At 66.7% G+C, this 55126-nt stretch carries 55 protein-coding genes and 1 tRNA gene (1 of these 56 cut by a window edge); 25 read left to right on the forward strand and 31 right to left on the reverse strand.

The features are described from left to right. Positions 1-315 precede the first annotated feature (315 nt). The 4 genes from ATE67_RS17520 (at position 316) to ATE67_RS21140 (ending at position 3012) form a co-directional block, all read left to right on the forward strand. Positions 316-561 carry a FitA-like ribbon-helix-helix domain-containing protein gene (locus tag ATE67_RS17520; protein ID WP_170935525.1) on the forward strand — a complete coding sequence of 82 codons (246 nt, stop codon included), beginning with the start codon at positions 316-318 and terminating at the stop codon, positions 559-561. Continuing rightward, on the forward strand, positions 558-980 hold the full coding sequence (locus ATE67_RS17525; RefSeq protein ID WP_058817955.1) for a type II toxin-antitoxin system VapC family toxin: 423 nt from the start codon (positions 558-560) through the stop codon (positions 978-980). The genes ATE67_RS17520 and ATE67_RS17525 overlap by 4 nt, the downstream gene beginning before the upstream one ends. An 82-nt stretch (positions 981-1062) precedes the next feature. Then, entirely contained in the window at positions 1063-1308 is a 246-nt protein-coding gene (locus ATE67_RS17530) for a hypothetical protein (protein ID WP_058817956.1), read from the forward strand. Positions 1309-1326: 18 nt separating this feature from the next. Beyond that, on the forward strand, positions 1327-3012 hold the full coding sequence (locus ATE67_RS21140; protein ID WP_082660473.1) for a recombinase family protein: 1686 nt from the start codon (positions 1327-1329) through the stop codon (positions 3010-3012). On the opposite strand, the gene ATE67_RS17545 is transcribed toward ATE67_RS21140, so the two are convergent. Then, positions 2983-3059, reverse strand: a tRNA-Arg gene (locus tag ATE67_RS17545). The genes ATE67_RS21140 and ATE67_RS17545 overlap by 30 nt on opposite strands. A gap of 670 nt (positions 3060-3729) precedes the next feature. Here ATE67_RS17545 and ATE67_RS17550 point away from each other — a divergent pair. Further along, positions 3730-4788, forward strand: a complete 1059-nt coding sequence (locus ATE67_RS17550; RefSeq protein ID WP_058817959.1) for a YeiH family protein — start codon at positions 3730-3732, stop codon at positions 4786-4788. A 31-nt stretch (positions 4789-4819) separates the two neighbouring features. Here ATE67_RS17550 and ATE67_RS17555 read toward each other — a convergent pair whose 3' ends face one another. Beyond that, positions 4820-5605 (reverse strand): zinc-ribbon domain-containing protein, encoded by a 786-nt coding sequence (locus tag ATE67_RS17555; protein WP_058817960.1) that lies wholly within the window; start codon positions 5603-5605, stop codon positions 4820-4822. 157 nt (positions 5606-5762) lie between these two features. Between ATE67_RS17555 and ftsE the strand changes: the two genes are divergently transcribed. Genes ftsE through ATE67_RS17575 form a run of 4 tightly spaced genes read left to right on the forward strand, consistent with a single transcriptional unit; the run spans position 5763 to position 8672 of the window. Further along, entirely contained in the window at positions 5763-6485 is a 723-nt protein-coding gene (ftsE, locus tag ATE67_RS17560) for a cell division ATP-binding protein FtsE (protein WP_058817961.1), read from the forward strand. Positions 6486-6490: 5 nt separating this feature from the next. Then, positions 6491-7408, forward strand: coding sequence for a cell division protein FtsX (locus tag ATE67_RS17565; protein ID WP_058817962.1), 918 nt, complete (start codon positions 6491-6493; stop codon positions 7406-7408). Beyond that, positions 7405-7935 carry a YdcF family protein gene (locus ATE67_RS17570; protein ID WP_058817963.1) on the forward strand — a complete coding sequence of 177 codons (531 nt, stop codon included), beginning with the start codon at positions 7405-7407 and terminating at the stop codon, positions 7933-7935. The genes ATE67_RS17565 and ATE67_RS17570 overlap by 4 nt, the downstream gene beginning before the upstream one ends. 5 nt (positions 7936-7940) lie before the next feature. Further along, positions 7941-8672 carry a lysophospholipid acyltransferase family protein gene (locus ATE67_RS17575; protein WP_058818104.1) on the forward strand — a complete coding sequence of 244 codons (732 nt, stop codon included), beginning with the start codon at positions 7941-7943 and terminating at the stop codon, positions 8670-8672. On the opposite strand, the gene ATE67_RS17580 is transcribed toward ATE67_RS17575, so the two are convergent. Next, positions 8669-9571, reverse strand: coding sequence for a prephenate/arogenate dehydrogenase family protein (locus tag ATE67_RS17580; protein WP_058817964.1), 903 nt, complete (start codon positions 9569-9571; stop codon positions 8669-8671). The genes ATE67_RS17575 and ATE67_RS17580 overlap by 4 nt on opposite strands. Next, positions 9571-10686: a histidinol-phosphate transaminase gene (gene hisC, locus ATE67_RS17585; RefSeq protein ID WP_058817965.1), complete on the reverse strand. Its 1116-nt coding sequence runs from the start codon at positions 10684-10686 to the stop codon at positions 9571-9573. Before hisC ends, ATE67_RS17580 begins: the two co-directional genes overlap by 1 nt. Before the next feature lie 278 nt (positions 10687-10964). Between hisC and metX the strand changes: the two genes are divergently transcribed. Both metX and metW read left to right on the forward strand, forming a co-directional pair. Further along, positions 10965-12086 (forward strand): homoserine O-acetyltransferase MetX, encoded by a 1122-nt coding sequence (gene metX / locus ATE67_RS17590; RefSeq protein WP_058817966.1) that lies wholly within the window; start codon positions 10965-10967, stop codon positions 12084-12086. Continuing rightward, positions 12080-12676 carry a methionine biosynthesis protein MetW gene (metW, locus tag ATE67_RS17595; RefSeq protein ID WP_156417107.1) on the forward strand — a complete coding sequence of 199 codons (597 nt, stop codon included), beginning with the start codon at positions 12080-12082 and terminating at the stop codon, positions 12674-12676. The genes metX and metW overlap by 7 nt, the downstream gene beginning before the upstream one ends. Positions 12677-12796: 120 nt before the next feature. On the opposite strand, the gene ATE67_RS17600 is transcribed toward metW, so the two are convergent. Beyond that, positions 12797-13453 (reverse strand): TetR/AcrR family transcriptional regulator, encoded by a 657-nt coding sequence (locus ATE67_RS17600; RefSeq protein WP_058817968.1) that lies wholly within the window; start codon positions 13451-13453, stop codon positions 12797-12799. Between the two features lie 259 nt (positions 13454-13712). On the opposite strand from ATE67_RS17600, the gene ATE67_RS17605 reads away from it, so the two are divergent. Continuing rightward, entirely contained in the window at positions 13713-16004 is a 2292-nt protein-coding gene (locus tag ATE67_RS17605) for a TonB-dependent receptor (RefSeq protein ID WP_058818105.1), read from the forward strand. 73 nt (positions 16005-16077) lie between these two features. On the opposite strand, the gene ATE67_RS17610 is transcribed toward ATE67_RS17605, so the two are convergent. Genes ATE67_RS17610 through hemC form a run of 5 tightly spaced genes read right to left on the reverse strand, consistent with a single transcriptional unit; the run spans position 16078 to position 20979 of the window. Continuing rightward, positions 16078-17196, reverse strand: a complete 1119-nt coding sequence (locus ATE67_RS17610) for a CaiB/BaiF CoA transferase family protein (RefSeq protein WP_058817969.1) — start codon at positions 17194-17196, stop codon at positions 16078-16080. Next, complete coding sequence (locus tag ATE67_RS17615) at positions 17196-18398, reverse strand: acyl-CoA dehydrogenase (RefSeq protein ID WP_058817970.1); 1203 nt, start codon at positions 18396-18398, stop codon at positions 17196-17198. The genes ATE67_RS17610 and ATE67_RS17615 overlap by 1 nt, the downstream gene beginning before the upstream one ends. A gap of 37 nt (positions 18399-18435) precedes the next feature. After that, positions 18436-19323 (reverse strand): mitofilin family membrane protein, encoded by an 888-nt coding sequence (locus tag ATE67_RS17620; protein ID WP_058817971.1) that lies wholly within the window; start codon positions 19321-19323, stop codon positions 18436-18438. Positions 19324-19345: 22 nt separating this feature from the next. After that, positions 19346-20029 carry a uroporphyrinogen-III synthase gene (locus ATE67_RS17625; protein ID WP_058817972.1) on the reverse strand — a complete coding sequence of 228 codons (684 nt, stop codon included), beginning with the start codon at positions 20027-20029 and terminating at the stop codon, positions 19346-19348. Next, a complete protein-coding gene (gene hemC, locus ATE67_RS17630; protein WP_058817973.1) occupies positions 20026-20979 on the reverse strand; it encodes a hydroxymethylbilane synthase in 954 nt (317 codons plus the stop codon). The genes ATE67_RS17625 and hemC overlap by 4 nt, the downstream gene beginning before the upstream one ends. A gap of 130 nt (positions 20980-21109) precedes the next feature. Between hemC and tsaD the strand changes: the two genes are divergently transcribed. The 3 genes from tsaD to ATE67_RS17645 all read left to right on the forward strand — a co-directional run bounded on the left by tsaD (position 21110) and on the right by ATE67_RS17645 (position 24751). Next, positions 21110-22144, forward strand: coding sequence for a tRNA (adenosine(37)-N6)-threonylcarbamoyltransferase complex transferase subunit TsaD (tsaD, locus tag ATE67_RS17635; protein ID WP_058817974.1), 1035 nt, complete (start codon positions 21110-21112; stop codon positions 22142-22144). Further along, positions 22141-23133 (forward strand): NAD(P)H-dependent glycerol-3-phosphate dehydrogenase, encoded by a 993-nt coding sequence (locus ATE67_RS17640; RefSeq protein ID WP_058817975.1) that lies wholly within the window; start codon positions 22141-22143, stop codon positions 23131-23133. The genes tsaD and ATE67_RS17640 overlap by 4 nt, the downstream gene beginning before the upstream one ends. A 76-nt stretch (positions 23134-23209) precedes the next feature. Further along, positions 23210-24751, forward strand: a complete 1542-nt coding sequence (locus ATE67_RS17645; RefSeq protein ID WP_443028772.1) for a lipopolysaccharide biosynthesis protein — start codon at positions 23210-23212, stop codon at positions 24749-24751. Between the two features lie 3 nt (positions 24752-24754). On the opposite strand, the gene ATE67_RS17650 is transcribed toward ATE67_RS17645, so the two are convergent. After that, a complete protein-coding gene (locus ATE67_RS17650) occupies positions 24755-25012 on the reverse strand; it encodes a hypothetical protein (protein WP_058817977.1) in 258 nt (85 codons plus the stop codon). A 58-nt stretch (positions 25013-25070) separates the two neighbouring features. Next, positions 25071-26069 carry an adenosine kinase gene (locus ATE67_RS17655; protein ID WP_058817978.1) on the reverse strand — a complete coding sequence of 333 codons (999 nt, stop codon included), beginning with the start codon at positions 26067-26069 and terminating at the stop codon, positions 25071-25073. A gap of 112 nt (positions 26070-26181) precedes the next feature. Here ATE67_RS17655 and ATE67_RS17660 point away from each other — a divergent pair, with 112 nt between their 5' ends. Further along, a complete protein-coding gene (locus ATE67_RS17660; RefSeq protein WP_058817979.1) occupies positions 26182-26862 on the forward strand; it encodes an EI24 domain-containing protein in 681 nt (226 codons plus the stop codon). Further along, positions 26859-27236, forward strand: a complete 378-nt coding sequence (locus ATE67_RS17665) for a hypothetical protein (protein ID WP_058817980.1) — start codon at positions 26859-26861, stop codon at positions 27234-27236. Before ATE67_RS17660 ends, ATE67_RS17665 begins: the two co-directional genes overlap by 4 nt. Before the next feature lie 2 nt (positions 27237-27238). Here the strand turns inward: ATE67_RS17665 and queG are convergent, their stop codons facing one another. After that, the gene (gene queG, locus ATE67_RS17670) at positions 27239-28291 is read right to left on the reverse strand and encodes a tRNA epoxyqueuosine(34) reductase QueG (RefSeq protein WP_058817981.1); all 1053 of its coding nucleotides are present in this window, start codon (positions 28289-28291) and stop codon (positions 27239-27241) included. Positions 28292-28358: 67 nt separating this feature from the next. Here queG and ATE67_RS17675 point away from each other — a divergent pair, with 67 nt between their 5' ends. From ATE67_RS17675 to msrB, 4 genes are all read left to right on the forward strand, one after another. Further along, complete coding sequence (locus ATE67_RS17675; protein WP_058817982.1) at positions 28359-29309, forward strand: ABC transporter ATP-binding protein; 951 nt, start codon at positions 28359-28361, stop codon at positions 29307-29309. Further along, complete coding sequence (locus tag ATE67_RS17680; protein ID WP_058817983.1) at positions 29306-30601, forward strand: ABC transporter permease; 1296 nt, start codon at positions 29306-29308, stop codon at positions 30599-30601. The genes ATE67_RS17675 and ATE67_RS17680 overlap by 4 nt, the downstream gene beginning before the upstream one ends. A 69-nt stretch (positions 30602-30670) precedes the next feature. After that, complete coding sequence (locus ATE67_RS17685; RefSeq protein ID WP_058817984.1) at positions 30671-31927, forward strand: cytochrome P450; 1257 nt, start codon at positions 30671-30673, stop codon at positions 31925-31927. Between the two features lie 55 nt (positions 31928-31982). Next, complete coding sequence (gene msrB / locus ATE67_RS17690; RefSeq protein WP_058817985.1) at positions 31983-32471, forward strand: peptide-methionine (R)-S-oxide reductase MsrB; 489 nt, start codon at positions 31983-31985, stop codon at positions 32469-32471. A gap of 5 nt (positions 32472-32476) precedes the next feature. On the opposite strand, the gene ATE67_RS17695 is transcribed toward msrB, so the two are convergent. From ATE67_RS17695 to ATE67_RS17755, 12 genes are all read right to left on the reverse strand, one after another. Further along, positions 32477-34276, reverse strand: a complete 1800-nt coding sequence (locus tag ATE67_RS17695) for a hypothetical protein (RefSeq protein ID WP_058817986.1) — start codon at positions 34274-34276, stop codon at positions 32477-32479. Between the two features lie 11 nt (positions 34277-34287). Next, on the reverse strand, positions 34288-34710 hold the full coding sequence (locus ATE67_RS17700; RefSeq protein WP_058817987.1) for a GtrA family protein: 423 nt from the start codon (positions 34708-34710) through the stop codon (positions 34288-34290). Positions 34711-34714: 4 nt separating this feature from the next. Continuing rightward, positions 34715-36250 (reverse strand): NAD(P)/FAD-dependent oxidoreductase, encoded by a 1536-nt coding sequence (locus ATE67_RS17705; protein WP_058817988.1) that lies wholly within the window; start codon positions 36248-36250, stop codon positions 34715-34717. A gap of 113 nt (positions 36251-36363) precedes the next feature. Beyond that, positions 36364-39144: an MSCRAMM family protein gene (locus ATE67_RS17710; protein WP_058817989.1), complete on the reverse strand. Its 2781-nt coding sequence runs from the start codon at positions 39142-39144 to the stop codon at positions 36364-36366. A 32-nt stretch (positions 39145-39176) separates the two neighbouring features. Next, positions 39177-40010, reverse strand: a complete 834-nt coding sequence (locus ATE67_RS17715) for a fimbrial biogenesis chaperone (RefSeq protein ID WP_058817990.1) — start codon at positions 40008-40010, stop codon at positions 39177-39179. Positions 40011-40250: 240 nt separating this feature from the next. Further along, positions 40251-40739 carry a DUF4402 domain-containing protein gene (locus tag ATE67_RS17720; protein ID WP_058818106.1) on the reverse strand — a complete coding sequence of 163 codons (489 nt, stop codon included), beginning with the start codon at positions 40737-40739 and terminating at the stop codon, positions 40251-40253. A gap of 287 nt (positions 40740-41026) precedes the next feature. Continuing rightward, complete coding sequence (locus ATE67_RS17725; RefSeq protein ID WP_058817991.1) at positions 41027-41977, reverse strand: ParB/RepB/Spo0J family partition protein; 951 nt, start codon at positions 41975-41977, stop codon at positions 41027-41029. Continuing rightward, on the reverse strand, positions 41978-42760 hold the full coding sequence (locus ATE67_RS17730) for a ParA family protein (RefSeq protein ID WP_058817992.1): 783 nt from the start codon (positions 42758-42760) through the stop codon (positions 41978-41980). Beyond that, the gene (gene rsmG, locus ATE67_RS17735; protein ID WP_082660477.1) at positions 42757-43416 is read right to left on the reverse strand and encodes a 16S rRNA (guanine(527)-N(7))-methyltransferase RsmG; all 660 of its coding nucleotides are present in this window, start codon (positions 43414-43416) and stop codon (positions 42757-42759) included. The genes ATE67_RS17730 and rsmG overlap by 4 nt, the downstream gene beginning before the upstream one ends. Before the next feature lie 785 nt (positions 43417-44201). Further along, positions 44202-46073, reverse strand: a complete 1872-nt coding sequence (gene mnmG / locus ATE67_RS17745) for a tRNA uridine-5-carboxymethylaminomethyl(34) synthesis enzyme MnmG (RefSeq protein ID WP_058817995.1) — start codon at positions 46071-46073, stop codon at positions 44202-44204. 311 nt (positions 46074-46384) lie between these two features. Further along, positions 46385-47689 (reverse strand): tRNA uridine-5-carboxymethylaminomethyl(34) synthesis GTPase MnmE, encoded by a 1305-nt coding sequence (gene mnmE, locus ATE67_RS17750; protein WP_269433467.1) that lies wholly within the window; start codon positions 47687-47689, stop codon positions 46385-46387. A gap of 23 nt (positions 47690-47712) precedes the next feature. Next, positions 47713-48000: a DUF6489 family protein gene (locus tag ATE67_RS17755; RefSeq protein WP_058817997.1), complete on the reverse strand. Its 288-nt coding sequence runs from the start codon at positions 47998-48000 to the stop codon at positions 47713-47715. 96 nt (positions 48001-48096) lie between these two features. On the opposite strand from ATE67_RS17755, the gene ATE67_RS17760 reads away from it, so the two are divergent. Together ATE67_RS17760 and ATE67_RS17765 are read left to right on the forward strand one after the other, a co-directional pair. After that, on the forward strand, positions 48097-48795 hold the full coding sequence (locus ATE67_RS17760; protein WP_058817998.1) for a dienelactone hydrolase family protein: 699 nt from the start codon (positions 48097-48099) through the stop codon (positions 48793-48795). Next, complete coding sequence (locus ATE67_RS17765) at positions 48792-49187, forward strand: nuclear transport factor 2 family protein (RefSeq protein ID WP_058817999.1); 396 nt, start codon at positions 48792-48794, stop codon at positions 49185-49187. Before ATE67_RS17760 ends, ATE67_RS17765 begins: the two co-directional genes overlap by 4 nt. 8 nt (positions 49188-49195) lie before the next feature. On the opposite strand, the gene ATE67_RS17770 is transcribed toward ATE67_RS17765, so the two are convergent. The 6 genes from ATE67_RS17770 to hemE all read right to left on the reverse strand — a co-directional run bounded on the left by ATE67_RS17770 (position 49196) and on the right by hemE (position 53635). Continuing rightward, positions 49196-49597 carry a DUF1489 family protein gene (locus tag ATE67_RS17770; protein WP_058818000.1) on the reverse strand — a complete coding sequence of 134 codons (402 nt, stop codon included), beginning with the start codon at positions 49595-49597 and terminating at the stop codon, positions 49196-49198. A gap of 60 nt (positions 49598-49657) precedes the next feature. Continuing rightward, a complete protein-coding gene (locus tag ATE67_RS17775; protein WP_058818107.1) occupies positions 49658-50380 on the reverse strand; it encodes a TerC family protein in 723 nt (240 codons plus the stop codon). Continuing rightward, positions 50380-50673, reverse strand: coding sequence for an antibiotic biosynthesis monooxygenase family protein (locus tag ATE67_RS17780; RefSeq protein ID WP_058818001.1), 294 nt, complete (start codon positions 50671-50673; stop codon positions 50380-50382). Before ATE67_RS17780 ends, ATE67_RS17775 begins: the two co-directional genes overlap by 1 nt. Before the next feature lie 9 nt (positions 50674-50682). Beyond that, entirely contained in the window at positions 50683-51939 is a 1257-nt protein-coding gene (gene rho, locus ATE67_RS17785; RefSeq protein WP_058818002.1) for a transcription termination factor Rho, read from the reverse strand. Positions 51940-52132: 193 nt separating this feature from the next. Beyond that, a complete protein-coding gene (locus ATE67_RS17790) occupies positions 52133-52582 on the reverse strand; it encodes a CopD family protein (protein WP_058818003.1) in 450 nt (149 codons plus the stop codon). 9 nt (positions 52583-52591) lie between these two features. Then, the gene (gene hemE / locus ATE67_RS17795) at positions 52592-53635 is read right to left on the reverse strand and encodes a uroporphyrinogen decarboxylase (protein WP_058818004.1); all 1044 of its coding nucleotides are present in this window, start codon (positions 53633-53635) and stop codon (positions 52592-52594) included. Positions 53636-53954: 319 nt separating this feature from the next. Between hemE and ATE67_RS17800 the strand changes: the two genes are divergently transcribed. Continuing rightward, positions 53955-54767: a pyruvate, water dikinase regulatory protein gene (locus ATE67_RS17800; RefSeq protein WP_058818005.1), complete on the forward strand. Its 813-nt coding sequence runs from the start codon at positions 53955-53957 to the stop codon at positions 54765-54767. Continuing rightward, a protein-coding gene (locus ATE67_RS17805; protein WP_082660479.1) for a Maf family protein crosses the window boundary here: on the forward strand, positions 54764-55126 show its 5' portion. The gene runs 237 nt beyond the window's last position; the window shows 363 of its 600 coding nt (coding positions 1-363); the start codon lies at positions 54764-54766; its stop codon lies beyond the right edge, outside the window. The genes ATE67_RS17800 and ATE67_RS17805 overlap by 4 nt, the downstream gene beginning before the upstream one ends.

The raw sequence follows: 55126 nt of genomic DNA on the forward strand, positions 1-55126 counted from the left end.
GCAGCGCAAGGCCATCTTCAACAAACCAGCATCATATTATCCGAAAAGGGGGTCCCTCTTCGACGCCGATCGGGGGTCCCTTTTGAACGCCGTTTGACAACCGGAAAGACTACAATCCGCGCGGCGGATTGGCCGAACGGCGCGCCAGCGCTACTCCGCCATGCTGATCGTCACCTGGCAGGGACGAGACCCGTCAGGGGCTCGGTCGGAGCGCAGCGGAGATAGAGCGGCGGTCCCGCAGGGAGGCGCCACCCCTGACCTTGCACTTTTCCGCTTCATCGACTAACATGCAGTCAATGACTTATGGAGTTGCATATGGCAGTCATGACGATCCGAAACATCGACGATGCGATCAAAAATCGTCTGCGCCTGCGCGCTGCGATGCACGGTCGGTCGATGGAAGACGAGGCCCGCGACATCCTGCGTTCAGCGCTCTCGACCGAAATCCCCCGGCCTCGCAATTTGGGACAGGCCATCCATGAGAGGTTCGGCGCGCTGGGCGGTGTCGATCTGCCTGAGCTGTACCGCGAGCCGATCCGGGCGGTGGACTTCGGCGAATGATTGTTCTCGACACGAACGTCATTTCCGAGCTGATGCGGCGCGAGCCTGACCCGAGGGTCATGGCGTGGATTGCCGAGCAGCCGATGGCGGGCGTATTCACGACGACGCTGACGCAGGCGGAAATCTTCTACGGACTGGCGCTGCTTCCCGAGGGACGCCGCCGCGATGACCTGCTGGCCGCCGCACGCCCCATGTTCGATGTCGATCTTGCCGGCCGCGTGCTGCCGTTCGATACCGACGCGGCCAGCGCCTATCCAGAGATTGCCGCCGGGCGGAAACAGGGCGGCAAGCCGATCAGCCAGATCGACGCGCAGATTGCCGCCATCGTGCGCTCGCGCGGCGCGCGACTGGCGACTCGCAATGTGCGCGACTTCGCCGAGTGCGGGATAACGGTCGTCGATCCGTGGGGCGAAGCATGACGCCCGCCGCCGCACGACCCTATCTGCGCTACGCCGCGATGAAGCCTTTGTGCGAAGTGCGGACACGCGGCAGCGTGTCGAGATGGCTCTTCCTCGCAAAGTCCGTCGCCGCACGCCCCGTCGCTGGGCCGAGTGCCCGGACGACCTGCACGACTATACCAATCCCGTCGCGCCGCGCCGGGCGTCGCGCCGGTCGCGCGACGATGACGGGCCGCTCGTCGTCACTGACGACTGGCCGGAGCAAGTTCCGATCGGCGACGCCGAGTTGCGCGCGATCGAAGGCCACATGCGGCAAGAGCTGGACAAGCTGTTCGGACCGCTGCCGTGAAGTGAGGAGTGAAGCGTTATGACCAGCGCCGCCCTGCGACGAGACGAGGATGAGGCGCCGGTCGTGGCGACCGCCCGCGCGGCGCTCTACCTGCGCGTCTCGACCGGCCGGCAGGCCGAGAGCGATCTTTCGATTCCCGACCAGCGCCGCCAGATCGAAGGGTATTGTCTGTCACGCGGCTGGGAAGTCGCGGCCCAGTTCGTCGAGCCGGGCAACACCGCGACCGACGATCGCCGGCCTGCCTTTCAGGCCATGATCGACGCGGCGATGACAAAGCCGCCGACGTTCACCGTCATTGTCGTCCACAGCTTCTCGCGGTTCTTCCGCGACCAGTTCCAGTTCGAGTTCTACGTCCGCAAGCTGGCGAAGAACGGGGTGAAGCTCGTCTCGATCACGCAAGACTTGGGCGACGATCCGATGAGCGTGATGATGCGCCAGATCATGACGCTGTTCGACGAGTATCAGTCGAAAGAGAACGGCAAGCACACGCTTCGCGCGATGAAGGAGAATGCGCGGCAAGGCTTCTGGAACGGCGCTCGTGCGCCGATCGGCTATCGCGTGGTCGCGGCGGGCGAGCGCGGCGCAAAGATCAAGAAGAAGCTGGAGATCGACCCGAACCAGGCGGAGACGGTGCGGCGCATCTACCGCATGGCGCTGAATGGCGTCGATAACAGAGGACCGATGGGCCTCAAGTCGATCGCCACTTGGCTGAACGAGAACAACATCCGCACCCGCGACGGCGGGCGCTGGGGCTTGGGCGCGGTGCATCAGGTGTTGACCCGCACGACCTATATCGGCCAGCACCGTTTCAACACGCGCGATCACAAGACCAGGACGCCGAAGCCGGAGAGCGAGCACGCCATCATGGAAGTGCCCGCCATCGTCTCGGAAACGGAGTTCGAGGCGGTCCAGCGGTCGCTCAAGGCGCGGAGTCCGAAGATGATGCCGCCAATGGCGGTGGGCGGCCCGACGCTGCTCACCGGCATCTGCTTTTGCGCCTGCTGCGGCGGCGCGATGACGCTGCGCACGGGCACCAGCAGCGTCGGGCGGGAATATCGCTATTACACTTGCTCGACGAAGGCGCGACAGGGCGCGACCGGCTGTCCCGGCATCACCGTGCGGATGGATCGGCTTAATGAGGCCGTGGTCGATCATCTCGAAGCGCGGCTACTCGACCCGGCGCGGCTCGAAGCTCTGATGAATCAGATCCTCGAACGCCGCGACGAGTGGGTGAATCAGCGCCGCGAGCATGTCGCCGATCTTGAGCGACGCGCGACCGAGGCGGAAGCCAAGCTCAAGCGGCTTTACGACGCGATCGAGAATGGCGTCATCGACGTAAGCGATCCGTCGCTCAAGGATCGCATCGCCGAGCTGACCGCGACGCGCGACCAGGCCAAGGGAGATTCTGAGCGCGCACTTGCCCATATCGTGAAGATCGGCCCGGCGATCACGCCGGAGAGCCTGCGCGCCTTTGCAGCCGCCCTGAAAAAGAAGCTGCGGAACGGCGACGGCACTTTCGCCCGCGATCAGGTGCGGGCGGTCGCCCAGCGGGTCGAGGTGGTCAGCCGGAAAGAGGTCCGTATTCGCGGCCTGCGCAGCGAGCTGCTCCGAACGCTAACCGCCGCCTCTGGCGTAGAGGCGGCGGTGCTAGGCGTTCGTGCCTTTGAACCGAAATGGCGCACCCGACAGGATTCGAACCTGTGACCTTCGCCTTCGGAGGGCGACACTCTATCCAGCTGAGCTACGGGTGCTTCGCGGCGGTGCCTAGCCGGTCGAACGGTCATTGGTCAACGGATTCGATGCAGGATGGTCCGACTGCTCGGTTCGCGACTGCGCCACTCTGCCGTAGCCCTTCGCACTCTATGATACTACGCAGTATGCTTACGTCATGCTTACGTGAAGCGATTTCACCAGACTGGTTCGCTGAAAAGACGCAAAAATCTATAAGAAACTCAATGGTTTACGAAGAGATTGAGCGCAATTTTGGGGCTTGACCTCTGCCTTCGGAGGGCGACACTCTATCCAGCTGAGCTACGGGTGCTTCGCGGCGGTGCCTAGCCGGTCGAACGGTCATCGGTCAACGGATTCGATGAAGGCCGCGCGGCGAGAGCCGCCTCGCTGCCTCGCTCGAGGCTCCGATATGATACTGGATGCTTTGCTTACGCAGTGCTTACGCGAACCCGAAGAGCGCCAGCGCATGCGCCGCGACGTTAAATTTATACAAAGCAATTTCAATGATTTCCTTGAAGATCGCTGAGAGAAAATCGCGCGTGGCCTGTGCCTTTGGAAGGCAGCGCTCTATCCAGCCGAACTACGGTTGCCGGTAGAGCGCGGCCTCTGGCAAGCCCGGTCGCCGCCAGCAATGGCCTATCGACCGCGGCGGTCGGATATGCGAAGCGGGCGCGTGAGGCAGGGGGACGCATGCGGGCATCCGATTACGACTGGCCGATGGCGGCCGATCTCTATGGCGAGATGCAGCTCGAGACGGCCCCGCCGGCGAAGCGCAAGTGGCGCGATTATCTGCCCGGCGCCTCCGTCACCGCCATCGCCGCGCTCGCCGCCGCCTGGCTTGCCGATCATTATGCCGCGCCGATCGTGCTGATGGGGCTGCTCATCGGCCTGTCGATGAGCTTCCTGTCGCAGGACAGGCGCACCCACGCCGGGCTGGACCTGATGTCGCAGACCGCGCTGCGCATCGGCATCGTCCTCGTCGGCGCGCGGATCACCGCGGCGCAGCTCGCCGAACTCGGGCCGCTGCCCTTTGCGCTGCTGGTGCTGATCATGATCGCGGTGATCGTCGTGACCGTCGCGACCGCGCGGTTGTTCGCACAGGACAAGCACGCCGCACTGCTCGCCGGCGGGGCGACCGCGATCTGCGGCGCGTCGGCGGCGCTCGCGCTCTATTCGCTGATCGGCGACAGGCGCGTCGATCAGGCGCGATTCACCTTGACGCTGGTGGGGATCACCGTCGCGAGCGCGCTCGCGATGACGCTCTATCCGGTGCTCGCGGCGCAGCTTGACCTCACCAACGCGCAGGCGGGCTTCCTGATCGGCGCGTCGATTCATGACGTCGCGCAGGCGATCGGCGGCGGCTTTTCCTTCTCGCCGCAGGCGGGCGAGGTCGCGACCATCGTCAAGCTGACGCGCGTCGCGCTACTCGCGCCGATGTTGATGCTTGTCGCGCTGTGGCTGGGCCGCGGCGAGGGCGGACCCAGAACGCGCATCCCCCTGCGCCTGCCCTGGTTCATCCTCGGGTTCCTCGGCATCGCTGCGGTCAATTCGCTGGTGTCGATCCCGAAGCCGGTGCAGGGCGCCGCCGCGACGGGCGCGCAGGCGCTGCTGCTGCTGGCGATCGTCGCGACCGCGATGAAGGCGCGGCTGCACCTGCTGCTCGATCAGGGATGGCGGAGCTTTGCCCCGATCGTCGTCGCGACGCTGACGAGCTTTCTGCTCTCACTGGGAGCGGCGCTCAGCCTGTGACGCCGTGACGTCAGGCCAACGCGTTCAAAAATCAGCCTTTTGGAAGCGCCCAGCTGACGGTCAGCTGGGTCGCGCGGCGCGGAATGTCGAGCTTCGCCTCGCTGAAATTGACCTTCTCGTTCGGCGGCAGCATCCGCACGGGCGGCTTGATCGTCCAGCTGTAGACGATCGTCCCCTGCGCATCGCGCAGTTCGGCGAGGATCGGCGGCACGCGCTGCTCGCGGTCGGTCGGGTTGATGATCACCCCCGACGCGGCGAAATAGATGGTGCCGTCGGCGAGCTCGCGATGATCCTGATTGGGCGGCAGCTCGATGACCAGATCGGGCTCGTCGGCCATACCCGGAATCCCGAGGCCCTGCGCCCAGCCGGGCAGCCCGAACCAGTAGAGCGCGCCGGTCGCGGCCAGCATCAGCGCCGCGGCGCTGCCCGCGATGAGCGTCCAGCGCTTCGCCGGATTGCGCCGCGGGCGGCGAAACGGCAGCGGCGCCTCGTCGGCGGGCGGGACGACGACCGGCGTTTCGGGCGCCGCGAAGGCTTGGGGCGGCGGAGGCGGCGCAGCCGCGGCGACCGGGTCTTCGACACCGGGTGCCGGGGCCGGCGTCGCAGCGGGTGCGGGCTCGGTCGTGCGCGCCGCCGGGGCGGGTTCGGGCGCCGGCGTTGATATGGGTGTCGGTGCGGGGGCTGCCGCCGGAGCCGCGGCGGGCTCCTGAAACCAGCTATGCCGGCAATTGGCGCAGCGTACCGTGCGCCCCATCGGTCCTATCGCGGTATCGGGCACGACATAGCGCGTATGACAGGACGGGCAGGCGAGGATCATGGAGCCCTCTAAACACGGCGATTCGCGCGTTGCAAGCGCCGTGTAACGCTTCGCGCTTTACCTCGGTGGATAGCCGTGTAACAGGCGACCCTATGAGCGCTTCGGCTGTCCAGTTTTGCGCCGCTTTCGGGGAGTCCCGGAGCGCACCGGTGGCGCCATGACCACGCCGTCCCGCCCCGGCGGCGCGATGGTCGAATTCAGCGGCGTCGGGCTGCGTTATGGCCCCGATGCGGAGGTTTTGAGCGATGTCAGCTTCAACCTGCAACCCGGCAGCTTCTATTTCCTGACGGGGGCATCGGGCGCGGGCAAGACGTCGCTGCTGAAGATGCTCTATCTCGCACAGCGGCCAAGCCGCGGCATCGTGCGGCTGTTCGGCGAAGATCTGGTCAACATGCCGCGCCATCGCCTGCCCGGTTTTCGCCGCCGCATCGGCGTCGTATTCCAGGACTTCCGCCTGATCCCGCACCTCAGCGCGCGCGACAATATCGCGCTGCCGCTACGCATCGCAGGCGTCAGCGAGGAGGATCTGGCGGGTCCCGTCGGCGAAATGCTGAGCTGGATCGGTCTTGCCGAACGCGCCGACGCCTTTCCCCCGACGCTGTCGGGCGGCGAGCAGCAGCGCGTTGCGATCGCGCGCGCCGTCATCGCGCGCCCGCAGCTGCTGGTCGCCGACGAACCGACGGGTAACGTCGACCCCGATATGGCGATGCGCCTGCTCGGCCTGTTCGAGGCCCTCAACCGCCTTGGCACCACCGTCGTCGTCGCCACCCACGACATTCACCTGATCAGCCGCATCGAAAATGCGCAGATGATGCGGCTCGAAAAGGGCCGCCTGTCCGACCCCACCGGCGCGCTGCGCTACCCGCCGAACAGAGCCTGAGCGGCATGATCATTCCGCGCGTTCCTGCCCAGCACCGCCGACTGCTCCCGGACCGCCGTCTGTCGGGGCCGACGCCGTGGGTCATCGCGATCCTGATGCTGTTGACCCTGCTCGCCGCCGCCGCCGGCATGGGTCTCGCGCGGTCGGCGAATGCCATCGGCAGCGCGATCGCGGGGCGCGTCACGGTGCAGATCGTCACCGCCAATCCGGTCACCCGCGCCGAACAGGCGGCGGCGCTGCGCCGCGCCGCGGCGGCGCAGCCCTTCGTGCGCGAGGCGCGCGCGGTCGAACAAGCCGAGCTCAAGGCGACGCTCGGCCAATGGTTCGGCAGCGAAGACGGCAGCGAAGGGGGCGACGATCCAGTGCTGCAATCGCTGCCGCTCCCCGCGCTCGTCGACATCGACTTCGTCGGCGAAGATCGTGCGGGCCATATGAACCAGCTCCGCGCGGTCGTGTCCCGCGAGGCGCCCGGCGCGCGCATCATCCCGCACGCCGAATGGCTCGGTCCGGTCGCGCGGCTGATCCGGTCGCTGGCGTGGGTCGCGGGCGGGCTCGTTGTGCTGATGACGCTCGCGAGCGCCGCGGTCGTGATCATGACGGCGCGCGCGGCGCTCGGCACCCATTATGCGACGATCGAGATGCTCCATATGATCGGCGCGACCGACCAGCAGATCACGCGGCTGTTCCAGCGCCGGATCGCGATCGACACCGCGTACGGGATCGCGCTCGGCACCGTGGTGGCGGCGCTGATCCTGCTGCTGATCGGCTGGCAATGGTCGGGCATCACCTCGGGGCTTGCCGCGACCGCATCGCTCGGGGCGACCGGCTGGGCGCTCTTGCTGGCGCTGCCGCTATTGGCTATCGCGCTGGCAGCTCTCACGGCGCGGCAGACCCTGCTCGCCGCGCTTCAGAAGATATTATGATCAAGCGCCTGATTTCTCTCCTGTTCCTGGCTTGGGTGCTCGGCTTCGCCTGGTTCGCGCTGCTGCTGCCGCAGCCCGCGCCGGCGCAAAAGACCGACGCGATCGTGGTGCTGACCGGCGGCCCCGGCCGCATCGACCGCGGCCTCCAGCGGCTCGAGGCAGGCGATGCCAAGCGCCTGCTGATCAGCGGCGTCGCGCGCGAGGTGAAGCCGAGGGAACTCGCCGCCGAATATAAGCGGCCGATGAAGCTCTTCGATTGCTGCATCGCGCTGGGCTTCGAGGCCGAGGATACGCGCTCGAACGCGACCGAAGTCGCAACCTGGGCCCAGCGGCGGGGCTATTCCAGCATCCGGCTGATCACGACCGACTGGCATATGCGCCGCGCCGAATATGAGATCGCGCGCGCGGTCGGCGACAAGGTGACGATCCTGCCCGATGCGGTGCGCAGCCAGCCCAATTTTGCGACGCTGTTTCGCGAGTATCACAAATATCTCGCGGGCCTTGCCGGCGGCATCCTCGGTCTTTGAGCGCGATGCGCTACACCTTCGCCCTCTTCCGATCGATTCTGTTCTGGCTGCTCTTCGTCCTGATGAGCAGCGTCAGCTCGATCGGCGCGGTGATCTCGCTGCCGATTTCGCACAAGGCGACGATCTGGTTTGTGCGTATCTGGTCGCAGTTCCACCGGCTGATCTGCCGCTTCGTGCTGGGCCAGAAAATCGTCGTCGAGGGTGAGATGCCGGATATTCCGGTGCTCTATGTCTTCAAGCATGAGGGCGCGTTCGAGACGATCGAGCAGCCGGGCCTGTTCAGGCATCCGGCGGTTTTTGCAAAGGAACAGCTGTTCCAGATCCCCGTCTGGGGCCAGGCGGCGCGCTTCTATGGCCTGATCCCGGTCGACCGCGACGGCGGCGGCAAGGCGATGCGCGCGATGCTGAACGCCGCGAAGGCGGCGCTCGCCGGCAATCGCCCCTTGGTGCTGTTCGCCGAGGGGACGCGCATTCCGCATGGCGAGGCGCCGCCGCTGCGCTCGGGTTTTGCCGGCATCTACCGGCTGCTCGGCGTGCCGGTAATTCCGGTCGCGGTGAACAGCGGCATCGCCTATCCGCCGCGCCGCTGGGTCAAATGGCCGGGGACGATCACCTACAAGGTCGGCGAGACGATCCCCGCGGGCCTGCCGCGCGAGGAAGCCGAAGAGCGCGTGTGGCGCGCGATCAACGCGCTGAACCCGCCCGAGGCGTTGCTGGCGGGCAAGGCTTCGGCCTAATGCTTGCGCCCGAAGTCGGGCGCTGCATCATCCTGTCCCTGTTCGATGATCGAGCGACGGATCGCGCGGGTGCGGGTGAACCAGTCCTCGAGCTTGGCGGCGTCGCCGCGCCGGATCGCCTGCTGCAGTACGGTCAGGTCCTCGTTGAAGCGCTGGAGCGTCTCGAGCACCGCATCCTTGTTCGCCAGAAACACGTCGCGCCACATCACCGGATCGCTGGCCGCGATGCGCGTGAAGTCGCGAAAACCGCCCGCAGAATATTTGATGACCTCGCTCTCGGTCACCTCCTCAAGCTCGCTCGCGGTGCCGACGATCGTGTAGGCGATGAGGTGGGGCAGGTGGCTCGTCACCGCGAGCACCATGTCATGGTGCGCGGCGTCCATCAGATCGACCTTCGCGCCGAGCGCTTCCCAGAAGCCCGTCAGCGCCGCCACGGCGTCGGCGGGGGCGTCTGCCGCGGGGGTGACGATGCACCAGCGGCCGTCGAACAAGGTCGCGAAGCCCGCGGCGGGGCCGCTATTCTCTGTCCCCGCGACGGGGTGCGCGGGAATGACGACATGGCCGGGCAGCGCCTTCGCCAGCGCGTCGGCGACGCTGCTCTTCGACGAGCCGACGTCCGAAACGATCGCACCGGGCTTGAGCCCCGGCGCGATGGCGGCGGCCGCGGCGGCCATCCGGCCGACGGGGACCGCAAGGATCACCAGATCGGCCGCGGCAACGGCGGTCGCTGCATCGTCGGTGATCGCGTCGCAAAACCCGAGCCGCCGGGCCTGTTCGCGCACATCGGCGCTGACGTCATGCCCCGTGACCGTCACATCGGGCATGCGCTCGTGGACCGCCCGCGCGATCGACGAGCCGATCAGGCCCAACCCGACGATCGTGACGTGGCCGATCGCCATCAGTCGCCCAGCGCCTCGCGAACCGCCGCGGCGAGTCCGCGCGTTTCCGCTTCGGTGCCGATCGTCATGCGCAGCGCCTGCGGGATCCCCTGCCCCGGCAGCCAGCGGACGATATAGCCCGCATCCATCAGCCGGTTATAAACCGTCTCGGCGCTGACATCGCCCTCGAACAGCACGAGCAGGAAGTTGCACGCCGACGGGATCACGCGAACACCGTGGTTGCCGAGCCCTTCGAGCTCCTGCGCCAGCCAGGCGCGCCACTTCGCATTATGCTCGCGGCTCGTGGTGACGAAGTCGTCGTCGCCCAGCGCCGCCACCGCCGCCGCCTGCCCCGCGCGCGTGACGTTGAACGGCAGGCGGATCCGGTGCAGCGCCGAAATCACCTCGGCGGAGGCATAGCCCCAGCCGATGCGTTCGGCGGCGAGGCCGTGGATCTTGGAAAAGGTGCGCGTGATGAAGACGTTCGGCTGTGTCTTCGCGAGTTCCAGCCCGCCGTCGTCCTCGGCCGCCGACAGATATTCGGAATAAGCCTGGTCGATCACGAACAGGACATTCTTGGGCAGCCCGGCATAGAGCCGCTGCACGTCGTCGCGCGTCGCGAGCGTGCCGGTCGGGTTGTTCGGATTGGCCAGATAGACGACGCGCGTCTTGTCGGTCACCGCGGCGAGCAATGCGTCGACGTCGGTCGCATAGTCGCGGTCGTCGGCCTCGACCGGCACCGCGCCGACGCGGCGCGCGGCGATCTCGTAGACCGCGAAGCCATAGCGCACATAGAGGATCTCATCGCCGACGCCGGCATAGGTTCCGGCGGCGAGGTGGAGCAGCTCGTCCGAGCCGTTGCCGCAGATGACCCGCGCCGGATCGAGCCCGAATTTCGCCGCAATCGTTTCGCGCAGCTCGGCCGCGCCGGGATCGGGGTAGCGCGACAGCGCATCGGCCGCCGCCTGCGACGCCGCAAACGCCTCGCGCGCCTTCGCCCCGGTGCCGAGCGGGTTCTCGTTCGCCGAAAGCTTGATCAGCGGACGACCGTCGGCCCCCGCCGACTTGCCGGGAACATAGGGGGCGATGCCGCTGATCCACGGCTTCGGAGTGAGGATGGCGCTGCTGTCGGTCATGCCGGGGCGTTTAACGGCTATCCGCGTCGAGTCCAGTTGGTTTGGGAATCGACAAGCGGCGCAGGGCGAAAGGGGGAAATTCACGCCAAGACGCGAAGACGCGAAGTTATTTCTTCGGGCCGTAAGGCCCCGGCCAGAAGCGGTGCGGTGGTCGCACCGCTGGAAGGGAAAGGCCGCTTCCCGGCAAACACGGCGTCTTCGCGTCTTCGCGTGAACCAAAATCGGGCTGCTGCCGATCGTTGACACACCCCTCACGCCCGCTTAGCCCCGCGCGAGCCATGGCGAGCCTGCTTCACCAAATCCGGCATCAGAGCGTGACGATTCAGGCGCCGCTCCCACTCGACAGCGGACAGTCGCTGCCGTCGGTGACGATCGCCTATCAAAGCTATGGCGCGCTCAATGCCGACAGGTCGAACGCGGTGCTGATCTGCCACGCGCTGACCGGCGACCAATATGTTGCAAGCGACCATCCCGCGACCGGCAAGCCCGGCTGGTGGGCGCGCATGGTCGGCCCCGGCAAGCCGGTCGACACCGACCGCTTCTTCGTGATCTGCGCCAATGTGCTCGGCAGCTGCATGGGGACGAGCGGCCCGGCCAGCCCCGACGCGGCCACCGGCGCCCCGCTCGGCATGGCCTTTCCCGTCATCACCATCGCCGACATGGTGCGCGCCCAGGCGATGCTGCTCGACCATCTCGGCATATCGCGGCTTCATGCCGTCATCGGCGGGTCGATGGGGGGCATGCAGACGCTCGCTTGGGCCGCGACCTATCCCGAGCGCTTGACCTCGGCGATCGTCATCGCCAGCGCCGCGCGGCATTCGGCGCAGAATATCGCGTTTCACGAGGTCGGGCGCCAGGCGATCATGGCCGACCCCGACTGGCAGGACGGCAATTATTACGACAAATTCTGCATGCCCACCAAGGGCCTCGCGGTCGCGCGCATGGCCGCGCACATCACCTATCTGTCCGAGGAAGGGCTGACCGAGAAATTCGGCCGCCGCCTGCAGGCGCGCGACATCAAGAGCTTCGGCTTCGACGCCGATTTCCAGGTCGAATCCTATCTGCGGCATCAGGGGCTCGCCTTCACCGACCGCTTCGACGCCAACGCCTATCTCTACATCACCCGCGCGATGGACTATTTCGACCTCGCCGAGCCCCACGACGGCCGCCTTGCGGGCGCCTTCGCGACTGCCAAGGACGTGCGCTTCACCCTGGTGAGCTTCGACACCGACTGGCTCTATCCGACCGCCGAATCGCGCCGCATCGTGCAGGCGCTGCACGCGGTCGGCGCGGCGGCCAGCTTCGTCGAATTGTCGGCGCCCTTCGGCCACGACAGCTTCCTGCTCGACGTCCCCGCGCTCGACCGCATCATGGCGGGCGCCCTGGGAGGCGGCTGGTGAGCGCGCTGCGTCCCGACCTGCGCATCATTGCCGACGCGATTCCCGCCGGCGTGCGCGCGCTCGATATCGGCTGCGGCGACGGCGCGCTGATGGCCGAACTGCGGGCGCAAAAGGCGATCGACGCGCGCGGCCTCGAAATCGACGTCGCGGCGATCGAAGCGGCGATGGCGCAGGGGCTTTCGGTGGTGCAGGGCGACGCGAACCGCGACCTTGCCGATTATCCGGACGACGCCTTCGACTATGCGATCCTGTCGCAGACGCTGCAAACGACCGAGCGCCCCGACCTGGTGGTCGACGAGCTGCTCCGCATCGCTCCGCGCGCTTTTGTGAGCTTCCCCAATTTCGCGCACTGGCGGGTGCGTCTGTCGCTGCTGTGGACCGGCCGCATGCCGATGACCCGGCTGCTGCCCGTCGCCTGGTACGAGACGCCAAACATCCACCATGTCACGGTCAGCGACTTCCGCGTCCTGGTGCGTGACAAAGGCATCAGGGTCGAGCGCGCCTGGTATCTGTCGGGCGACAAGCCGACGAGCGACGCTGCCGCCGCCTGGCGCGCCGAACATGCGATCTTCCTGATTTCGCGCGGGTAGCTCCCCTCCCGCTTGCGGGAGGGGCAGCGAGCCTTGCGGGCTTGCCCGCCAGTCGCAGCGGCGAGGGTTGGCGACGCCACAGGCCCTCCCCCGACCCCTCCCGCAAGCGGGAGGGGGGAGCTAGTCCCGCTTCTTCAGCCCGTTGGCGAGCAGATCGTTCGCGATCCGCGCAATCTCTTCGATGTCGGCATCCGCGTCCCACAGACCGTAGCGCATGCCGAGGAAGACGTTCATCCCGCCAATCGCCCAAGCGTGAATCTCGCCGACATCGGGCCGAATCTCGCCGCGCGCGGCGCCGTTTTCGAGCCGCTGGCGCACGCGCGCAACGGTCGTTTCATAATGGGCGCGATAGCTCGCATAATCGACGAACTCGGCCTCGTCGATGATCCGGTAAATCTCCTTATGCTCGCGCACGAAGCCCAGATAGGATTCGAGCCCGATGCGCTCGGCGCTGATCCCGTCCGGCGCCGCCTGCACCCGCGGCGTCACATGGTCACGCAGCTGCTCGCTCATGTAGCGGACGAGCGCCTGGAAGATTTCGTCCTTCGAATCGAAATAGGTGTAGAAGCTGCCGAGCGCGGTCCCGGCGCGGCGCGTGATCGCGCTGATCGACGCCTCGTGAAAGCCGCGCTCGCCGAACTCGATCGCCGCGGCATCGAGCAATTTGCGCAGCGTTTTCCGCCCGCGCTCGGTACGCGGCGTCTTGTCGCGCGGCTCGGTATCGGCCGTCGCCGCCCCCTCCTTCGGCGTCTCCGTCGTTGCCTGCGGTTGATCCATCGCGCCTTCCCGTCTCCCCGATCCGTTCGGCTTTCTCTGCATCGTGGTTTTTCGGCACCACAGGCAAGCAAAAAGCGACGGACGCATATTCCAAGTTGAAACTTGGTTCATGTTTCATTATAGGCTGCGTCGCGGCTTGGCAAGACCGGCCCAACGAAATCAAGAAAGGCCGGCAAGCGCCGGCCGCCATGGGAGACACACTATGCGTCCTTTCGCCCGCCAGCTGCGCCGCGCCATCTATGCGACGAGCGCGCTTTCGATGCTCGCCTTCACCCCCGCGGCCTTCGCGCAGGATGAGGGCGCGAGCACCGATGCCGGCAATGACGAGATCATCGTCACCGCGCGCCGCCGCGACGAGCGGCTGATCGACGTTCCGGTCGCGATCACCGCCTACTCGGCCGAGGCGCTCGAAAAAGCCGGCGCGATCGACATCACCGAAATCGGCCAGACCACCCCGAACACGACGCTCGAAGTGTCGCGCGGCTCGAACTCGACGCTCACCGCCTTCATCCGCGGCGTCGGCCAGCAGGATCCGGTATCGGGCTTCGAACAGGGCGTCGGCCTCTATCTCGACGACGTCTATCTCAACCGCCCGCAGGCGGCGGTGCTCGACATCTATGACGTCGAGCGCATCGAAATCCTGCGCGGGCCGCAGGGCACGCTCTACGGCCGCAACACGATCGGCGGCGCGGTCAAATATGTCACCGCCCCGCTGCCGCAGGATTTCTCGCTCAAGATCAAGGGCACGCTCGGCACCTACAAGCAGGCCGATCTGATCGTCACCGCGAGCACCCCGATCGGCGATCTGCTGCGCGTCGGCGGCTCGGTCGCACGGCTTTCGCGCGGCGGCTTCGGCGACAATCTCACCACCGGGCTCGAAAATTACAACAAGGACGTCTGGGCCGGCCGCGGTACGGTCGAACTCGGCGGCTATGGCGAGCCGGTGCTGATCCGCATCTCGGGCGACTACAGCAAGGACAAGAGCGATCCGCGCGGCGGCCACCGCCTGATCCGCGGCCTCGCGACGGGCACCCCGGTGCTCGACGATGTCTACGACAGCCGCGGCGGGCTGGTCGATCCGAAGCAGGATATCGAGGCTTATGGGCTGGCGATGAACGTCACCGCCGAACTCAGCGACACGGTGACGCTGCGTTCGATCAGCGCCTGGCGCAAAGACAAGTCGGCGACCCCGATCGATTTCGACGCCCTGCCCGCGGTCGACGTCGACGTGCCCGGCTTCTATTTCAACGAGCAGGTCAGCCAGGAATTCCAGCTGCTCTACGAAGGCGACAAGCTCAAAGGCCTGCTCGGCTTCTATTATCTCGATGCGACCGCCGACACTTTGTTCGACGTCCGCATCTTCAACACCTTCGCCGGATTGACCGCCTTCACCGAGGCCGATGTCGACACCAAGACCGCGGCGGTATTCGGCGATTTCACCTATGATTTCACCGACCAGTTCAGCCTGTCGGTCGGCGGCCGCTATACGTGGGACAAGCGCGAAGCGTCGATCCTGCGCCAGAATTACCTCGGCGGCGGTTCGCCGGTGTTCGGCGGCCTCGGCGTCCCCTTCGGCGCGCCCGGCACCGATTTCGAGGGCAGCCGCAAGTTCAACAAATTCACCCCGCGCGCCTCGCTGACCTTCAAGCCGACGCCCGATCACACGCTCTACGCCAGCTATTCGCAGGGCTTCAAGGGCGGCGGCTTCGATCCGCGCGGCGTCGGGGCCAATGCGCCCGACCTCGACGGCAACGGCGTCCGCAGCGACGCCGAAATCGCCGCCTTCCTGAGCTTCCGTCCCGAAAAGGTCGAAAGCTATGAGCTTGGCTACAAGGGCAGCCTGTTCGACGGCGGCCTCAACGTCGCGATCGCGGGCTTCTACGCCGACTATACCGACGTCCAGATCCCCGGCTCGGTCGCCTGCACCGTCGGCGGCCTGCCCAGCTTCTGCGGCATCGTGTCGAACGCCGGCAAGGCGACCTTCAAAGGCCTGGAGTTCGAGGGCCGCGCGCGGCTCGGCGAGGATCTGGCGGCATCGGGCGACCGGCTGACGCTGTCGACCGCGCTCGGCTATATCGATGCCCAGTACAAGCGGTTCGTGACCAACATCGCCGGCGTACCGACCGACGTCGCCGATTTCCGGCGCGTGCAGAACACGCCCAAATGGACCGCCAGCGGCACGCTCGCTTACGCGACGCCGGTGGGCGACGGGGACATCAGCTTCGGCACCACGCTGTCGTACCGCAGCAAGACCAACCAGTTCGAAATCCCGAATCCCTATATCGACCAGAAGGGGTTCGCGCTGTGGGACGCCAGCCTTGTCTACACCGCACCCGAGGGTCGCTGGAGCCTCGGCGTGTTCGGCAAGAACCTGACCGACAAGCAGTATAAGACGTCGGGTTACACCTTCATCGCCCTCAACCCGGTCACCGGCGTGCCGATCCTCGGCGCCAACGGCCTGCCGATCTCCTCGCTCGGCACCGAAGGCACGCTGACCGCCTTCTACGGCAACCCGCGCCAGGTCTTCGTCACCGGCACGGTCAAATTCTGATCGGGCAAATTCTGATCGTCCGACAATTCCGACAAAAAGGGGGAAAGGGGCGTCCGCTTGGGCGCCCCTTTTTCTATGGGGCGAGCGGTGGCGCGCCCGTTGGTGCGACCATGCGCTCGCCATCGATGACGATCGGGCTGGCGACACCGTCGATATGCGCGCCCGCGGGCCGGAAGCGCATCCCGCGCGCGATCACCTGCGGATCGGCGAACACGCCGGCAAGGTCGTTGATCGGTCCCGCGGGGACGCCTTCGGCCTCGAGCGCGAGCGACAGCGGGTGCGCGTCCCATGTGGCGATCTTCGCGGCGAGTAGCGGGATCAGCTCGGCGCGGTTCGCGAGCCGCGCGGCGTTGCTGGCAAAGCGCGCATCGTCGGCCCACCCCGACTCGCCCAGGATCGCGCAAAGCTTGCGAAACTGCCCATCGTTGCCGACCGCGACGACAAGCTGGCCGTCGGCAGTCGCAAACGCCTGATAGGGCACGACATTGGCGTGGCCATTGCCCATGCGCTGCGGCGATACGCCGCTCGCGAGATAATTGGCCGCCTGATTGGCAAGCACTGCAACCTGCGAATCGAGCAGCGCCATGTCGATATGCGCGCCTGCCCCGGTGACGTCACGACGTCGCAGCGCGGCGAGGATCGCGACGGTGGAATACATGCCGGTGAAGATGTCGGCATAGGCGATTCCCGCCTTTTGCGGCGCCCCGTCGGGCTCGCCGGTCAACGACATGAAGCCGCTCATCGCCTGGACGATGAAATCATAGCCGGCGCGGTGCGCATAGGGGCCCGTTTGGCCGAAGCCGGTGATCGAGCAGACGATCAAATGCGGAAAATCCGCCCGAAGCCGGGCCGGATCGAGCCCATATTTGGCGAGCCCGCCGACCTTGTAATTCTCGATCGCGACATCGGCATCGGCGAGCAGCGCGCGGACGTCGGCCTGCCCACCGGGCGTCGCGATATCGATCGCGACGCTGCGCTTGCCGCGGTTGCAACTGTGATAATAGGCCGCGCCCAGATTGGCGCCCTCGCTGTCGGTAACGAAAGGCGGGCCCCATTCGCGCGTGTCGTCGCCGCCGCCTGGCCGCTCGACCTTGACCACCTCGGCGCCCAGATCGGCGAGCAATTGCCCGCACCACGGCCCCGCGAGCACGCGCGCCAGTTCGACGACGCGCAGGCCCTCCAACGGCCGCATCAGGAAAAGGCGGGGATGCCGGTGATCGCGCGGCCCAAAATCAGCGCATGGACGTCGTGCGTGCCCTCATAGGTGTTCACCGTCTCGAGGTTCACCGCATGGCGGATGACATGATAATCGGCCGAAATGCCATTGCCGCCGTGCATGTCGCGCGCGACCCGCGCGATATCGAGCGCCTTGCCGCAATTGTTGCGCTTGAGCAGACTGATCGCGTCGGGCACGAGCCGGCCATCGTCGATCAGCCGGCCGACGCGCAGCGCCGCCTGCAAGCCCAGCCCAATTTCGGTGAGCATGTTCGCGAGCTTCAATTGCACGATCTGGTTCGCCGCGAGCGGACGCCCGAACTGCTTGCGCTCGAGCGTATAATTGCGCGCCGCCTCATAGCAGAACTCCGCCGCGCCCATCGCGCCCCAGCCGATGCCATAGCGCGCGCGGTTGAGACAGCCGAACGGCCCTTTCAGCCCCGAGACATGCGGCAGCAGCGCATCCTCGCCGACTTCTACCCCGTCCATCACGATCTCGCCGGTGATCGAGGCGCGCAAGCTGACCTTGCCCTCGATCTTCGGCGCCGACAGGCCCTTCATCCCCTTTTCGAGGATGAAGCCGCGGATCGCGCCGTCGTGCGCGTCCGATTTCGCCCAGACGACGAAGACATCGGCGATCGGCGAATTGGTGATCCACATCTTCGCGCCCTTCAGGCGATAGCCGCCCGCGATCTTCTCGGCGCGGGTGCGCATGCTGCCGGGATCGCTGCCGGCATCGGGCTCGGTCAGCCCAAAACAGCCGACGAGGTCGCCCGAGGTCAGCCCGGGCAGATATTTGCGCTTCTGCTCTTCGCTGCCATAGGCGTTGATCGGATGGATCACGAGGCTGCTCTGCACCGAACAGGCCGAGCGATAGCCCGAATCGATCCGCTCGACCTCGCGCGCGATCAGCCCGTAGGATACGTAATTGAGCCCCGCACCGCCATATTCGGGATCGATCGTCGCGCCGAGCAGACCGAGCCGGCCCATTTCCGACATGATCTCGCGGTCGAAACGCTCTTCGAGGAAGGCCGACGTCACGCGCGGCAGCAGCTCGCCCTCGGCATAGGCGCGCGCGGCGGCCTGGATCATCCGCTCTTCCTCGCTCAGCTGGTCGGCAAGCTGAAGGGGATCGAACGGGTCGAGCGCTTCGATACGCTGCGGATCGGCGAGGGCCATGGATCGGCTTTCTTCAGCGCGGGCCCCGGAGGCGCCGCTAGGGGGTCGTTACGGCCGGCTTGCGGGCCATCGCGGCGGCGGTTCCGTCGCGCGGCTCCAATATCGCCGCGGTCTCGATGAGGTCAAGCGCACGCCGCGCCTCGTGATAGCGCCGCGCTTCGATCAGCCATTCGCCGGCCGCCGATGCGCCGGGCATCGCCTCGATCTCGGCGATCGCCTTGTCGGCCATGCCGCCCGCAAGGTAGCGGCGCGCGCGTTCGAGCCGTTCGGAGGCGCGCGGCGATTGCGTCCCCGCCGCGCGGACGACGAACAACTCGCTGAGTTCGCGGCGAAAACCCGTCCACAGGCTGCCGTTGTCGTTATTGCGCCCGACCAGTTCGGGCGCGATCGCATCGAGTTCGGCGCGCAATTGTTCGAGCGTCACCGGCTCGCGCGAGGTGTCGATGATCGTCTTCACGGCATTGGGCTGGTCGTCGCCGAAGCGGAGGCGCAGCTGCGCCTCCAGATAGCCCAGCGACAGCCCGCGATCGAGCGCACGGCGCACCGCGAAAGCGACGAGCAGCCCCTCGGCGCGCGAGGCGTTGCCCGACGCCGATTCGGCCTGCAACGTGATCCGCGACAGCCGTTGTTCCAGTTCGGCGACGCGCGCGCCCAGCGCGTCGGGGCCGACGGGCAAGGCCGCTGCGGCCACTTCGGCGGGAGAATCGTTCACGAGTGCGAGTTCGCCGCCGGCCGCGGGAAGGTCGCTCACCACGGTTTCGGTCTTGGGACTGGCCGCCATCCAGCGACTCATCGCCCAGCCGCCGCCGACCACGCCGGCCAGCAGCACGATCATCGCGGCGATGAAAAGAGCCCTGAAGGACAATCGCTTAACCGGTACCGCGCCGTCCACGGGGGTGGACGTGTCGATGCTGTCGATAGCCATGTGTTTCTTTCGAACGACCCTGTTATTCGCCCTTTTGGCATAAAATATGCGCCGCTGCCAACATCGAGGCGTCGTCGGGCTGTACGGCGATGGCAATTTCGGCCCAGCCGCCGCCCGCCGCCTCGGCCACCGCGCCGCTGATCGCGACGAGCGACAGATGGCCACGCGCCGTCCCGACAAGGCCCGCGACCCGTTCCGCGGCGCGCGCCGAATGCGCGAGCAGCACCGCGGGCGCAGCGATCGTCTCCGCCCAGCCCGGCGGGGGCGCGACCGGCTCAACTTCATAGACCGGCAGCGCCGCCAAGGCCATCCCGCCGGCATCGAAGGCCGACCGGTCGCGCCCGCAAAGCCACAGAATTGGCTCGACATTCTGTGACGCCATGATGTCGATCAGCGACTGAGCATCGCCGGGGCCGATCATCGCGATGTCGAGACCTGCGGCTTCCGCAGCGGCGGCCGTCGCAGCGCCCACGGCATAGGTCGGGGTTCCCGCCAGTTCGGCAAGCCCCGGCCCCGCCAACCGCACCGCCTGCGCGCTCGTCAGCAGCAGCGCGCCGAAATCGCCTTCGGGAACCGCCCATTCGACCGCCCGCGCGGCGAACAGCGGCATAGACCGTGCATCGAGCCCCAGCGCCTTCGCCCGCGCCACCGTCGCCGCACCGCCGGGATCGGCGCGCGTCACGATCAGCGGCAGGCCCGCGGTCATACCGTGAAAAGCCGCCGCACCGCTTCGGGCGCCTCGCCAAGCAACTGGTGCGCGAGCGCCGCGGCATCGCCCTCGCCCGCGACCAGCACATGCCCCGCGACATGCTCGGCGCCATCCTCCGAATAGATTTCGGCGTCGAGCCGCAGCGAGCCATCCTCGCGCCAATGCGCGTGCGCGGCGATCGGCGAGCGGCAATCGCCGCCGAGCGCGGCCAGCAACGCCCGCTCGGCCGCCACCGCATGGTGCGTCGGCGCATGGTCGATCGCCTTCAGCAGCGCAAAGGTCGCGGCATCGTCGGCGCGGCATTCGATCCCGATCGCCCCCTGCGACGCCGCGGGCAGCAGCATATCGATCGCCTGCGCGGTCCCCACCTCATTCATCCCCAGCCGGTCGAGCCCCGCGGCGGCGAGCAAGGTCGCGTCGACCTCGCCGTCGGCCAGCTTCGCCAGCCGCGTCTGGACATTGCCGCGCAGCAAGGTGGTCACCAGATCGGGGCGCAGCCTTTTCACCTGCGCCGCGCGGCGCGGGCTGCTGGTGCCGAGCCGCGCGCCGTGCGGCAGCTCGACGATGCTTGCTGTCTTGACGTCGCCGTGCACCACCAGCCGGTCGCACGGATCGGCGCGTTCGAGCATCGCACCCAGCGCAAAGCGCGCGTCGCGGATTGTCTCTACGTCCTTCAAGCTGTGCACGGCGACATCGATGACGCCGGCATCGAGCGCCGCGTCGAGTTCGCGCGTCCACAGCGCCTTGCCGCCCACCTCGGCGAGCGCGCGGTCCTGGATCTTGTCGCCGGTCGCGGTCATCGGCACAATTTCAAGCGCTTCGGGCGCCAGCGCATGCGCCTTGGCCAGTGCGGCGGCGGCCATATGCGCCTGCGCCTGCGCCAGCGGCGAAGCGCGCGTGCCGATACGCAGCGGATTAGCGGATGTTGGAAGCGGAATCGAGGCCATGCGCGCCTGCTAGGGCTTTGGGGAGGCAAAGGGAAGCGGGCCGATCGAGGGATGGATCCGGAAAGCTTCGCATGAACCAAATCCTCCTCCGCTTGCCCCCGGCCCCTCTGCGCGAGTATGGGCGCGATTCATGCCCCTGATCCTCGGCCTCGAATCAAGCTGCGATGAAACCGCGGCGGCGCTCGTCGATAGCGAGCGGCGCGTGCTTGCGCACCGCGTCGCGGGGCAGGAAGCCGAGCATAAGCCCTATGGCGGCGTCGTTCCCGAGATCGCGGCGCGCGCGCATGTCGACCGGCTCGCGCCACTCGTCGAGGGCGTGCTTGCCGACGCAGGGCTGACGCTCGCCGACGTCGATGCGATCGCCGCGACCGCCGGGCCGGGCCTGATCGGCGGCGTGATGGTCGGGCTCGTCACCGGCAAGGCGCTCGCGCACGCCGCGAACAAGCCGCTGATCGCGGTCAACCATCTGGAGGGCCACGCGCTGAGCCCGCGGCTCACCGACGCCGCCCTCCAATTTCCCTATCTGCTGCTGCTCGTCTCGGGCGGCCATTGCCAGTTGCTGCTCGTCGAGGGCGTCGGCGTCTATCGCCGCCTCGCCACCACGATCGACGACGCCGCGGGCGAGGCCTTCGACAAGACCGCCAAGCTGCTGGGCCTCGGCTATCCCGGCGGCCCCGCGGTCGAGCGCGCCGCGAAGGACGGCAACCCGCAGGCGGTGCCGCTGCCGCGCCCGCTCGTCGGCAGCGCCGAGCCCCATTTCTCCTTCGCGGGTCTCAAGAGCGCGGTCGCGCGCGCCGCGGCGTCGGGCGCGCATGGCGTTCCGGACCTCGCCGCCTCGTTCCAGCAGGCGGTAGTCGACTGCCTCGTCGACCGCAGCCGCATCGCACTCGCCGCCGTGCCGCAGGCAACCGCCTTCGTCGTCGCCGGCGGCGTAGCGGCGAACGGCGCGATCCGGTCGGCGCTCACCGGCCTTGCAAGCCGCTTCGACAAGCCCTTCGTCGCACCCCCGCTGTGGCTCTGTACCGATAATGGCGCGATGATCGCCTGGGCAGGCGCCGAGCGCTTCGCCGCCGGCCTCACCGATCCGCTCGACACCGCGGCGCGCCCGCGCTGGCCGCTCGATCCGGACGCCGAAGCTGTGCGTGGGGCCGGGGTGAAGGCATGACGTCATACTCGAATTTCGGCGTCGTCGGCGGCGGCGCATGGGGCACCGCTCTTGCGCAGATGCTTGCGGCCGATGGCGCGCCGGTGCGGCTCTGGGCGCGCGAGGACGAGGTGGTGGCGGCGATCAACAGCGCGCATCGCAACCCGCTGTTCCTGCCTGGCGCAACGCTTTCGCCCTCGCTGACCGCGACCGGCGATCTCGGCGATCTGACGGGCTGCGACGCGCTGCTCGTGGTTGTCCCCGTTCCCTTTCTGCGCGCCGTGCTCGCCGATCTGCCCGCGGGCGACGCGCCGCTGATTTTGTGCAACAAGGGCATGGAGGCCGAAAGCTTCGCCTTTCCGATCGACATCGCCAGAGCGGTCGCGCCCGACCGGCCGCTGGCGGTCCTGTCCGGCCCGACCTTTGCGCATGAAGTCGCCGCGGGGCTTCCCACCGCGATCACCCTGGCCGCCACCGACGCGCAAACCGCCGAAGCCATCGCCGGGTCGCTCGCGCGGCCGCATTTCCGTCCCTATGTGTCGACCGACATGATCGGCGCCGAGGTCGGCGGCGCGGTGAAGAATATCCTCGCCATCGCGTGCGGGATCGTCGACGGCGCCGGGCTCGGGCTCAACGCCCGCGCCGCGCTCATCAGTCGCGGCTTCGCCGAAATGTCGCGTTTCGGCCTGTCGCGCGGCGCGCAGCCCGAGACGCTCGCAGGCCTTGCGGGCCTCGGCGACCTCGTCCTTACCTGCACCTCGTCGAACTCGCGCAATTTCGCCCTGGGCCAAGGCCTTGGCCGCGGCGAGGAGGCGTCGAAGCTGATGGCCGACCGCCGCACCGTTGCCGAAGGCGCGTTCAGCGCGCCGGTGATCGCCGCTGCGGCGCGCGCCGACGGTATCGACATGCCGATCACCGACGCCGTCGCGCGGCTCGTCGCGGGCGAGATCCGTGCGGTCGAGGCCATTCAGGCGCTGCTCAGCCGGCCGCTCAGACCAGAGGGCCGATGATCGCGTTCAAAGATTTGCCTGCCTCCTTCGCCCGCGCTAACTTGCTCGCCGGGGAAACAGCAAAGGGGCGCCAGGCTTGAGCCAGACGGACAGCGCGACCGCGCGCACCCCCGATTCCGCCAGCCCCGACTCCACTGGAGCTTCGATGGCCGACGCGGATACCGCGGCGCTCGCCAAGGGCGGCCGCACCAATTTCTTCGGCTTCATCCTGCGCCTCGTCGCGCGCCTGCCCTTTCTCTATTTCGCCGGCCGCTGGTACGGGCCCGAGGCGGTCGGGCGTTTCGCCTTCGCGGTGCTCGTCATCGAACTCGTCGCGCAGCTCGCCACGCTGGGCCTCAAGCGCGGCCTCGCCGAGCAACTGAGCGCCCCCGATGCCAACCAGCGCACCGTCGTGTGGGACGGCATGTTCGTCGCCTTCGTCGCCTCGGCCGCCGGATCGCTGCTGCTCGCGCTGCTGCCGCAGCTGATGTTCCCGTCGGGCGATATCGACAGCACCGACCGCTGGATGGCGCTGCTCGTCTTCGCGATCGCGGGCACCGACGTCGCGCTCGCCGCCTGCGCCTATCGCTTCGATGTGGGCGCGACGGTGCGCGCGCGCGCGGTCGTCGAACCCTGGGTGATCAGCATCGCCGCCGCCGGATTCTTCTTCGTGTCAAAGCGCGACGGGCTGATGCTCTCCTATGCCGCGGCGATGATCGGCGCCTTTCTGACCGCGCTGATCCCGATGATCCGCCACTATGGCGGCCCGCGCGGGTGGCAGCCGCATCCCGCGCACCTCGTCAAAGTTGCGCGGCGCAACGCGCCCCTCGCCGCCGCCGACGCGATCGAATGGGGGACGCGCCGCCTCGACCTCTTCATCCTCGGCCAGTTCACCTCGCCGGCGATCTACGGCATCTATTATATGGCGCAGCAGGTCGCCTCGCTGCCGCAGAAGCTGAAGACCAGTTTCGAACCGATCCTCGGCCCGGTGATCACGCGCAATCTCGCAGAGAACAAGCTTGCCGCCGTGGCGGCACAGGTTAGCCAGGTCGGCTTCTGGATCATCGCCGCGCAGGCGGGCATCGCCCTCGCGCTCGGCATCCCGGGTGAGGCGGTGATGGGCCTCGTCGGCCCGCAATTCGTCAGCGGCACCGGCGCGCTCGCTTTCCTGCTCGCCGCCGAGGTCGTCGCGGCGACCGCGGTCGTCAGCGAGGCTGCGCTCGTCTATGTCGCGCGCCACCGCAACCTGCTGATCAGCCTCGCGACCCTGGCGTTGCAGGCGATCCTCAGCGTCTCGCTCATCCTCGTGGCGAAATCGATGGGCCTCGACCCGATCTATTACGCTGTTGCGGTGGCGCTGGCGCTGATGCTGGCGCTCGGTTTCGCCTCGGTGGTGAAGGCCCGGCTGCTTGCGCATGTGCTGCAGGCGCCGGTCAACAGCCTGCGCTGGGCGCTCATCTGGGCGACCGCCGGGGCAGCGGTGCTCGGCTATGGCGCGACACGGCTGCCCGAATGGGCCGAGCTGCTGATCGGCGTTCCGCTGATCCTCGCCATTTACGCTTGGCTGATCTGGACCCGCGGCTTCGGCCCCGCCGATCGGGCGCTGTTCAAGAAGCACCCGGAATCGGCGGAAGCCTAGAGCCTATTCGACGGCCTTTTGCGCCGCGTCGCCGACATTTTCGGCGGCGTTGCCGACCTTCTGCGCCGCCTCGGCGATCGCGCCGCTCTCGGTTTTCTCGTTCGCGAGGAACTGAAAGCCGAAAAAGGCGGCGACCGCGAGCGCGACGAGGACGATCAGGCCAACGCCCAGCCCGCCGCCACGGCGCGGTTCGCGGTCGATGACAGTGGTTGTGTGCGTCGTCCCGTCGGGATCGCGCGTCGTGTGGATTTCGTCGGTCATGAGAAGCCTCCCTATGCCTGTGATGGGGCATAGGACGCTTCAGCGTGGCAATAGGTTCCTATGCCAGCCGTTCGGCAACCTTCGCCTTGAGGTCGACCTGCGCGCGCGGGCCGACCTGCGCGATGATTTCGCGCGCGCACACCGCGCCCATCGTCAGGCAATCCCTGATCGGGCGGCCCTCGGCGAGGCCCGACAGGAACCCTGCGGCGAACAGGTCGCCCGCGCCCGTCGTGTCGACGACGGTCTCGATCGGCTCCGCGCCGACTTCGGTCCGCTCGCCGCCCTGCAGCGCGATCGCGCCGTCCGCGCCGCGCGTGACGACCAGCAGCGGCACCTGCGGGGCGACCTTCGCGACCGCGGCCTCGAAATCCTCGGTCTCGGCGAGCGCGCAGATCTCGACCTCGTTCGCGAACAGGATGTCGAACAGCCCCTCGGCGATCAGCGTGCGGAAATCGGCGCCGTGGCGGTCGATGATGAAGGCGTCCGAAAGCGTGAAGGCGACCTTGCGCCCCGCCGCGCGCGACACGTCGATCGCGCGGCGCATCGCCGCGCGCGACAGCTCCGGATCCCACAAATAGCCTTCGAGATAGAGGATCTCCGAATCGGCGATCCACGCCTCGTCGATCATCGCCTGTTCGAGCAGGTGGCTCGCGCCGAGGAAGGTGTTCATCGTCCGCTGCCCGTCGGGAGTGACGAGGATCAGGCAGCGCGCGGTCGGCGCGCCTTCCTTGAGCGCCGGGGTCTCGTATGCGACGCCGAGCGCGCGCAGATCGTGGGTGAAGACATGGCCGAGCTGGTCGTCGGCGACCTGCCCGATGAAGGCGCAGCGTTCGCCGAGCGCCGCCATGCCCGCCAGCGTGTTCGCGGCGCTGCCCCCCGAAACCTCGATCGCCGGGCCCATCGCCGCATAGAGCCGGGTCGCCTCGTCGGCGTCGATCAACCGCATCGACCCCTTGGTCAGGCCCTCGGCCTCGATCAGCGCGTCGTCGGCGCGGGCAAGAACGTCGACGATGGCATTGCCGATGGCGACGACGTCGAAACGGGCGGTGGAGGCCATGATTAATCCTGTGCTGGATGGGAAAAAGCTGCGCGGGCCTTTAGGGGGGCGGGCGCGCCAAGGCAAGCGCGCGTGCTTGACGCGCGCGGTACGCCCGCGCAACCCTGGCCGCATGTACCGCGCCATCCACGCTTTCCTGCTTGCGCTCAGGGACTTGCCGAGCCCGCGCGTGCTGCGCGTCCTTGTGCAAAGCCTGGTGCTGACGCTGCTGCTCTTCGTCGCCGCGGGCGCCGCGATCGTCTTCGGCGCGCGCTGGGCGCTCGATCACTGGCAGTGGCTGAGCGGCCCGTGGCTCGACACCGCCGGGCTGCTGATAGTCCTCGTCCTGATCGCCGGCAGCTGGCTGCTCTTTCGCGCGGTCGCGATCGTCGTCGTCGGCCTGTTCGCCGACGCGATCGTCGCCGATGTCGAGGGGCGCCATTATCCGGCCGCCGCAAGCCGCGCCGTCGATGTCGGCTGGCGGCAGAATATTGCGCTTGCCCTCGCCTCACTCGGCCGGCTCATCGGCGGCAATCTGCTCGCGCTGCCCGTCTATCTGCTGCTCCTGATCACGGGTATCGGCACGCCGCTCTTCGCGCTGTTCGTCAATGCGCTGCTGCTCGGCCGCGATCTCGAGGCGATGGTGCTCGCGCGCCATCCCGACCGGCCGCGCTTCGACCGGCCGGCGCGCTGGTCGCTCGGCTTGCTGTCCGCCGCAAGCTTTGTGGTGCCCGTCGCCAATTTGTTGGCCCCGATCCTCGGCGCCGCTATGGCCGTCCATCTTTTGCACCTGCGGGATAGGGATCGGTCATGAAAATCAACGCGCTTCTGGGCCTGGCGGCCTCGACGCTGCTGCTTGCGGGCTGCGCCAGCTCGGCGACGATCCCGCGCCCCAGTCCGCCTGTCGCGACGCCCCGCCCGCCCTCGACCCCGCCGCGCATAACGCAGACCAACAGCCTCGTCGGCCAGCGCGCCAACGCCGCGCTGTCGCTCTTCGGCAAGCCGCGGCTCGACGTCGCCGAAGGCGCCGGCCGCAAGCTGCAGTTCGCAGGAACCGCCTGTATCCTGGACATTTATTATTACGCGCCCAAGGCCGGCGCCGATCCGATCGCGACCCACGTCGATGCCCGCACGCCGGACGGTCGCGATGCCAATGTCGACAGCTGCGTGAACGCGCTCCGGCGCTGACGTCATGCCGCCAGTTCGGCGAGCGCCCATGCCGCCGCCTCGGCGACCATATCGGACTCGTCCCCGGTCAGCACCTCAAGCCGCGCCCGGAACCGCGCATCGCCGCTGTTCCCCGCCGCGATCGCCGCATTGCGCACCATCCGGTTGCGTCCGATCCGCTTGATCGGCGAGCCTGCGAAGACCTGCCGGAACCCCGCGTCGTCGAGCGCAAGCAGGTCGGCGAGCGAAGGCGCGGCGAGCTCGGCGCGCGGCAGAAAGGCCTTGTGCCGCGCCGCGGCGTCGGCGAATTTGTTCCACGGGCACACCGACAGGCAGTCGTCGCAGCCATAGATGCGGTTGCCGAGCCCCCGGCGGAGCTCGAGCGGGATCGGCCCGTCATGCTCGATCGTGAGGTAGGAGATGCAGCGCCGCGCATCGAGCCGGTAGGGCGCCGGAAACGCATCGGTCGGGCACGCGTCCTGACAAGCGGTGCAACTGCCGCACCGGTCGCGCCCCGGCAGCGATGGTGCGAGATCGAGCGTCGTGTAGATCGCGCCCAGGAACAGCCAGCTGCCATGTTCGCGGCTGACCAGGTTGGTGTGCTTGCCCTGCCAGCCCAACCCGGCGGCCGCCGACAGCGGCTTTTCCATCACTGGCGCGGTATCGACGAACACCTTGACCTGCGTCTCCTCCACCTCGGCGACGAGCCAGCGCGCGACGGCTTTCAGCGCTTTCTTCACGACGTCATGATAGTCGGCGCCCTGCGCATAGACCGAGATCCGGCCGCGGTCGGATACGTCGGCCAGCGCCAGCGGATCGGCCGCGGGCGCATAGCTCATGCCGAGCGCGACCACCGACTTCACCTCGGGCCATAGCCCCTGCGGCGACCCGCGCTGGCCGGCGCGGCTTTCCATCCAGATCATGTCGCCGTGCCGTCCTTCGGCGAGCCACTGGTTCAGCCGCGCCGCGCTTTCGGGCGCGGCATCGGCGCGCGCGATCCCGAATGCGACGAAGCCGTGGCCCCGCGCAACGTCGGCGAGTCTTTGTTCGAGCGCGGGCAAGGCTTCGGCAACCATTCGCGCTCTATACGGCATGGACTCTCCCGTGCCATAGTCGCGCGAAATCTTGTTCAGGGACCGACACTTGACCGAACTCGCCGTCGAGGCCACCGGCCTCACCAAATATTTCGAGGCCTTTCAGGCGGTCGATCATGTGACCCTGAAGGTGCCCGCAGGCAGCATCTATGGCGTCCTCGGCCCCAATGGCGCCGGCAAGACCACCAGCCTGCGCATGACGCTCGGCATTATCGATCCCGACGAGGGCACGAGCCGGTTGCTCGGCGGCCACAAGCCGCAAGCGGTGCGCCACCGCATCGGCTATCTTCCCGAAGAACGCGGGCTCTATCCCGGCATGAAAGCGCGCGAGGCGATCGCCTTCATGGGCGCGCTGCGCGGCCTCGACTGGAGCGAAGGCCGCCGCCGCGCCGCGACCTTCATGACCGAGCTCGGGCTCGAACGCGTGATCGACGAGAAAATCCGCAAGATGTCGAAGGGCATGGCGCAGATGGTCCAGCTGATCGGCTCGATCGTCCACGCCCCCGACCTCATCGTCCTCGACGAGCCCTTCTCGGGGCTCGATCCGGTCAATCAGGAACGGCTCGAAATGCTCGTCCGGCGCGAGCGCGACCGCGGCGCGACGATCCTCTTCTCGACCCATGTCATGGCGCACGCCGAGCGCCTCTGCGACCGGCTCGCGATCATCGCCCGCTCGCAACGCCGATTCGAGGGCACCGTCGACGAAGCGCGCGCGCTGCTGCCGATGCAGGTGCGCTATACGCCCCGCGAGCAGGGCGAGGCGGTGGCGGCGCTGCTCCCCGCGGGCGCCGAGCACAAGGGCGAAGCCTGGCATTTCGCCATAGAAGAGAATGACGTCGAGCCGCTGCTCGCGCGCATCACCGCGAGCGGGCATGGCGTCGCGGGCCTGTCGATCGCGCGCCCCGCGCTCCACGACGCCTTCGTCCATATCGTGCGCCAGGTCGACGCCGGGTTCGACGCCACGCCCCAAGCCGATGCAGTCGAGGAGGCCGCGGCATGAACGCTTTTTTGAAAAACATGCTCGTCATCGCCCGCCGCGATTTCCTGGCGATCGTCGCGACCCCGACCTTCCTGCTCTTCCTGCTCGCGCCGCTCTTCATGGTCGGCATGGGCGCGGTCGGCGGACTCGGTGCTTCGCAGCTCGCCGACAGCGCGCGCGGCAAGGGCCGCATCGTCGCCATCGTCGATCCCGCCGACGTCGAGGCGCTGCGTCAGGCCGACGCACGGCTGCGCGGCGCGCTCTCGGGCGGCGAACGGCCGGTGATGCTCGACGTGCGCGCCGCGGGGCCCGATGCCCCCGACCCGCTGGTCATCGCACGCGAAAAGGGCAGCGACACCTACGCCGTCCTCAGCGGCCCGCTCGAAAGCCCGCGCATCATCGAACGCAATGAGGGCAGCAGTTCGGGCCGCTATCTCGCGCTGCTTGCCGCAGACGTGCTGCGCGACCGCGCCGCCGGGCCGGTGGCGCCCGTCGAACCCCGCTTCGAGGCGATCACCAGCGGCGGCACCAGCATCGCCGCGCAGCAGTCGCTCGGCTTCGGCGCGGTCTTTGCGATCTTCCTGATGACGCTGCTCCTCGCCGGCCAGACGGTCAGCTCGATGGCCGAGGAAAAGGGCAACAAGGTCATCGAGATTCTCGCCGCCGCGGTGCCGCTCGAAAGCGTCTTTCTCGGCAAATTGCTCGGCATGCTCGGCGTCGCTATTCTCTTCATCGCCTTCTGGAGCGTGATCGCCGTCGGCGGCGGTTTCGTCGCCGCGACGCAGATCGATCCTGCGGCTATCGCCGCCGCCGGAAAACCCGCCGCAGCGCTGGCGGTCGCGCCGGCCAGCGGCTGGGGCTTCTTCTTCGGCATTTCGATCTGCTATTTCGTGATGGCGTTTCTGCTGCTCGGCGCCGTCTTCCTTGGCATCGGCGCGCAGGCCAGCACGGTGCGCGAGATTCAGATGCTCAGCCTGCCGATCACCATCTTCCAGGTCGGCATGTTCAGCCTGTCGGCCGCCGCCGCGAGCGCCCCCGGCAGCGATCTGGCCCGCTTCGCGCAGATATTCCCCTTCTCGTCGCCCTTCGCGATGGCAGCGCGCGCCGCTACCGACGGCGCGCACGGCATCCACCCGCTCGCGCTCGGCTGGCAGGCGATCTGGGTCGCCGCCGTCGTCTATCTCTCGGTCCGCCTCTTCCGCGCCGGCGTGCTCAGCAGCGGCAGCGGCTGGAAATTCTGGAAGAAGGCCCGCCCTGTCGCGGCAGCGGCGGCGGCTGCATCGGCCGCGGCAGAGTCCCCCTCGACTCATTGACAAAGCTGTAAACAGTGGCATTCTGCAACCGAAAACGGCCGCACGATGACGGCTGATGGAGGATATGCCATGGCGACCCAGATCCGCACCGCTCCCGAAACCCCGAATCCGCTCGATGTCAGCCGCGCCGAATTGTGGCGCGAGGACCGGTGGCAGGAACCGATGCGCCAGCTGCGCGCCGAATCGCCGATCCATTATTGCGAGGATTCGAAGTTCGGCCCCTATTGGTCGGTGACGACCTACAAGCCGATCCAGCATATTGAGGCGCTGCCCAAGATCTTCTCCTCCAGCTGGGAATATGGCGGCATTACCGTCGCCGGCGACGGGGTCGAGTTTCTGAAAGAGGGCGAGATTCCGATGCCGATGTTCATCGCGATGGATCCGCCGCAGCATACCGCGCAGCGCCGCACCGTCGCGCCCGCCTTCGGCCCCTCCGAGATCGAGCGCATGCGCGCCGACACCGTCGCGCGCACCGCGGCGCTGATCGACACGCTGCCCGTCGGCCAGCCTTTCGACTGGGTCGAGAAACTCTCGATCGAGCTGACGACCGACATGCTCGCGATCCTCTTCGATTTTCCGTGGGCCGATCGCCACAATCTGACGCGCTGGTCCGACGCGCTCGGCGACATCGAAAGCTTCGACACCACCGAGCTGCGCCAGGCGCGCACCGCGACCGCGTTCGAAATGGGCGCGGCGTTCAAGGAGCTGTGGGATCACAAGGCCAGGAACCCCGGCAAGCACGACCTCATCTCGATCATGCTCCAGTCCGACGCGATGAGCCACATGAGCGAGCATGAGTTCATGGGGAACCTCATCCTGCTCATCGTCGGCGGCAACGACACGACGCGCAATTCGATGTCGGCCTATGCCTACGGCCTCCACTGTTTCCCCGAAGAGCGCGCGAAGCTCGAGGCGAACCACGATCCCGAGCTCGCGGTCAACGCGATGCACGAGATCATCCGCTGGCAGACCCCGCTCGCGCACATGCGCCGCACCGCGATGGAAGATACCGAGTTGTTCGGCCACCAGATCAGGAAGCGCGACAAGATCGCGCTCTGGTACGCCTCGGCGAACCGCGACGAGGAGATTTTCCCCGACGGCGACCGGATCATCGTCGACCGCGAAAACGCCCGCCGCCATCTGTCCTTCGGCTATGGCATCCACCGCTGTGTCGGCGCGCGCGTCGCCGAGTTGCAGCTGACGACGCTGATCTCCGAAATGCAGAAGCGCCGCCTGCGCGTGAACGTCCTGGCCGAACCCGAGCGCGTCAACGCCAGCTTCGTCCACGGCTATCGCCACCTGCAGGTTGAACTGGAGCATTATTGACTCGCCCTGTAACCGGGCGCAGGTCGGCCCCGTAGTTGGGCTGAGGAGTCCCGATATGATCGAACGCCGTTACCTGTTGTCCGGCCTTGCCCTCGGCGGGGCGCTGATCGCCGCCCCGATGCTGTTCGCCAAGCCGAAGGGCCGTCCGAAGGCGCAGCCCGGCTGGCAGCTGACCGACGCCCAGTGGCAAAAGCGCCTGACCCCGATGCAATATCGCGTGCTGCGCGAGGCCGCGACCGAACGCCCCTTCACCAGCCCGCTGAACAAGGAACATCGCGCCGGCACCTTTCGCTGCGCCGGCTGCGCGCTGCCGCTTTTTTCGAGCAGCACCAAGTTCGACAGCGGCACCGGCTGGCCGAGCTTCTGGGCGCCGCTCAAGGGCGCAATCGCGACCGCAACCGACTATGACATCGGCGTCGCGCGCACCGAAGTGCATTGCCGCCGCTGCGGCGGCCACCTCGGCCACGTCTTCGACGACGGCCCCAAGCCCACCGGCAAGCGCTATTGCATGAACGGCGCGGCGCTGACGTTCCGGCCGGCCTGACGCCGTCAGCGGCGGATTCGATAGGCGCGAAATTCCCCGCTCGACAGCGTCGGATCATAAACCAGCCAATCGACCGTTTCCCCGCGCGAAAGTCGCGCTGCCAGACCCCCAGGTTTCGCATCGGCATAGCTCTGCATTTCAGGCAATTGCGTACAGACGGCCAGAAGGCGCGCGCCGCTTGCCTGTACGATCGGTCGCGCCGCCGCCGGTTCCGACAGGAAGGCCGTGATCACCCTGTTCATCGCCGCATGATTGCGGTGGTGGCCCGTTGCGATGACGCGGTGCCGGGTCCTGACCAGAAGCTCCGGCCCGATATCGATCGATGCGAAGATCAGCGCTGGCGGCGCGCTCCGAAGCGGCAACAGCATGGCGGTCGAGGGACATGTTTCCTGTTTGGCAGCGCGTTCGGCAGCCGAAGTATCGAGACGTCCGGGCAGAATCCGTTTTGCCGCGCTTGCCGCGACGAAGGCATCGACCGCCGGAATCGCTGTCAGCACCAGCATCGCTCCGCCGATCCGGCGGAGCGCGGTTGCGCGCGCCCGGCTCCAGCCCCACAGTCCCGCCGCCAATGCGCCAAAAGCCGGTATCAGATAGGCATGGGTTGTGGCGCCGGTTCGGAACACCAGCATCGAAAGCAGGCTACTCGTCAGCACGACGAGCAGCACACGCGACCAGTTTTCGGCGCCGATGGTGTGCTGCGCGCGCGCCCAAGCCCAAAGGGTGGCGCCCAGACCGACCAGCGTCGGCATGAGCCACAGCAATGCAATGTCGGGTCTTTGCACCCATAACGGGCGGCCTTCCATGACCTGGTCATACCAATAGATGCGCACCAACGGCTCGAGGTCGCCGAACGGCCCGTCCAGGCACACGCGGCCGAGCATCAGGAAGGTGGCGCCCCCGGCCAAGCCCGCCAGTCCCAGCAAGAGGGCGCGCTGTCGCCAGCTTGCTCCCATCGCGGAAAATTGCGTTCCGGCAAACAGAATCGACGCAGCCACGGCCGTACCCGCGACATAGGGTAGCGAAAAGGAATCGCAGTAAATGGTCGCCAAAGACTGCCATCCGCGGAAGAGGAGCAACCAGGCAGCCGGAATCACTACCAAGCCCGCGGCGAAGCCCGCTAGCCGGGGAGCGCCGCGCGGATCGCGCAACCATTCCAGCGCAAACAGCGCGCCGAAGATCACGAGATAGGGAAGACCCTCGAGAGAAATCTCGACATGCGCGGTGATCACCAACGCCGCGGCCACGCCGCGCCGGAAAGTCGGCGCGTCGAGCGCCAGCCACAGCATCGCCACCGACAGCAACAGCTGCCAATTATGGTGGTCGATGCGCAGCGGCGCAAAATAATGGAGGAATGTAATTGCCGTCGTGGCAACGAGCAGCCCCGCAATCGCTTGTCGCCTGTCGCCGAGAATCGACAGGATGCGCCCGAGCAGCAGAAACAAGGGCAGTATCAACAGCAGCGGGTAAATTCCGACGGCCCAGCGCTCTGCCGCGTCGGGCGCAAGGACCAGTCCGAACAGCCAGATCAGGGCGGCAATCTGAACATCGACGAATCGCGACCAGTGCATCAGTCCGCCGCCTTCGGCCGGATTGATCCGATATTGGGTGACATCGAACCAGCTCTGCCCGGCAAGCAGGTCGCGGACCTGGACCAACCGCAGAGAATCGTCGGCGTCGCGCAATCCGAGCGTGGCAATCGCATCGCGATAGACCACGAGCCCGATCGCGGCGGCGACGAGCCAGCATAGAACAGCGATACGGTCGATGCTCAGCCGTTCGGGTGATAGCCACGCGCGCGGGTTCATCGGCGGTCCCTTCAGGCAGCTGCAAAAACGAGCGTTTTGCGCAGCGCATAGGTGGCGACGAACGACACCACGATTGCCGAGAGTTTCGCCAGATTGGCGTCCAGTCCGGACATATCGCCTATCCAGACGATCGCCACGGTCAGCCCCAGCCCGACGAAAGCGGAACCGAGAAACAGGCCCTTCTGCCGCACCCGGTCGCGCCCCGCCGTGCGCGCGCCCTCGACGAACACCAGCCGCGAGCTAATCAACCAATGGATGACGATACCTGCGGCATAGCTTGCCGCCGCCGCCGCCACCGGCAGCCAGCCCACCCTCATCAACAGGTTGAACAGGCCGATATCACCGGCGAGCGCCAGCGCGCTCGCGCCGACATAGCGCAGGAACGTGATCTGGATCAGTCTCTGCGCGATCGAGCGAGACAGCAAAGTCGTCACGTCGTCACGCGGCCTTGGCAACGCGCGCCGGCACGTCGCGCACCGATGCCAGCGCGGCCTGTTCGCCCTCCGTGCCCGCCTCATGATATTCGGCGTCCTCGTTTACACCCCAGATATCGTATAGATTTTCGCCAGCCACGATGTTGCGTACCGTCAGCATCGCCGTCATCATTGCATGATCCTGATTGTTATAGCGGTGCATGCCGTTACGACCGATCATGTGCAGCGTCGGATAGCGCGCTTCCAGCTCGCCGCGCATCGTCTCGACATGCGCGGCATAGTCGTCGTCATAGACCGGATAGGCCTTTTCCTGCCGCACCACTGCGCCGCCGACAACGTCGGCAGGGTCGCAGAGGCCGAGGATCGCCATCTCGCGCGTCGCGAGTTCGACGAGATCCTCGTCGCTGGAGGCCCAGAGGCCGTCACCTTCGAAACAGAAATATTCGAGGCCGACGCAGGCAAGCTCGGGATCGGGCACCATTTCGGGCGACCAGCTGCGGAAATTCTGGACGCGGCCGACCTGCACCTTGCTGTCGTGGATATAGATCCAGTTGTCGGGGAACAGATCGTCCGACCGGATCTTCAGCGCGACGGTCAGGAAGTCGCGATATTTGAGATTCGGCGCTGCGGTCAGCGCACAGGCCGGGAGCGGATGGATACGCGCGGCAAGCTCGCGCATCGGCGCCGAGCTGATCACATGCGCGGCATCGATCACGATATCGCCGTCGGGTCCGGTCGCGGTCATCCGCCAGCGCCCGGTCTTTTGATCCTGCGTCAGCTGCTTGAAGCTGTGCGCCATGAGGACGTGGTTGCCGCCCGTACGAACCTTGTCGCGCGCAGCCTCCCACATCATGCCAGGGCCGAGCCGCGGATAGCGGAAGGTTTCGAGCAGGGTCTTGGTTGCCATACCGTCGTTGGGCGTCTTGTTCAGCCCCAGGCTGCGCTTCAGCCCGTCAAGCACCGCGGCGCCGAGCGACAGCCCCTTGATGCGCTGCGCCGCCCAATCGGCCGACATTTCGTCGCACGGCATGCCCCACACCTTCTCGGTGTAGGTCTTGAAGAAGATCGAATAGAGCTTTCGCCCGAACTGATTGATCGTCCAATCCTCAAAGCTCCGCACCTCGCGGTTGGGAAACAGCTTCGCTTGCGCATAGCTCACCATGCACAGCGTTGAACGAAAGATTCCGAGGTTCCACAGCGCTTCGAATGCGCGCAGCGGATAGCTGTAGAATTTGCCCTCGTAATAAATGCGGCTCATCCGCGGCCGCTCGATGAAATCGTCAGGCAGAATCTCGTTCCACAGATCGACGACTTCGCGGCTCTTCGAAAAGAAGCGATGGCCACCGATATCGAAGCGAAAGCCTTCATGCTCGACGGTGCGACTGATACCGCCGACATAAGCGGGATCCTTTTCGATCACCGTCACCCTATACCCCTGCTTGGTCAGCAGATAGGCGGCGGTTAGTCCGGCCGGGCCGGCGCCGATGATCGCGACATCGGCGCTCGTCGGGCTGTTTTTCGACACGTGGGTGTCGGTCATCGATAGTTCCCCCACAGGCAAGAGTGCTCTCTGCCGCTTTGCGGCGAATATGGGTAAAAATTGGTTAACACAGCTGCAGGACAGCAATGATTATGGCTCTTTCGGGTGCTCGCCTAAGGCACACCCGGCGGACCCCGCGTCCTATTGCCGCCTTCCTCGACCCCCTCGGCCAACGCTACATCGCGCGTCAACAGCGGCAGCTTCACCACGCCAAGCTTGACCCGCGGGGTCGCCTTGCCCGGCGCCGCGCTCAGCACCACTGCCGGATCGAGGCGCAGCGCTGCCGCCGAGGCTTTCGCGACACGCACCGTGTAGCGCCCATAAGCCACGCTTTCGAAAAGGAAATAGCCGTCAAACTCGGTCAGCGTCGTCGCGCGGACGCGGCCTTCGGCGTCGACCAGCTCGAGGCCCAGTCCCTCGATCGGGTTGCCGCCATCGCGGATCGCGACGCCTTCGATCTCGCCCGCCTGCGTCATCGGCAGGGCGACGCGCACCGCGACGCCGGGACGCGGGGTGACGACGACGCCGGGCAACGCGGGCTGGACATAGGGATCGGGAAGGCTGCCGGCATCGATGCCGATCATGACCGGGCGGAAGGGTTCGAGCCCGTCGATCATCGCGCGGCCGTCGGTGCCGGTCGACGTCTCGACGAAAGCATTGCCCGCGGTCAGCGGCACCGCGGCGATCGCCGCCTCGCCCGGCTGGCGAACCCCGTCGCCATTCTCGTCCATGAAGACGTCGGCCATCACCTGGCCGCGGCTCGCCAGCTTTTCGCTCGACACGCGCCAGCCGCCGCTGGATGGCCGTGGGCCGAAGCTGAAGGCAAGCGACAGCGAAGCCGCGACCGATCCATCGGTCGCCACCTCACCGAAACCGCTCAACTGTAACTTGTTGAAACGGCGCGTATATCCCAGGCCGGCGCGGCCGCGGTCGAGCCCCTTGTCATAGCCGAGCTCGGCGCGCCATTCGGCATCGCCCGCCCCGGCCCATTCGCCGATCACCGCCATGCGCGTGTCGGCGCTCTCGCCCGACAGCGCAAAACGCGCCTCGCCGCGCAGGCGGACGCGTCCGATCCGGGCGTTGGCGAGCAGGGTGGCGGTCAGATTGTCCGGCGGGTCGGGCCCGACCGGCGCCTTGGTGCGCGTCCAGTCGAGCTGGCCGGTGAAAGTCAGCGCGCGAAAGCTCGCCGACGCGCGGCCCGTTGCCTGCAGGTTCGAGACCCCCGACGCGCGGTCGATCTTCGCGAGGTCGAAATGCAGCGGCAAGATGGCCCGGCCGAGCTTCACCGGCTGGTCGACCGACACCGCATAGAGGCCGGTGACCCCGCCGACGAAGCGATCGGACACGAAGCCGCCCCAGCCGCGCATCGCGTCGGCGCGGACATTGGTGTCGCCGAACGCCGCGAGCCAGCTCGCGCGCAGGGCGGCGGCGCCCCCACCCCCTTTTTTTGGGGCGTCGGCATAAGCCCCCGCGACCTCCAGCAAGGTCGGCCCGATCGCCCGCCGCACCGCGACCTCGCCATAGTTGCGGCGGATATTCTCGATCATCAGGCTGTGGAAATAAGCGGCGGCCGACGTCCGCGTATCGAGGCCGCGCTCGATCCCCATCGTCCCGCGCCAGCCGCGCCGGAACGCCCCGCCGCGGCGGCCGAATTCGATCAGATCGGTATTTTCCTGCGCGAAGCCCGCCCAATACCAGGTCTGCTGCGGCGGGATCGAGTCGATCCCGACCTGCAACTGCTTGATTTCGCGCCGCACCTGCCCCTGCGGCCCGTACATCACGATTTCGAAGCGGTTCGATCCATATTGCAGCGGCACGTCGAGAAATTCGTAGCGGCCGTCGGGATTGGGCGCGGTAAAGGCGAGCAGCTGCCCGTTGCGATAGAGTTCGGCGTCCCATCCGGCGGGCAAGTCGCCGCGAAAGCTCGTCTTGTCGAAGCTGTCGGGGCGCTCGACCGGGCGGTTGGTGATCACGGCGCCGCGCCCCGGCACCGATCCGGCGACCAGCCCGGTCGACAGCAGGCTGACATCGCCTGCCGCATAATGCGTCGCGCGCAGCGGCCCGAGCAGCTGGCCCGACGGATCGGTGCGATACAGGCGCAGCCGCAAACTGTCGGGCACGCCGTCATCGTCCGACGAGAGCCGCGCGTCGAAGCTTTGCGCGAGCAGTTCGCCCGCCGCGAAAATCTCGTAACGACCCTGCACATAAGCGGATCCGCCGCGCTTGTCCGACACGAACCCCGCCGAGGCGACGACATCGACCGACGGCGTCGCCCACATCTGATAGGGCCGCGTCGCCTGCGGCAGGCTCGCGAGGTCGAACGAGGCCTGCGGCCGGATCCCGGCCGCGCGCGCACGCCGTTCGGCGGCAAGCTGGAAGGGCAGCTTTTCCTTGGCATCGATGCGCAGCACCGCGTTCGACAGGTCGGCGGCGATCGGCACGCCCAGCCACTTATTCAGGCTGTCGAGGTCGACGCACCAGCCCGCCGGCGCGTCGCGGATCATCGTCGCGCCGAGCGTGTAGCTCGCGCTGCCGACGCGCACCTCGCCCGCCTCGCGGTCGATCAGCAGCGTTCGCCGCTCGTCGAACACCCAGCCGGTTGCGCGGCGCAACTTCTTGTCGACGCGCACCGCCAGGTCCATCGCGAGCACCATGTCGCCCAGGTCGACGCAAAGTCCCTGCGGCGTCTGATAGCCGCGCACCCCGTCGCCAAGCCGATATTGCCCCGATCGCAGGTCGAACAGCCAGCGGTCGTCCTCGTTCGGCGTCCAGCCGTCCGCAGCCGCCGAAACCGGCGCCTTGTCAACGGCCTGTGCGCCGGACGGGACCAGCCCGGCCAGCGCCAGCCCGGCGGCCAGCGCCGGGAAATATCGCGAAAGCGCCGCGCGGAGCATCGGCCCGCTCGCGGTTCCGGCCTGGCCCTACCCTATTTCACGACCCTGTCGGCCTGGTCGATCGTCGCGCCGCCGACTTCGCGGTCCTCGGTATAGCGGATCTGCACCGGCCCCTTCAGCTGCGCCGCCAGCTCGGGCGGCACGCGCAGCGACACCTTGCGCGCGCCGATCTCGGGATAGACGGCGATGCCGCGTGCAAGCAGCAAGGGCTCGGGACGCCCCGGCCGCGTGACTTCGATGTCGCCATAGACCGAGCGATTGCCCGTGCGCGTCAGGTCGAACTCGAACGCCGGCCCGTCCTTCGTCTCGCCGACCCAGGCGTTGCCGATCGTCGCGCTCGCGCCAAGGTCGCCGACGCGGACGATGATCGGAATGGTGATGCCATAGATCGGGGTCAGCGCGATCGACACGCCCGTCGGCGCGGGCTTCGACGGATCGGCCGCAGCCGGCGCCGGCGCGGCGTCGGGCACCGCGCGAAACAGCATATGCGCGCGATACTCACCGGGTGCGAGCCCCTCGGGAAGGCGCACGCCGACGCGGATCACCTGCGGCTGGTTCGGCGGCAAGGTGACGCGGCGCGGGCTGAACGCGATCATGTCGAGCGCCGCGCGCTCGGCGGGCGTCATCTTCGCCTCGTCGATCTCTTCGAGCCCGCCCTCGGGCGTCATCCGCTTGATCTCGAGGCTGATGCGATAGGTCGCCGGTTCGGCGCCGACATTGTTCAGCACCACCTCGGTCCCGCGCGATCCGTCGAGAATGACGCGCGTCGGCGCGACGAGCAGGTCGCCTGCCGCCTGGGCCGGAAAGGCCGCTACGCAAAGCGCAGCCGCGGAAAGCAGGCCAAAGGCCTTCATAAAGCGCAACATCGATACGATCCCCACAATCGTTCGGGCACGGTCCCCACCGGTCCCTGGGTTGGTCGACCCTGCTTGCGCGAACATGGTTGATATTTTGCTAACCATGCGAAAGATTTGGCTCTTTACCTTCCCGCACCGCAATTCACCCCCAAGCCACGAACAAAAAGAGCCGCCGAGGCTGGCACCCGGCGACCCTTTTGTAGCCGGCGAACCGTCCGGTCCGCCGTCCCCCCACCTGAAAGTCAGGAATTATTGATAGTCGGCGGTCACCGTAAAGGTGCCGGTGTAATTGCCGGCGGCCTGGTTGGCGCCGACATTGAGCGTGCCGCCGACCGAGAAGCTGTTGGTCGTGCCGAGCGTGACGGTCGTGTTCGAATAGGTCAGACCGACGGTCATGTTGTTCGCACCCGAGGTCAGCGTGGCCGTCGACGGGCCGCTGATGCCGACAAGGGCGCCGCTGGTGCCGACGAGGTTGAAGCCCGCCGCGCCCGGCGTGCCGATGCAGGTCAGGCCCGAACCACAGGTTCGCGCGCCCGCCGTGCTGACGACGACGGTCGAGGCGGTCGTGCCGCTGACGACGGTCGCGAAATCGAGGTCGCTGGTGTTGGTCAGCGTGAGCTGCTGGAGGATGCGAGCCTTGGCGGTCGCGGTCGCCGTCGCTGCATGTGCCGCCGAGGCGTTCATGGCGAGGGCAGCAATTGCGGCGCCGACGAGGGCGCGCTTCAGTCCGTTGCGCATATGATTTGGTCCCTTGAAACAGTCGAAACTTGAATGGAAATCCCACCCCATTCGCCGACCTCTTTAGCGGGACATCGGTTCAGGCTTTGCGCAACAAGCATGGTTAACAGCGCATAGAGATTCGGCCCGCGTTGCAGGATGCAAGCGAGCGAAAACAGGGCCTTAGGCCGCAGTTTGGCCAGCCGTGGGGACCGCCTTCGGGCTATTAACGACCCGCGCCGGGACAGATTAAGCCGGTTCGGAAATAAAGATTCGCGGCAGGCCGCGGCCCGCCCAAGCGAATCGGATCAGATCGATTCGCCGCTCAGTCGCTGGCAGATCATGTCGAGCTGGTCGAGCGAGGCGAATTTCAGCGTCAGCGCGCCTTTGCCGCCGCCGCCATATTGGATGGCGACGCCGATGCCGAGCAGTTCGGACAGGTGCCGCTCGACCGCCATGATATCGGGATCGCGCGTGCCGCCGCCCGCCGGTTCGGCCGCGGCCTTGCGCCCACCGCCCTTTTCGGCGCGGATCAGCGCCTCGACCGCGCGGACCGAGAGGCCTTCCTTCACCACCTTGCGCGCGATCGCCTCCGCCCCGTCGGCGCCGATCAGCGCGCGCGCATGGCCCATCGACAGCGATCCGTCGCCGACCAGCGCCTGCACCGTCGGCGGCAAGTCGAGCAGCCGCATCAGGTTCGCGACATGGCTGCGCGACTTGCCGACCAGCTTCGCCAGCGCTTCCTGGCTATGCCCGAAATCGTCGATCAGCCGGCGGTACGCGCCCGCCTCTTCGATCGCGTTCAGATCCTGCCGCTGGATATTCTCGACGAGCGCAATCTCATAGGTCGCGGCATCGTCGAGATCGCGGACGAGCGCGGGGATCTGGTGCAGCCCCGCGCGCTGCGCCGCGCGCCAGCGCCGCTCGCCCGCCACCAGCTGATAGCCCTGCCCGTCGGGCGCATGGCGGATGATGATCGGCTGGAGCAGCCCGCGCGTCCCGATCGAATCGGCAAGCTCGATGATCGCCGCTTCGTCGAAATGGCGCCGCGGCTGGTTCGGCAGCGGGCGGATCGACCCGACCGACACATGCTGGACCGCATCGCCCACCGCGGGCGCCGTCTTGGCGGCCGCGCCCGGGGTCGCGAGCACCGGCGCCTCGACCGCGGCGTCGCCGAACAGCGCGTTTAGCCCGCGCCCCAGCCCCGAAGGGCGTTTCTTGGGGCCGGCGCTACCGATTTCTTTTTCATTATCAGACATTTATGCGGCCTTGCGGATGTTCGGGAGCCGGTCGATCAGCTCGCGCGCGAGCGCGATATACGCCGCCGATCCCGCGCAGCGATGGTCGTAGATCAGCGCCGGCAGCCCGTGGCTCGGCGCCTCGGACAGACGCACGTTGCGCGGGATCACCGTCTGGAACACCACCGGGCCCAGCACTTCGCGCACATCGTCGGACACCTGATCGGTCAACCGGTTGCGGCGGTCGAACATCGTCAGCGCGACCCCCAGGATCGACAATTTCTGGTTGAAGCGCCCGCGCACGCGCTCGACCGTCGTCAGCAGCTGGCTCAGCCCTTCGAGCGCGAAAAACTCGCATTGCAGCGGGACGATCAGCGATTCGGCCGCGATCAGCGCGTTGAGCGTCAGCATGCCGAGCGACGGCGGGCAGTCGATCAGGCAGATGTCCCACTGCCCCGCCTCGGCGCCGGTCAGCGCCTGTTCGAGCCGGTGAAGCCGGTCGGCGAACTCGATCAGCTCGATCTCGGCGCCCGACAGGTCGACCGTCGCGGGAACGATGTCGAGCCGCGGCACCGCGGTCGGCACGGCGCATTCGGCGACCGTCGCCTCGGCGCGGAGCAGGTCATAGCTCGACAATTCGCGCTGCGACTGTTTGATGCCCAGCCCGGTCGAGGCGTTGCCCTGTGGATCGAGGTCGATGATCAGCGTGCGCCAACCCGTCGCCGCGAGCGCGGTCGCCAGATTGATCGCGGTCGTCGTCTTGCCGACCCCGCCCTTCTGGTTCGCCACGGCGATCCGGATCATCGTTTTCCTCGCTGTTTTGCGCCGATCTGCCCTGTTCCGACCAAGATCTGGCTTTCGGCGTCGGTGCGGCTCTGTTCCACGTGAAACATTCTCTGCCACGCCTCCGGCAGCAACGCCAGTTCCTTAACGGCGTTTCGCCCTTTTGGCAGCAACCAGCGCGTCGATTCGGTGGAAAAACGCGTGGATAAGGCGATCAGCTTGTCGAGCGGCGCAAAGGCGCGCGCGCTGATCGTCGCCGCCTCGCGCGTCGCCACGCGCTCGAGCGGCGCTTCGGCGACTTCGACATGCTTCAGGTCGAGGTCCACCGCCACCCTGCGCAGAAACTCGCAGCGCAATTTGCGCGATTCGACGAGCAGCATCGGACGCGGCGACAGAATCGCGACCACCAGCCCCGGCAACCCCGGCCCGCTCCCCAGATCGATCCAGAGCCCGTCGCGCCCGGCATCGAGCGCCAGCAGCTGCGCGCTATCGGCGATATGGCGGACCCATAGCGTCGGGATGGTCGAGGCGGCGATCAGATTCTGCTGGTCATTTTCGACGATCAACATCGCCGCAAACCGCTCGAGCCGCGCCCATTGCTCCGCGCTCGGCGCAAACGCCCGCTCCAGCCAGTCGCGCGCTGCGCCTTCATCGTTCAATAATCCGGCGTCCGCCACGTCGCTCTTTCATCTACCCCGCAAAGCGGGCGCCATTCCTCTTCGCGCCTTTGCGCCTTTGCGTGAGATTTTGAAAGGCTCGCGCGAAGGGCATTACACGATTGCGAGCCGCAACCGTCCGTGCGATGTTTTCGATCGATGGGCTTTTCGGCAATAATCGTCCCGATATTCTTTTTGTGGTCTGCATCAGTTGCCGACCCGGTGGAGTATGATCCGTTGAGGGATCTCGTTGTCTCAGCCCCGAAATCGCATCGCGAAACATCGTGCGGTGCGGCGCAGAGGCCGTCGAAGTCCGCTACGACGACGACTACGACGAGCTGGAAGGTTTCATAAAGTCCCCCGTCCTCGTCGTTCGCGGAGCGACTGAGGAACAGCTCCCATGCATCAACAATGCTGCTGGCTCTTACAAGGTCGAATTGCCGCCCGAACTTCAGAAGGGCTTCGACGCAATCAGTCTGGCGCGATATATGACCGCGCTTCGCGAACGAGCCGAAAAGGACCGTCAGCCGACCTCTCTTTCATCGCCACCCTGAACTTGTTTCAGGGTCCATGGCCCGCCGCTTCCTTCGGCGCGGCGCCGGACGCAAGGTCCGGCCATTGATGCGGCACAGGGAGGATTTCTCATCTTCGTCACCCCGGACTTGATCCGGGGTCCCGCTTGAAATCAAGGCTGGTCAATGCGTCAAGAAAGCGGGACCCGGATCAAGTCCGGGATGACGAGTTTGGAATAGCCAATCACCGCTCCCCACCCCAAAGCAGTCAGAGCAACCTCGTGAACCGCGCCCTCAAGCCGCCCGCCGCCGGCTATGCACCAGGATCGCGGTCAGCGCCGCCGGAGTAACCCCGTCGATCCGCCCCGCCTGCCCCAGCGTCTCGGGCCGCGCCTTGCTCAGCCGCTCCACCATCTCGCGCGACAGCCCGCCGATCGCACCATAATCGAGCGCGGGGTCGAGCGTAATCGCCTCGTTCGCCGCGAGCGAGCGCAGTTCGGCCTCCTGCCGCGCGATATAGGGCGCATAATGCGCGTCCTCGGCGAGCTCCGACAGGATCGCCTCGTCGATGCCGCCAAGCTCCGGTGCAAGCCGCGTCAGCGTCGCCATCGTCACGCCTGGAAAACGCAGCAACTCGACGCGCGAACGCGGAACGCCGTCGCCCGGAATCGCCATGGCGATCGCGGCATAATCGGCGCTCGCGACCGGCGCACCGAGCAGCGTTTCGGCCCGGGCGCGCTCGGCCTGCCGCGCCGCAAACAGCGCCGCCGTGGCGGGTCGCACCAGTCCCAGCGCAATCCCCTTCGGCGTCAGGCGCGTCGCCGCATTGTCGGCACGCAGCCGCAACCGATATTCGGCGCGCGCGGTGAGCATCCGGTACGGCTCGGTCACGCCTTGCAGCACCAGGTCGTCGACCATCACGCCGATATAGGACAGGCTGCGGTCAAGGATCAGCGCTTCCCGCCCCTGCACCGCCAGCGCCGCGTTGGCGCCGGCGACCAGCCCCTGCGCCGCCGCCTCCTCATAGCCGGTCGTGCCGTTGATCTGCCCCGCACAATATAGCCCGCCGATCGCGCGCACCTGCAAACTGCGGTCGAGCGCGCGCGGGTCGATATGGTCATATTCGACCGCATAGCCCGGCACGACCATCTCGACCTTTTCAAGACCCTCCATCGTCCGCAGCATCGCGAGCTGGACATCGGCGGGCAGCGAGGTCGAAATCCCGTTCGGATAGACGAGATGCGTGTCGAGCCCCTCCGGCTCGAGGAACACCTGATGCCCGTCGCGGTCGGCAAAGCGATGGATCTTGTCCTCGATCGACGGGCAATAGCGCGGCCCCGCCGCGCCGATCGCCCCGGTGAACAGCGGCGACCGATCGAGATTCGCCGCGATAATCGCATGACTTTCCGCGTTCGTCCGCGTGATCGCGCAGAAAATCTGCGGCACGCTCCGCGACATGTTCCACGTGGAACAGGTCCATTCGGCGCCTTCGGCGCTGTCCGACGGCTGCTCTTCCAGCCGCGCCCAGTCGATCGTCCGCCCGTCGAGCCGCGGCGGCGTCCCGGTCTTGAGCCGCGCCATCGGCAGGTCGGCGGCGCGCAGCTGTTCGGCAAGCCGATGCGCGCCCGCCTCGCCGATCCGGCCGCCGTCCATCCGCTCCTCGCCGCGGAAAAGCTTGCCGCCGAGGAAGGTGCCCGTCGCAAGGACGACCGCGCCCGCGGACAGCTCGGTGCCATCGCCCAGATCAAGACCCTCGACGCGCGAACCATCCGCCGACAGTTTCAGCGCCGCGGCCTCGCCCGCGATCACGGCGATTCGCTCTTCGGCCGCGAGCAGCACCTGGATCGCCTCACGATACAGCTTGCGGTCGGCCTGGATGCGCGGCCCCTGCACCGCCGCCCCCTTCGAGGCGTTGAGCATCCGGTAATGGATCGCGGCGCTGTCGGCAGCGCGCGCCATCCAGCCGTCGAGCGCATCGACTTCGCGCATCAGATGGCCCTTGCCGAGCCCGCCGATCGCCGGATTGCACGACATCGTCCCGATCAGCGCCGGATCGAAACTGACGAGCGCCACCCGCGCCCCAAGCCGCGCCGCGGCCGCAGCCGCCTCGGTCCCGGCATGCCCACCGCCGACGACGATGACATCGAAATTCGCTTCATTCTGCATGATTGCGGCAGCGCATAGCCCAAACCGCCACGCGAATCCATGCGCGCGTAGCGCCCGAAAAATTCTCACGCAAAGGCGCAAAGGCGCAAAGAGCACAAGCCTTCTTCTTCGCGCCTTTGCGCCTTTGCGTGAGATAATCTGGGCTTTCCGAACCTTGGCGTCGACCGCGACAGGCGTTGCAAAGCCTTATCTCACACAAAGACACAAAGATGGCGCATCGGCCCGCAGGCAAACGCGCCATCTTTGTGCCTTTGTGTGAGGAAGTTGGGCTTACGCCCAAGCTGGCGAAAATCGCTGTTCCACGTGGAACATCACTTCCCGATGCAAAAACGCCCGAACAGCGCGTCGAGCATATCCTCCACCCCCGCCCTCCCGGTAATCCGGTCGAGCGCCGTCGCGGCGAGCCGCAACCGTTCGGCAATCAAGATCAGATCGTCAGCTTCGCGCATCCCCGCTTCAACGCCAAGCCATTGTTTTGCCTCGGAAAGTGCCGCGCGCTGCCGCTGGCGCAGCGCCGCTTCACCCTCGCGCGGCAGCAGCGTTCGCGCCATTTCGACGATCATCGCGTGGAGCCGGTCCATCCCCTCGCCCGTCGCCGCCGACAGCATCAGGTCGCACCGCGCCGCCGCGGCCTCCGCCGCCGCATCGCCGCGCCAGCGATCGGCCTGCGCCGCGATCAATATCGCGCGCGGATGATCGGGCGCTTCTTTCGGCGGGCCCAGCCATAACAGGATATCCGCCGCCTCGACCGCCGCCCTCGCGCGGTCGATGCCGATCGCCTCGATCGCATCGGCACCTTCGGCGCGGATCCCCGCCGTGTCCGAAAAGCGCATCGCGATCCCGTCGAGCGCCAGCGGCGTCTCGATCACGTCGCGCGTCGTCCCCTCGACGGGCGACACGATAGCCAGCTCGCGCTGCGCCAAGGCATTGATCAGCGTCGATTTTCCGGCATTGGGCGGCCCCGCGATCACCACCGACAGCCCCTCGGCAATCACCTCCGCCGCCGGCCGCGCCAGCCATTCGCCCAGCTCCGCCCCCAAATCGGCCATCCCCTGGATCAAACGCTGCGCGGCACCTTCGTAAACTTCGACATCATCCTCATCGGCAAAATTGAGTTCGGCCTCCGCCCCCGCCATCAGCCCCAGCAACCGCTCCTGCCACCCCGCCACCGCACGCGACACATGCCCGCTCGCCATCCCGAGCGCCTGCACCCGCTGGCTCTCGGTCTCCGCCGCCAGCAGATCGGCAAGCCCCTCGGCCTCGGCCAGGTCGATCCGGCCGTTGAGGAACGCCCGCCGCGTAAACTCCCCCGCCTCGGCGCGCCGCAATCCCCGCATCGCACCCAGCGCCGCTTCGACCGCCGCAACCACGGCCCGGCCGCCATGCAAATGCAGCTCGGCCAGATCCTCGCCCGTCGCCGTCGCCGGCCCCGGAAACCACAGCATCAGCGCGCGATCGAGCGGAGCGCCATCACGATCTTTCAGATTGGCCAGCGACGCATGCCGCGGTTCCGGCAATCGCCCGGCAAGCGCGGCCAACGCCTCACCTGCCCGCGGCCCGCTGATCCGCACGACCCCGATCGCCGCCGGCGGCATCCCGCTCGACAGCGCAAAAATCGTATCACTTCCAGTCGCCTGGTTCAGCTTTTACGCCCCTTGGAGCCTTTGTCGTCGTCGTTCGATTTCGACGATCCGCCCATCAGGCCACCGCCGAACTGGCCGAGCAGGGACTGGACGAGCTCAAGCCCGCTGCCGCCCATCGGCACCCAGGTCTTGACCATCTGCTGCACCATGTCGGGGGTGATCCCCTTCGCCATCAGTTCCTTGACGCGGCTCAGATAAATGTCGTGCAGCGGCTCTAGGTCGGGGAGCCCGAACAGGCGCCGCGCTTCCTCCGGCGTGCAATCGATCTCGATATTGAATTTCATCGCCGTGCCTTTCGCCCCTTTCGGCGCTTGAGCCGCGCCATCACGGCCGCTAGCTTCGCGCTTTCCCTACGAATAAGCAAGTCAGGAGAGCCTCCCATGTCCGCGACGAACATCTCCATCCCCGCGCTCGACGGGACAAGCGATATTCCCGCCTATGTCGCGCGTCCCGACGCCGATTCGTCGCGCGCGATCATCGTGATCCCGGAGATTTTCGGGGTGAACGCCGGGATCCGCGAGAAGTGCGACGAGTGGGCCGCGCAAGGCTATCTCGCGATCGCGCCCGACCTCTTCTGGCGCTTCGCCCCCGGCGTCGAACTCGATCCCGATGTCGAGGCCGAATTGCAGGAGGCGTTCGGCTATTTCGGCCAATATGACGCCGACCTCGGGGTTCAGGACATCGAAGCCGCGATCCGCTGGCTCCATGCACAAGGCGCGAGCAAAGTCGGCTGCGTCGGATTCTGCCTCGGCGGCCGCCTCGCCTACATGACTGCCGCGCGCACCGACATCAATGCGTCGGTCGGCTATTATGGCGTCATGATCGACCAGATGCTGAACGAAAGCCACGCGATCGCGCACCCGCTGATGCTCCACGTGCCGACTGCCGACCATCTCGTCAGTCCCGAAGCGCAGGCGAAGATGCACGAGGGGCTCGATCCGAACCCGAAGGTCACGCTCCACGATTACGAAGGCCTCGATCATGGTTTCGCCGCGACAAGCGGCAATCGCCGCGACGAGGCCGGCGCGCAGCTCGCCGACGGCCGCACCCGGGCCTTCTTCGCCGAGCATCTCGCATGACCGCGCGGCAGGGCCTCGCCCTCTGGCATGCCTATATGCAGGCCGGCGACGCGCAGGCGCTCCGCGACATTCTCGCGGAGGATGCGGTGTTCCACTCGCCCGTCGTCCACACGCCGCAGGCAGGACACGACAAGGTCTTCGCCTATCTCCACGCCGCGAGCCATGTCCTTGGCGGCGACGATTTCCGCTATCTGCGCGAGATCGTCGACGGCGATCAGGCGATGCTCGAATTCCAGACCGAGCTCGACGGCATCCAGATCAACGGCGTCGACATCATCCGATGGAACGATGACGGAAAGATAAGCGATTTTAAGGTGATGGTCAGGCCGCTCAAGGCGATCAACAAGGTCTGGGAAAAGATGGCCGCGATGCTGGCGGCGCAAGCCGGCTAGCATCGCGGTTATATCAGGCTGAGTTCAGCCAGCTCGCGGTAAAGCTCGGGTGGCAAGTCGCTTATCCCGTCATCGCCGTCCATGCTCTTGGGCGCATCGGCCTCGGCCAGATAGCGCCAGCCCTGATGCGCGCGCTTCGGTTGCGGATGCACACGCTCGAGCTCGGCCACACAGACGATGTCGATGCGTCCGTCCTCGCGATCATCGAAACGCAGTATTTCGACGCGCCCGACCAGCATATGCTTCACGATGAAGTGCAGCTTGCCGCCGATCAGTTCGTCGGCGCGCTTCGGCTTGAACCGCGTCGTAAAATACACCTCGCCGCGTTCGGCCCGCGATGCGATCCGCGCGGCAAGCGTCGGATAGTCGGGGCAGCCGACGGCGACACGGGTCATGTGGAGCTGGGCCATGCCCGCCAGATGGGATGCCGATAAGGAAAAAGCCAGCCCCTTGCAGAGCTGGCTCTTCGTTCAGCCGAACAGCGTCCCGATACCGACGCCTGGATCAATCCAGCCTTCATAGATCATCTTGACCGCGACATAGAGGATGACGGCAAGGCCGACATAAGCGATCCAGCGATAGCGTTCGATATATTTGGCGATGACGTTGGCGGCGAGGCCCATCAGCGCGACCGCGACGATCAGGCCGACGATCATGATGCCGGGATGATCGCGCGCCGCGCCGGCGACCGCGAGCACATTGTCGAGGCTCATGCTGACGTCGGCAACCGCGACGGCCCAGGCGGCCGCTGCGAAGCTCTTCGCAGGTTTCAGGCCCGAATGCTCGTCGCCCTGGACTTCCGGCGAACCCGCCGAATGGGCACCCTCGCGCAGTTCGCGCCACATCTTCCAGGCCACCCAGATCAGCAACAGGCCACCGACGAAGATCAGGCCGACGATGCCCATCAGCTGCTGGACGACGAGCGCAAAAGCAACGCGTAGCACCAAGGCGGCAAGCACGCCGATGAGGATGACCTTGCGTCGCTGGTCGGCCGGAAGCCCGGCGGCCAGGGCGCCAACGACGATGGCATTGTCGCCCGCAAGCACGATGTCGATCATCAGCACCTGCAGGAACGCCGACATCGCGGCCGGCGACCCGATATTGCTGAAGTCATCAACGATATGCTGCCAGATCTCGGCCGGCGACCCGAAACTCGGTGCGGCAGCGGCGGCTTGCGTCAAAATATCCAATATCACAGCGGATCCCCGAAATAGCTGACCTGTGGCATAGGGTCATAAAAGCGATGCAGCAACGCCCGCCATCGTGGGTAGCGGTCTGATTGCCGGAAGCCGTCGCGATGATCCGCGACAGACTCCCACTCTGCCAAAAGCAGGTAAAGCTGTCCGGTTCCTGTCGGACGGCGAATTTTGATCGAAAGAAAGCCGGGCGATACTTCGATCAGTGGTCGCGCCGCGGCGAAGGCCGCCTCGAACGCCGCTTCGCTCCCCGCACGCACGGGAAGGAGCGCATGTTCGAGGACGGCCATGGCGCCGGTTTACTGGTTCATCGAGTCGAAGAAATCCTCATTGGTCTTCGAATCCTTGATCTTGTCGAGCAGAAATTCCATCGCGTCGACGGTCCCCATCTGCATGAGGATGCGGCGCAGTACCCACATCTTGCTGAGCTTGTCCTTCTCGACGAGCAATTCTTCCTTGCGGGTGCCCGACTTGCCGACGTCGAGCGACGGGAAGATGCGCTTGTCCGAAACCTTGCGGTCGAGCACGATTTCCGAGTTGCCCGTGCCCTTGAATTCTTCGAAGATAACCTCGTCCATGCGGCTGCCGGTATCGATCAGCGCGGTCGCGATGATGGACAGCGAACCACCTTCCTCGATGTTGCGCGCGGCGCCGAAGAAGCGCTTCGGGCGCTGGAGCGCATTGGCGTCTACACCGCCGGTCAGCACCTTGCCCGACGACGGCACGACGGTGTTGTAGGCGCGGCCGAGGCGGGTGATCGAGTCGAGCAGGATGACCACATCCTTCTTGTGCTCGACGAGGCGCTTGGCCTTTTCAATCACCATTTCGGCAACCTGGACGTGGCGCGTCGCGGGTTCGTCGAAGGTCGAGGAGACGACTTCGCCGTTCACGCTGCGCTGCATGTCGGTGACTTCCTCAGGCCGTTCGTCGACGAGAAGGACTATGAGATAAACCTCGGGGTGGTTGTCGGTGATCGCCTTGGCGATATTCTGGAGCAGTACCGTCTTACCCGTGCGCGGCGGGGCGACGATCAGTGCGCGCTGGCCTTTACCCTGTGGGCTGACGAGGTCGATCACGCGCGCTGACTTGTCCTTGACGGTCGGATCGACGGTGTCGAGCGACAGCTTCTGATTCGGATAGAGCGGCGTGAGGTTATCGAAATTGACGCGGTGGCGCACCGCTTCGGGATCATCGAAATTGACCTTGATCAGCTTGGTCAGCGCAAAATAGCGCTCACCGTCGCGCGGCGCGCGGATCTCGCCCTCAACCGTGTCGCCGGTACGCAGGCCATATTTGCGGACCTGGTTGGGCGAGACGTAGATATCGTCGGGGCCGGCCAGATAATTGGCCTCGGACGAGCGCAGGAAACCGAACGAATCCGGGAGGACCTCGATCGTGCCCGATCCGATGATTTCCTCGCCCTCTTCGGCGAGTTCCTTCAGGATCGAGAACATCAGGTCCTGCTTGCGCAGCGTCGATGCACCCTCGACGCCCAATTCTTCCGCCATTTCGACGAGCTGGGCAGGCGCTTTGGTTTTGAGTTCTTTGAGATGCATGGGATAGATTCCGGGTATGAAATTCGGGAGATATCTGACTAAAATTCGTCGCACCGGCTGGTGCCTATCCGGCCGTGGGACGACCGTTATCGATAGCTCGGCGCATCGAAGCGCCGCCCGCGGAGGACGGGGTCGAACGGCCCCTATAACCGGCTCTTGCCTAAGTCAATCGCGCCCGCGCCAATCCGAGGGCTCATAAGGGGCGAACGATCACCAGGACGACGACGAGCGCCGCGGCGATGCCGGGGACTTCGTTGAGCAGCCGCAGCTGTTTCTCGGTCAGCGGGCGCTGGCCCTTGGCGAGCTTCTTGGCATAGCCGATCATCCAGCCATGATAGCCCGAAAGCGCGATCACGATCAGGAATTTGGCGAGAAACCAGCCCTCGTGCCAAAGATCCCCGTTGAAGGCGAGCATCAGCCCGAAGATCCAGACGAACAGGATCGACGGATTCAGGATAATCTTGCGCAGGCGATCCTCGCGCTCGATCCACTTCCTGTCCTCGTCCGATCCCACGGGGCACTGGTGGTGATAGACGAAGAACCGCGGCATCATGAACAGGCCGGCCATGAAGAAGATCACGAAGATGACGTGCGCGGCTTTGACCCAGAGCATCGTCACCCCCAAGAATCCTGCCAGTTCCATAGGTCCCGCCTAGCCACGAATGCGCCGGATCAGATGCTCGACATGGGCGATCGGTGTGTCGGGGACGATGCCATGGCCGAGATTGAAGATATGGGGACGCGACGGGAAGGCCGCAAGGATACGGTCGATCGCCGTATCGAGCGCCTCACCGCCCGCCACGAGCGCCAGCGGGTCGAGATTGCCCTGCACCGGCAGATGCGCCGGAAGCGCCTGGTCAGCCCAGACCGGATCGACCGTCTCGTCGAGCCCGATGGCATCGGCGCCGACCTCGTTCGCATAGGCGGGCAGCTTGCCGCCGGCGCCTTTCGGAAAGCCGATGACCGGCGTATCGGGATGGAGCGCCTTCAGCCGGCGAATAATCTCGGCATTGGGGGCGATCACCCAGCGTTCGAATTGCGCGGGGCTGAGACTTCCCGCCCAACTGTCGAAAAGCTGGACGGCTTCGACGCCGTTTTCGATCTGGCCCGAAAGATAGGTGACGCTGAGATCGAGGATCGCGTCGATGATCGCCTGGAACGCCACTGGATCGCCGAATGCCACGCGACGCGCCTGCGCCTGGTCTTTCGACCCCTGCCCGGCCACCATATAGGTAGCGACAGTCCAGGGGCTGCCGGCAAAGCCGAGGAAGGTCGTCTCGGCGGGCAACGACGCCGCAACGCGCGCGACGGTGCCATAGACGGGGTCGAGCCGCTGCGGCATCGCCTCGAGCGACGCCAGCGCGCTGTCGACCAGCGGCGGGGCCAGCCGCGGCCCTTCGCCCGCCTCAAACCACAGATGCTGGCCCAATGCGTGCGGAACGACGAGAATGTCGGAAAACAGGATCGCGCCGTCGAAGCCAAAGCGCCGGATCGGTTGCAAGGTCACCTCGGCAGCGGCCTCACTGTCATAGCACAGCTCCAGGAACCCGCCTTTGGTTTCACGCAGCGCGCGATATTCGGGCAGATAGCGTCCCGCCTGGCGCATCAGCCATAGCGCAGGCTTTTCCTGCCGCACCCCGCGCAGCGTTGCCAGCAAGCTCTTCGACGACGCCTTCACGCGGCCCCTCTTTCTCATCTCAATAATAATATAAATAAATTTGTGGTGGTTTGTTGGTCGGCGGACAGCGCGGCTTTAGGCTGCAGCACCTCTTTTGCCAACATATTGACTCCGCGCGTCACGGGTAACGTCACGGAGTCGCACAGGGTTGTGCCCCTAATTCACAGCCTGTGGATAAGATTCATCCCTTGTGGACAAGCCGTGGAGCGGAATCGACAGCGCCGGGGATGAATCCACCGTGCCGATCTTGTCCCTGCGCTTATACCGGAATTTATCCACAGCCCGATTTGCTCGTCTGGGATTGCCTTTTTCTGCCGGTCGACGCCATGGTGGCCGCATGAGCCGTCTCCACCTGCACCTCATATCCGATTCCACGGGCGAGACGCTCGAGAATATCGCCAAGGCGGCGATCGCGCAGTTCGACGATGTCGAGGTCGTGCGCCATTTCTGGCCGATGGTGCGATCGGAATCGCACCTCGACCGCATCATCGCCGAGGTCCAGGCAAGCCCTGGCATGATTCTCTTCACGCTGGTGAACGGCGAGCTGCGTGCCAGTCTCGAACGCCGCGCCGCCGCGCTCAACCTGCCGATCGTGCCCGCGCTCGACGCGGTGACCGACGCGCTTTCGCGGATGCTCGGACAGGAGGCCAAGGCGCGTCCTGGTCGGCAGCACCAGCTCGACGCCGCCTATTTCGCGCGGGTCGAGGCGATCCAATTCACCGTCGCGCACGACGACGGGATTGGCTGGGAGAATTGGGAAGAGGCCGACATCGTGCTTGCGGGCGTCTCGCGCACGTCGAAGACTCCGACGAGCATCTATCTCGCCAACCGCGGCTTTAAGACTGCGAACATCCCGATCGTCCCCGAATCGCCGCCGCCGAACGCGCTCTACAACCTCAGGAAGCCGCTGGTGGTCGGCCTCACTACCGGCCTCGACCGGCTCGTCCAGGTCCGCCGCAACCGGCTTCTCTCTTTGAACCAGGCGCCCGAAACCGCCTATGTCGACGACGAGCGCGTGAAAGCCGAGCTCGCCTACGCCCGCCGGATGTTCGCCGACAACAGCTGGCCGGTGATCGACGTGACGCGCCGCTCGATCGAGGAGACCGCCGCCGCGGTGATCAAGCTTGTCGAAGATCGCGCCTCGGCATGACCCAGCTTCTTCTGGCATCGCAAAGCAGCGGGCGCGCCGCCATGCTCCGCGCCGCCGGGCTCAGCTTCGAGACCACGGCCGCGCATGTTGACGAGGACGGGCTGACGGCGTCGCTGCTTGCGGCTGGACAAACGCCGCGTAACATCGCCGACGCGCTTGCCGAAGCGAAGGCGGTCAAAATCTCGTCGCGGCTGCCCGGCGTGACTGTGATCGGCGCCGATTCGACGCTCGCGCTCGACGATGGATCGATGCTCTCGAAACCCCAGACGCCCGAAGAGGCGGCCGATCATCTCCGCCGCATGGCAGGCGCCCGCCACCGGCTGTTCAGCGCCGCGGTCGCCGCTCGCGACGGCGCGCCA

Source organism: Sphingopyxis sp. H050, from assembly GCF_001468265.1.
Classification (GTDB): domain Bacteria; phylum Pseudomonadota; class Alphaproteobacteria; order Sphingomonadales; family Sphingomonadaceae; genus Sphingopyxis.

Bases quoted from the DNA above. Each gene is read 5' to 3' on its own strand.
- ATE67_RS17520 (WP_170935525.1), top strand. From the start codon at position 316: ATGGCAGTCATGACGATCCGAAACATCGACGATGCGATCAAAAATCGT.
- ATE67_RS17525 (WP_058817955.1), top strand. From the start codon at position 558: ATGATTGTTCTCGACACGAACGTCATTTCCGAGCTGATGCGGCGCGAG.
- ATE67_RS17530 (WP_058817956.1), top strand. From the start codon at position 1,063: ATGGCTCTTCCTCGCAAAGTCCGTCGCCGCACGCCCCGTCGCTGGGCC.
- ATE67_RS21140 (WP_082660473.1), top strand. From the start codon at position 1,327: ATGACCAGCGCCGCCCTGCGACGAGACGAGGATGAGGCGCCGGTCGTG.
- ATE67_RS17550 (WP_058817959.1), top strand. From the start codon at position 3,730: ATGCGGGCATCCGATTACGACTGGCCGATGGCGGCCGATCTCTATGGC.
- ATE67_RS17555 (WP_058817960.1), bottom strand. From the start codon at position 5,605: ATGATCCTCGCCTGCCCGTCCTGTCATACGCGCTATGTCGTGCCCGAT.
- ftsE (WP_058817961.1), top strand. From the start codon at position 5,763: ATGACCACGCCGTCCCGCCCCGGCGGCGCGATGGTCGAATTCAGCGGC.
- ATE67_RS17565 (WP_058817962.1), top strand. From the start codon at position 6,491: ATGATCATTCCGCGCGTTCCTGCCCAGCACCGCCGACTGCTCCCGGAC.
- ATE67_RS17570 (WP_058817963.1), top strand. From the start codon at position 7,405: ATGATCAAGCGCCTGATTTCTCTCCTGTTCCTGGCTTGGGTGCTCGGC.
- ATE67_RS17575 (WP_058818104.1), top strand. From the start codon at position 7,941: ATGCGCTACACCTTCGCCCTCTTCCGATCGATTCTGTTCTGGCTGCTC.
- ATE67_RS17580 (WP_058817964.1), bottom strand. From the start codon at position 9,571: ATGGCGATCGGCCACGTCACGATCGTCGGGTTGGGCCTGATCGGCTCG.
- hisC (WP_058817965.1), bottom strand. From the start codon at position 10,686: ATGACCGACAGCAGCGCCATCCTCACTCCGAAGCCGTGGATCAGCGGC.
- metX (WP_058817966.1), top strand. From the start codon at position 10,965: ATGGCGAGCCTGCTTCACCAAATCCGGCATCAGAGCGTGACGATTCAG.
- ATE67_RS17600 (WP_058817968.1), bottom strand. From the start codon at position 13,453: ATGGATCAACCGCAGGCAACGACGGAGACGCCGAAGGAGGGGGCGGCG.
- ATE67_RS17605 (WP_058818105.1), top strand. From the start codon at position 13,713: ATGCTCGCCTTCACCCCCGCGGCCTTCGCGCAGGATGAGGGCGCGAGC.
- ATE67_RS17610 (WP_058817969.1), bottom strand. From the start codon at position 17,196: ATGCGGCCGTTGGAGGGCCTGCGCGTCGTCGAACTGGCGCGCGTGCTC.
- ATE67_RS17615 (WP_058817970.1), bottom strand. From the start codon at position 18,398: ATGGCCCTCGCCGATCCGCAGCGTATCGAAGCGCTCGACCCGTTCGAT.
- ATE67_RS17620 (WP_058817971.1), bottom strand. From the start codon at position 19,323: ATGGCTATCGACAGCATCGACACGTCCACCCCCGTGGACGGCGCGGTA.
- ATE67_RS17625 (WP_058817972.1), bottom strand. From the start codon at position 20,029: ATGACCGCGGGCCTGCCGCTGATCGTGACGCGCGCCGATCCCGGCGGT.
- hemC (WP_058817973.1), bottom strand. From the start codon at position 20,979: ATGGCCTCGATTCCGCTTCCAACATCCGCTAATCCGCTGCGTATCGGC.
- tsaD (WP_058817974.1), top strand. From the start codon at position 21,110: ATGCCCCTGATCCTCGGCCTCGAATCAAGCTGCGATGAAACCGCGGCG.
- ATE67_RS17640 (WP_058817975.1), top strand. From the start codon at position 22,141: ATGACGTCATACTCGAATTTCGGCGTCGTCGGCGGCGGCGCATGGGGC.
- ATE67_RS17650 (WP_058817977.1), bottom strand. From the start codon at position 25,012: ATGACCGACGAAATCCACACGACGCGCGATCCCGACGGGACGACGCAC.
- ATE67_RS17655 (WP_058817978.1), bottom strand. From the start codon at position 26,069: ATGGCCTCCACCGCCCGTTTCGACGTCGTCGCCATCGGCAATGCCATC.
- ATE67_RS17660 (WP_058817979.1), top strand. From the start codon at position 26,182: ATGTACCGCGCCATCCACGCTTTCCTGCTTGCGCTCAGGGACTTGCCG.
- ATE67_RS17665 (WP_058817980.1), top strand. From the start codon at position 26,859: ATGAAAATCAACGCGCTTCTGGGCCTGGCGGCCTCGACGCTGCTGCTT.
- queG (WP_058817981.1), bottom strand. From the start codon at position 28,291: ATGGTTGCCGAAGCCTTGCCCGCGCTCGAACAAAGACTCGCCGACGTT.
- ATE67_RS17680 (WP_058817983.1), top strand. From the start codon at position 29,306: ATGAACGCTTTTTTGAAAAACATGCTCGTCATCGCCCGCCGCGATTTC.
- ATE67_RS17685 (WP_058817984.1), top strand. From the start codon at position 30,671: ATGGCGACCCAGATCCGCACCGCTCCCGAAACCCCGAATCCGCTCGAT.
- msrB (WP_058817985.1), top strand. From the start codon at position 31,983: ATGATCGAACGCCGTTACCTGTTGTCCGGCCTTGCCCTCGGCGGGGCG.
- ATE67_RS17695 (WP_058817986.1), bottom strand. From the start codon at position 34,276: ATGAACCCGCGCGCGTGGCTATCACCCGAACGGCTGAGCATCGACCGT.
- ATE67_RS17705 (WP_058817988.1), bottom strand. From the start codon at position 36,250: ATGACCGACACCCACGTGTCGAAAAACAGCCCGACGAGCGCCGATGTC.
- ATE67_RS17710 (WP_058817989.1), bottom strand. From the start codon at position 39,144: ATGCTCCGCGCGGCGCTTTCGCGATATTTCCCGGCGCTGGCCGCCGGG.
- ATE67_RS17715 (WP_058817990.1), bottom strand. From the start codon at position 40,010: ATGTTGCGCTTTATGAAGGCCTTTGGCCTGCTTTCCGCGGCTGCGCTT.
- ATE67_RS17720 (WP_058818106.1), bottom strand. From the start codon at position 40,739: ATGCGCAACGGACTGAAGCGCGCCCTCGTCGGCGCCGCAATTGCTGCC.
- ATE67_RS17725 (WP_058817991.1), bottom strand. From the start codon at position 41,977: ATGTCTGATAATGAAAAAGAAATCGGTAGCGCCGGCCCCAAGAAACGC.
- ATE67_RS17730 (WP_058817992.1), bottom strand. From the start codon at position 42,760: ATGATCCGGATCGCCGTGGCGAACCAGAAGGGCGGGGTCGGCAAGACG.
- mnmG (WP_058817995.1), bottom strand. From the start codon at position 46,073: ATGCAGAATGAAGCGAATTTCGATGTCATCGTCGTCGGCGGTGGGCAT.
- ATE67_RS17755 (WP_058817997.1), bottom strand. From the start codon at position 48,000: ATGAAATTCAATATCGAGATCGATTGCACGCCGGAGGAAGCGCGGCGC.
- ATE67_RS17760 (WP_058817998.1), top strand. From the start codon at position 48,097: ATGTCCGCGACGAACATCTCCATCCCCGCGCTCGACGGGACAAGCGAT.
- ATE67_RS17765 (WP_058817999.1), top strand. From the start codon at position 48,792: ATGACCGCGCGGCAGGGCCTCGCCCTCTGGCATGCCTATATGCAGGCC.
- ATE67_RS17770 (WP_058818000.1), bottom strand. From the start codon at position 49,597: ATGGCCCAGCTCCACATGACCCGTGTCGCCGTCGGCTGCCCCGACTAT.
- ATE67_RS17780 (WP_058818001.1), bottom strand. From the start codon at position 50,673: ATGGCCGTCCTCGAACATGCGCTCCTTCCCGTGCGTGCGGGGAGCGAA.
- rho (WP_058818002.1), bottom strand. From the start codon at position 51,939: ATGCATCTCAAAGAACTCAAAACCAAAGCGCCTGCCCAGCTCGTCGAA.
- ATE67_RS17790 (WP_058818003.1), bottom strand. From the start codon at position 52,582: ATGGAACTGGCAGGATTCTTGGGGGTGACGATGCTCTGGGTCAAAGCC.
- hemE (WP_058818004.1), bottom strand. From the start codon at position 53,635: ATGAGAAAGAGGGGCCGCGTGAAGGCGTCGTCGAAGAGCTTGCTGGCA.
- ATE67_RS17800 (WP_058818005.1), top strand. From the start codon at position 53,955: ATGAGCCGTCTCCACCTGCACCTCATATCCGATTCCACGGGCGAGACG.